Source organism: Acinetobacter courvalinii, from assembly GCF_014635545.1.
In the GTDB taxonomy this organism is placed as follows: Bacteria; Pseudomonadota; Gammaproteobacteria; order Pseudomonadales; family Moraxellaceae; genus Acinetobacter; species Acinetobacter courvalinii.
The window spans coordinates 403089-460117 of record NZ_BMDA01000002.1; the positions used below are offsets into that span (position 1 = coordinate 403089).

General features: G+C 43.6%; 62 protein-coding genes, 3 tRNA genes and 1 pseudogene (2 of these 66 cut by a window edge). 43 read left to right on the forward strand and 23 right to left on the reverse strand.

Going from position 1 to position 57029, the window contains the following annotated elements; translation table 11 throughout:
* Nucleotides 1–796, reverse strand: partial view of a glycerol-3-phosphate 1-O-acyltransferase PlsB gene (gene plsB, locus IEV39_RS11490; protein WP_005282965.1) — the 5' end (the start) only. It extends 1751 nt beyond the left edge of the window; the window shows 796 of its 2547 coding nt (coding positions 1–796); it begins with the start codon at nt 794–796; its stop codon lies off the left edge, out of view.
* A gap of 277 nt (nt 797–1073) precedes the next feature.
* Between plsB and IEV39_RS11495 the strand changes: the two genes are divergently transcribed.
* Both IEV39_RS11495 and IEV39_RS11500 read left to right on the forward strand, forming a co-directional pair.
* On the forward strand, nt 1074–1946 hold the full coding sequence (locus IEV39_RS11495) for an acyl-CoA thioesterase (protein ID WP_005282967.1): 873 nt from the start codon (nt 1074–1076) through the stop codon (nt 1944–1946).
* 130 nt (nt 1947–2076) lie between these two features.
* Nucleotides 2077–3318, forward strand: a complete 1242-nt coding sequence (locus tag IEV39_RS11500) for a dicarboxylate/amino acid:cation symporter (protein ID WP_005282969.1) — start codon at nt 2077–2079, stop codon at nt 3316–3318.
* Between the two features lie 56 nt (nt 3319–3374).
* On the opposite strand, the gene IEV39_RS11505 is transcribed toward IEV39_RS11500, so the two are convergent.
* The 6 genes from IEV39_RS11505 to IEV39_RS11530 form a co-directional block, all read right to left on the reverse strand.
* Nucleotides 3375–4316, reverse strand: a complete 942-nt coding sequence (locus IEV39_RS11505) for a metal-dependent hydrolase (RefSeq protein ID WP_005227431.1) — start codon at nt 4314–4316, stop codon at nt 3375–3377.
* Between the two features lie 132 nt (nt 4317–4448).
* Nucleotides 4449–5225: a ribosome biogenesis GTP-binding protein YihA/YsxC gene (gene yihA, locus IEV39_RS11510; protein WP_005282972.1), complete on the reverse strand. Its 777-nt coding sequence runs from the start codon at nt 5223–5225 to the stop codon at nt 4449–4451.
* Nucleotides 5226–5309: 84 nt separating this feature from the next.
* Nucleotides 5310–5762: an RrF2 family transcriptional regulator gene (locus IEV39_RS11515; protein WP_005227427.1), complete on the reverse strand. Its 453-nt coding sequence runs from the start codon at nt 5760–5762 to the stop codon at nt 5310–5312.
* Between the two features lie 79 nt (nt 5763–5841).
* Nucleotides 5842–7053: an NO-inducible flavohemoprotein gene (hmpA, locus tag IEV39_RS11520; protein ID WP_005282977.1), complete on the reverse strand. Its 1212-nt coding sequence runs from the start codon at nt 7051–7053 to the stop codon at nt 5842–5844.
* A 141-nt stretch (nt 7054–7194) separates the two neighbouring features.
* Nucleotides 7195–8745: a helicase HerA-like domain-containing protein gene (locus IEV39_RS11525; RefSeq protein WP_005282980.1), complete on the reverse strand. Its 1551-nt coding sequence runs from the start codon at nt 8743–8745 to the stop codon at nt 7195–7197.
* Nucleotides 8746–8767: 22 nt separating this feature from the next.
* Entirely contained in the window at nt 8768–9961 is a 1194-nt protein-coding gene (locus tag IEV39_RS11530; RefSeq protein ID WP_005282984.1) for a PLP-dependent transferase, read from the reverse strand.
* A 169-nt stretch (nt 9962–10130) separates the two neighbouring features.
* Between IEV39_RS11530 and IEV39_RS11535 the strand changes: the two genes are divergently transcribed.
* From IEV39_RS11535 to rplQ, 29 genes and pseudogenes are all read left to right on the forward strand, one after another.
* The gene (locus IEV39_RS11535) at nt 10131–10859 is read left to right on the forward strand and encodes a type 1 glutamine amidotransferase (protein ID WP_005282987.1); all 729 of its coding nucleotides are present in this window, start codon (nt 10131–10133) and stop codon (nt 10857–10859) included.
* A 226-nt stretch (nt 10860–11085) separates the two neighbouring features.
* Entirely contained in the window at nt 11086–11397 is a 312-nt protein-coding gene (rpsJ, locus tag IEV39_RS11540) for a 30S ribosomal protein S10 (protein ID WP_000070912.1), read from the forward strand.
* 58 nt (nt 11398–11455) lie between these two features.
* Nucleotides 11456–12094, forward strand: a complete 639-nt coding sequence (gene rplC, locus IEV39_RS11545) for a 50S ribosomal protein L3 (protein WP_004657674.1) — start codon at nt 11456–11458, stop codon at nt 12092–12094.
* Nucleotides 12095–12105: 11 nt separating this feature from the next.
* Nucleotides 12106–12708 (forward strand): 50S ribosomal protein L4, encoded by a 603-nt coding sequence (gene rplD, locus IEV39_RS11550; RefSeq protein ID WP_004641072.1) that lies wholly within the window; start codon nt 12106–12108, stop codon nt 12706–12708.
* On the forward strand, nt 12705–13025 hold the full coding sequence (gene rplW, locus IEV39_RS11555; RefSeq protein ID WP_004641070.1) for a 50S ribosomal protein L23: 321 nt from the start codon (nt 12705–12707) through the stop codon (nt 13023–13025). Before rplD ends, rplW begins: the two co-directional genes overlap by 4 nt.
* A gap of 11 nt (nt 13026–13036) precedes the next feature.
* Nucleotides 13037–13861, forward strand: a complete 825-nt coding sequence (rplB, locus tag IEV39_RS11560; protein ID WP_004660349.1) for a 50S ribosomal protein L2 — start codon at nt 13037–13039, stop codon at nt 13859–13861.
* Between the two features lie 13 nt (nt 13862–13874).
* Nucleotides 13875–14150 (forward strand): 30S ribosomal protein S19, encoded by a 276-nt coding sequence (rpsS, locus tag IEV39_RS11565; RefSeq protein ID WP_004775885.1) that lies wholly within the window; start codon nt 13875–13877, stop codon nt 14148–14150.
* Nucleotides 14151–14161: 11 nt separating this feature from the next.
* Nucleotides 14162–14491: a 50S ribosomal protein L22 gene (rplV, locus tag IEV39_RS11570; protein WP_004657676.1), complete on the forward strand. Its 330-nt coding sequence runs from the start codon at nt 14162–14164 to the stop codon at nt 14489–14491.
* A 1-nt stretch (nt 14492) separates the two neighbouring features.
* Nucleotides 14493–15309 (forward strand): annotated as a pseudogene (rpsC, locus tag IEV39_RS11575) (30S ribosomal protein S3).
* Entirely contained in the window at nt 15249–15662 is a 414-nt protein-coding gene (rplP, locus tag IEV39_RS11580) for a 50S ribosomal protein L16 (RefSeq protein WP_004657678.1), read from the forward strand. The pseudogene rpsC and the gene rplP overlap by 61 nt, the downstream one beginning before the upstream one ends.
* The gene (rpmC, locus tag IEV39_RS11585) at nt 15662–15859 is read left to right on the forward strand and encodes a 50S ribosomal protein L29 (RefSeq protein ID WP_000849927.1); all 198 of its coding nucleotides are present in this window, start codon (nt 15662–15664) and stop codon (nt 15857–15859) included. The genes rplP and rpmC overlap by 1 nt, the downstream gene beginning before the upstream one ends.
* Nucleotides 15856–16113: a 30S ribosomal protein S17 gene (rpsQ, locus tag IEV39_RS11590; RefSeq protein ID WP_004657679.1), complete on the forward strand. Its 258-nt coding sequence runs from the start codon at nt 15856–15858 to the stop codon at nt 16111–16113. Before rpmC ends, rpsQ begins: the two co-directional genes overlap by 4 nt.
* A gap of 92 nt (nt 16114–16205) precedes the next feature.
* Nucleotides 16206–16574: a 50S ribosomal protein L14 gene (gene rplN / locus IEV39_RS11595; protein ID WP_004657680.1), complete on the forward strand. Its 369-nt coding sequence runs from the start codon at nt 16206–16208 to the stop codon at nt 16572–16574.
* 9 nt (nt 16575–16583) lie between these two features.
* Nucleotides 16584–16901, forward strand: a complete 318-nt coding sequence (gene rplX, locus IEV39_RS11600; RefSeq protein WP_004804115.1) for a 50S ribosomal protein L24 — start codon at nt 16584–16586, stop codon at nt 16899–16901.
* Between the two features lie 15 nt (nt 16902–16916).
* On the forward strand, nt 16917–17453 hold the full coding sequence (gene rplE, locus IEV39_RS11605) for a 50S ribosomal protein L5 (protein ID WP_004775884.1): 537 nt from the start codon (nt 16917–16919) through the stop codon (nt 17451–17453).
* Nucleotides 17454–17462: 9 nt separating this feature from the next.
* Nucleotides 17463–17768, forward strand: a complete 306-nt coding sequence (gene rpsN / locus IEV39_RS11610; RefSeq protein WP_004641050.1) for a 30S ribosomal protein S14 — start codon at nt 17463–17465, stop codon at nt 17766–17768.
* An 11-nt stretch (nt 17769–17779) separates the two neighbouring features.
* A complete protein-coding gene (rpsH, locus tag IEV39_RS11615) occupies nt 17780–18175 on the forward strand; it encodes a 30S ribosomal protein S8 (protein ID WP_004775883.1) in 396 nt (131 codons plus the stop codon).
* Between the two features lie 13 nt (nt 18176–18188).
* On the forward strand, nt 18189–18722 hold the full coding sequence (gene rplF / locus IEV39_RS11620; protein ID WP_004657685.1) for a 50S ribosomal protein L6: 534 nt from the start codon (nt 18189–18191) through the stop codon (nt 18720–18722).
* A gap of 14 nt (nt 18723–18736) precedes the next feature.
* Entirely contained in the window at nt 18737–19087 is a 351-nt protein-coding gene (gene rplR / locus IEV39_RS11625; RefSeq protein WP_004775881.1) for a 50S ribosomal protein L18, read from the forward strand.
* A gap of 2 nt (nt 19088–19089) precedes the next feature.
* Nucleotides 19090–19587 carry a 30S ribosomal protein S5 gene (gene rpsE, locus IEV39_RS11630; protein ID WP_004657688.1) on the forward strand — a complete coding sequence of 166 codons (498 nt, stop codon included), beginning with the start codon at nt 19090–19092 and terminating at the stop codon, nt 19585–19587.
* 6 nt (nt 19588–19593) lie between these two features.
* On the forward strand, nt 19594–19770 hold the full coding sequence (rpmD, locus tag IEV39_RS11635; protein ID WP_000849088.1) for a 50S ribosomal protein L30: 177 nt from the start codon (nt 19594–19596) through the stop codon (nt 19768–19770).
* Between the two features lie 3 nt (nt 19771–19773).
* The gene (gene rplO / locus IEV39_RS11640) at nt 19774–20214 is read left to right on the forward strand and encodes a 50S ribosomal protein L15 (RefSeq protein ID WP_005227407.1); all 441 of its coding nucleotides are present in this window, start codon (nt 19774–19776) and stop codon (nt 20212–20214) included.
* 45 nt (nt 20215–20259) lie between these two features.
* Nucleotides 20260–21579 carry a preprotein translocase subunit SecY gene (secY, locus tag IEV39_RS11645; RefSeq protein ID WP_171067682.1) on the forward strand — a complete coding sequence of 440 codons (1320 nt, stop codon included), beginning with the start codon at nt 20260–20262 and terminating at the stop codon, nt 21577–21579.
* A gap of 21 nt (nt 21580–21600) precedes the next feature.
* Nucleotides 21601–21717: a 50S ribosomal protein L36 gene (rpmJ, locus tag IEV39_RS11650; RefSeq protein ID WP_000867907.1), complete on the forward strand. Its 117-nt coding sequence runs from the start codon at nt 21601–21603 to the stop codon at nt 21715–21717.
* Nucleotides 21718–21824: 107 nt separating this feature from the next.
* A complete protein-coding gene (gene rpsM / locus IEV39_RS11655) occupies nt 21825–22181 on the forward strand; it encodes a 30S ribosomal protein S13 (protein ID WP_000090815.1) in 357 nt (118 codons plus the stop codon).
* A gap of 19 nt (nt 22182–22200) precedes the next feature.
* The gene (rpsK, locus tag IEV39_RS11660) at nt 22201–22587 is read left to right on the forward strand and encodes a 30S ribosomal protein S11 (RefSeq protein ID WP_004281491.1); all 387 of its coding nucleotides are present in this window, start codon (nt 22201–22203) and stop codon (nt 22585–22587) included.
* Nucleotides 22588–22599: 12 nt separating this feature from the next.
* Nucleotides 22600–23226 (forward strand): 30S ribosomal protein S4, encoded by a 627-nt coding sequence (rpsD, locus tag IEV39_RS11665; RefSeq protein ID WP_004775874.1) that lies wholly within the window; start codon nt 22600–22602, stop codon nt 23224–23226.
* 18 nt (nt 23227–23244) lie between these two features.
* A complete protein-coding gene (locus IEV39_RS11670) occupies nt 23245–24252 on the forward strand; it encodes a DNA-directed RNA polymerase subunit alpha (RefSeq protein WP_004660372.1) in 1008 nt (335 codons plus the stop codon).
* A gap of 18 nt (nt 24253–24270) precedes the next feature.
* Nucleotides 24271–24636, forward strand: coding sequence for a 50S ribosomal protein L17 (gene rplQ / locus IEV39_RS11675; RefSeq protein ID WP_004641032.1), 366 nt, complete (start codon nt 24271–24273; stop codon nt 24634–24636).
* Nucleotides 24637–24782: 146 nt separating this feature from the next.
* Here the strand turns inward: rplQ and IEV39_RS11680 are convergent, their stop codons facing one another.
* Nucleotides 24783–25298: a PM0498 family protein gene (locus IEV39_RS11680; RefSeq protein WP_005227404.1), complete on the reverse strand. Its 516-nt coding sequence runs from the start codon at nt 25296–25298 to the stop codon at nt 24783–24785.
* A 382-nt stretch (nt 25299–25680) separates the two neighbouring features.
* Between IEV39_RS11680 and IEV39_RS11685 the strand changes: the two genes are divergently transcribed.
* Together IEV39_RS11685 and IEV39_RS11690 are read left to right on the forward strand one after the other, a co-directional pair.
* A complete protein-coding gene (locus tag IEV39_RS11685) occupies nt 25681–27171 on the forward strand; it encodes a flavin-containing monooxygenase (protein WP_005283005.1) in 1491 nt (496 codons plus the stop codon).
* 125 nt (nt 27172–27296) lie between these two features.
* Nucleotides 27297–27800: a DUF2059 domain-containing protein gene (locus IEV39_RS11690; protein ID WP_005283008.1), complete on the forward strand. Its 504-nt coding sequence runs from the start codon at nt 27297–27299 to the stop codon at nt 27798–27800.
* 46 nt (nt 27801–27846) lie between these two features.
* Here IEV39_RS11690 and IEV39_RS11695 read toward each other — a convergent pair whose 3' ends face one another.
* Nucleotides 27847–29019 carry an acyl-CoA dehydrogenase family protein gene (locus IEV39_RS11695; RefSeq protein ID WP_005227399.1) on the reverse strand — a complete coding sequence of 391 codons (1173 nt, stop codon included), beginning with the start codon at nt 29017–29019 and terminating at the stop codon, nt 27847–27849.
* A 188-nt stretch (nt 29020–29207) separates the two neighbouring features.
* Between IEV39_RS11695 and IEV39_RS11700 the strand changes: the two genes are divergently transcribed.
* From IEV39_RS11700 to IEV39_RS11725, 6 genes are all read left to right on the forward strand, one after another.
* The gene (locus tag IEV39_RS11700; RefSeq protein ID WP_005227398.1) at nt 29208–29465 is read left to right on the forward strand and encodes an FAD assembly factor SdhE; all 258 of its coding nucleotides are present in this window, start codon (nt 29208–29210) and stop codon (nt 29463–29465) included.
* On the forward strand, nt 29452–29847 hold the full coding sequence (locus IEV39_RS11705) for a hypothetical protein (RefSeq protein ID WP_005283012.1): 396 nt from the start codon (nt 29452–29454) through the stop codon (nt 29845–29847). The genes IEV39_RS11700 and IEV39_RS11705 overlap by 14 nt, the downstream gene beginning before the upstream one ends.
* Before the next feature lie 207 nt (nt 29848–30054).
* A complete protein-coding gene (locus IEV39_RS11710) occupies nt 30055–30258 on the forward strand; it encodes a hypothetical protein (protein ID WP_005227396.1) in 204 nt (67 codons plus the stop codon).
* A gap of 358 nt (nt 30259–30616) precedes the next feature.
* Complete coding sequence (locus tag IEV39_RS11715) at nt 30617–31720, forward strand: hypothetical protein (protein WP_005283015.1); 1104 nt, start codon at nt 30617–30619, stop codon at nt 31718–31720.
* A gap of 77 nt (nt 31721–31797) precedes the next feature.
* Nucleotides 31798–32376 carry a rhombosortase gene (gene rrtA / locus IEV39_RS11720; protein WP_005283018.1) on the forward strand — a complete coding sequence of 193 codons (579 nt, stop codon included), beginning with the start codon at nt 31798–31800 and terminating at the stop codon, nt 32374–32376.
* A 183-nt stretch (nt 32377–32559) separates the two neighbouring features.
* Nucleotides 32560–34764, forward strand: coding sequence for a TRAP transporter large permease subunit (locus IEV39_RS11725; protein ID WP_005259810.1), 2205 nt, complete (start codon nt 32560–32562; stop codon nt 34762–34764).
* 57 nt (nt 34765–34821) lie between these two features.
* Here IEV39_RS11725 and IEV39_RS11730 read toward each other — a convergent pair whose 3' ends face one another.
* Together IEV39_RS11730 and IEV39_RS11735 are read right to left on the reverse strand one after the other, a co-directional pair.
* Complete coding sequence (locus IEV39_RS11730; protein WP_005283021.1) at nt 34822–35697, reverse strand: DMT family transporter; 876 nt, start codon at nt 35695–35697, stop codon at nt 34822–34824.
* A gap of 91 nt (nt 35698–35788) precedes the next feature.
* Complete coding sequence (locus tag IEV39_RS11735) at nt 35789–36568, reverse strand: AraC family transcriptional regulator (RefSeq protein ID WP_005283025.1); 780 nt, start codon at nt 36566–36568, stop codon at nt 35789–35791.
* A 117-nt stretch (nt 36569–36685) separates the two neighbouring features.
* Between IEV39_RS11735 and IEV39_RS11740 the strand changes: the two genes are divergently transcribed.
* Nucleotides 36686–37600: a DMT family transporter gene (locus tag IEV39_RS11740; protein WP_005283027.1), complete on the forward strand. Its 915-nt coding sequence runs from the start codon at nt 36686–36688 to the stop codon at nt 37598–37600.
* Between the two features lie 49 nt (nt 37601–37649).
* On the opposite strand, the gene IEV39_RS11745 is transcribed toward IEV39_RS11740, so the two are convergent.
* From IEV39_RS11745 to rnr, 5 genes are all read right to left on the reverse strand, one after another.
* Nucleotides 37650–38102, reverse strand: coding sequence for a hypothetical protein (locus IEV39_RS11745; protein ID WP_005283029.1), 453 nt, complete (start codon nt 38100–38102; stop codon nt 37650–37652).
* Nucleotides 38103–38113: 11 nt separating this feature from the next.
* Nucleotides 38114–38320 carry a YheV family putative metal-binding protein gene (locus tag IEV39_RS11750; RefSeq protein ID WP_004660391.1) on the reverse strand — a complete coding sequence of 69 codons (207 nt, stop codon included), beginning with the start codon at nt 38318–38320 and terminating at the stop codon, nt 38114–38116.
* A 38-nt stretch (nt 38321–38358) separates the two neighbouring features.
* Complete coding sequence (locus IEV39_RS11755; RefSeq protein WP_005283032.1) at nt 38359–40398, reverse strand: M3 family metallopeptidase; 2040 nt, start codon at nt 40396–40398, stop codon at nt 38359–38361.
* Between the two features lie 75 nt (nt 40399–40473).
* Nucleotides 40474–41061, reverse strand: coding sequence for a hypothetical protein (locus IEV39_RS11760; protein ID WP_005283035.1), 588 nt, complete (start codon nt 41059–41061; stop codon nt 40474–40476).
* 87 nt (nt 41062–41148) lie between these two features.
* Complete coding sequence (rnr, locus tag IEV39_RS11765) at nt 41149–43587, reverse strand: ribonuclease R (protein WP_005283038.1); 2439 nt, start codon at nt 43585–43587, stop codon at nt 41149–41151.
* Between the two features lie 260 nt (nt 43588–43847).
* On the opposite strand from rnr, the gene IEV39_RS11770 reads away from it, so the two are divergent.
* The 3 genes from IEV39_RS11770 (at nt 43848) to IEV39_RS11780 (ending at nt 44148) form a co-directional block, all read left to right on the forward strand.
* A tRNA-Ser gene (locus tag IEV39_RS11770) sits at nt 43848–43937 on the forward strand.
* 11 nt (nt 43938–43948) lie between these two features.
* A tRNA-Arg gene (locus IEV39_RS11775) sits at nt 43949–44025 on the forward strand.
* A gap of 46 nt (nt 44026–44071) precedes the next feature.
* Nucleotides 44072–44148 (forward strand) — tRNA-Arg (locus IEV39_RS11780).
* A 106-nt stretch (nt 44149–44254) separates the two neighbouring features.
* On the opposite strand, the gene IEV39_RS11785 is transcribed toward IEV39_RS11780, so the two are convergent.
* From IEV39_RS11785 to IEV39_RS11815, 7 genes are all read right to left on the reverse strand, one after another.
* On the reverse strand, nt 44255–45301 hold the full coding sequence (locus tag IEV39_RS11785) for an AbrB family transcriptional regulator (RefSeq protein WP_005283040.1): 1047 nt from the start codon (nt 45299–45301) through the stop codon (nt 44255–44257).
* Between the two features lie 82 nt (nt 45302–45383).
* The gene (locus IEV39_RS11790) at nt 45384–46880 is read right to left on the reverse strand and encodes a tripartite tricarboxylate transporter permease (protein WP_005283043.1); all 1497 of its coding nucleotides are present in this window, start codon (nt 46878–46880) and stop codon (nt 45384–45386) included.
* A gap of 14 nt (nt 46881–46894) precedes the next feature.
* Nucleotides 46895–47338: a tripartite tricarboxylate transporter TctB family protein gene (locus IEV39_RS11795; protein WP_005283046.1), complete on the reverse strand. Its 444-nt coding sequence runs from the start codon at nt 47336–47338 to the stop codon at nt 46895–46897.
* Between the two features lie 93 nt (nt 47339–47431).
* Nucleotides 47432–48427, reverse strand: a complete 996-nt coding sequence (locus IEV39_RS11800; protein WP_005283049.1) for a tripartite tricarboxylate transporter substrate binding protein — start codon at nt 48425–48427, stop codon at nt 47432–47434.
* 398 nt (nt 48428–48825) lie between these two features.
* On the reverse strand, nt 48826–49932 hold the full coding sequence (locus IEV39_RS11805; protein WP_005283051.1) for a porin: 1107 nt from the start codon (nt 49930–49932) through the stop codon (nt 48826–48828).
* A 388-nt stretch (nt 49933–50320) separates the two neighbouring features.
* Nucleotides 50321–54034 carry a beta strand repeat-containing protein gene (locus IEV39_RS18520; protein ID WP_227554514.1) on the reverse strand — a complete coding sequence of 1238 codons (3714 nt, stop codon included), beginning with the start codon at nt 54032–54034 and terminating at the stop codon, nt 50321–50323.
* Nucleotides 54035–54635: 601 nt separating this feature from the next.
* Nucleotides 54636–57029, reverse strand: partial view of a beta strand repeat-containing protein gene (locus tag IEV39_RS11815; RefSeq protein ID WP_005283057.1) — the 3' end only. 2823 nt of this gene lie beyond the right edge of the window; only the last 2394 of its 5217 coding nucleotides appear in the window; its start codon lies off the right edge, out of view; the stop codon is at nt 54636–54638.

The following is a 57029-nucleotide window of genomic DNA, read 5'->3' on the forward strand; positions in this document are numbered from 1 at the left end:
CATTGACATAACCGATGGCACGACGTTCTGCCTCAAGCATGCTGATTTTATGCTGGATGCTTTCACGACGAATCGCATCTTGTACTTCAGGAGATTTGATCACCGATTGCATAACGTTACGACGATCCGATAAATCGGGGCCGAGCACCACTTCACGTTGTTGATCGAGGTAAGTATCTAATGAGCTGGCAATATAGGTAGCGGGTGAAACATTCGGGTGATTGCTCTTGGCATAGTCAACCAGTTCACGCAACGATTGCGGCTCATGAAACTCTAAATAAGACTGGCGGCCATGTAGGCCAATATTCATTAACTGCTTGACGGTACCTGGGGTTGCCCAGGTATCAGAGAATAAGAGTTTGAACCAGGAATCTTCTTTATCTGGTGAACGTCCCCAAAGTACGGTTACAGGCACCAGCTGAATATCCACTTCAGGGTGCTGTTCCAGTGCTTCAACCAGTTGTAATAGGCGAGGAGGGAAGGTTTGGGTATTAAAGAAATTATTTTCGTTATGATGTAAGAACAGGACGGAGTTTTTTTCTTGATACGATCCAAAACTCAAAGGGTCTAGCGCGGGTTTTAAATTGAGGCGACGGGTTTCTCCATCGACCACCAAGGCGTTACTACGCGAATAATTCTGTAAAACATAGCAGACTAGCTTATTTGATTCTGTTGTCTGTTGCTCGGCTGTGGTGGATTCTGTAGGAACTTCACCAAGAACATGTGGGGTGACCACCAGGTCAAGTAACTTACTCGAAAGTTGGCGATACATTTGACCAAATCCAGTCTTGGACATTACAAACTCCTAAATCATAATCCTGGCATCGATTCATGAAGAACACGACATTCTGCGGTATTCTGACATAAAACGGTATGTTATTTTCTGACAGAATATAGCGTATTTGGTAGATTTTATCGTTAAAAATCGTATTTTTAGCAGTTATAAATACGATTAACGTGACGGATGAATCATTTTATCCTGAGCATTGTTATCTGAATTTGTGGCACAATCACAATGATCAACCCTGAAAGGATTGGTTGATCTCTCCTCATTGATGTTGGAAGAATATTACATGAATGCGTTAACTCAAGAACTGGTTGAACTTTTGACTCTGGAAAAGCTGGAAGAGCATATTTTCCGAGGCAATAGCCGCAATCTGGTTGGCAAACGAGTATTCGGTGGACAGGTTCTTGGACAAGCCTTGAGAGCAGCGTCATATACCACAGATCGTCCAGCCCACTCCCTGCATGCTTATTTCCTCTATGGCGGCGATGTGAATGCGCCGATTATCTACGAAGTTGATCCACTTCGCGATGGTAAGAGTTTTGCCAGTCGGCAGGTTCGGGCTATTCAGCATGGACGTATTATTTTTTCTGCGATGGTCTCTTTTGCCAATCCCGAAGAGGGGCTGAACTATCAGCACAAAGAGCCAGAATACCCGTTGCCTGAGAGCTTAAAGTCTGAAAATGAGCTGAAGGAAAGCCTGATTAATTTTGTGCCTGAAAATGTGCGTGCCAGCTTTATGCGTGAACGCCATGTCGAGATTCGTCCAACCCAGCTGATCAATCCGTTTCAGCCGCAGCCCGAAGCGCCGTTTTATGCGCATTACATCCGGACTCATGGCACGATTCCGCAAGATCTGGATGAAATTTCCTTACATCAGGCCATTGTCGCGTTCTATTCTGACTTTACCCTGATGACCACGGCGTTACGTCCGCATGGTTTATCCTGGATTTCGCCGAATCTGCAATGTGCCAGTATCGATCACACCATTTATTTCCACCGTCCGCTCCGGGCTGACGAATGGATGCTCTATGAGATGGAAGCAACCGTGAGTGCCAGTTCGCGTGGTCTGAACTTTGGGCGGATGTGGCAAAATGGTCAACTGGTCTGTAGTACAGTCCAGGAAGGTTTGATTCGGCTCAGAGAAATCGAAACCCAGTAAAAAATAAATCCACATTAAGGCCATCATTCTGATGGCTTTTTTTATCATAAAGATGTGACAAAAAATTGCTCGATTCTTCAACATGAGCATGCCATAGTACGGCTAAGTTAAAAGATTTTATCCATTCACAATGAATCTAAATACACAAATTTTAATTGCCGCCGTGCTCGGTGTAGCCTTTGGTTTTCTGCTGATTGCTTATCCGCAAACGGCATTTGTTGACTACAGTCTATATGGCCTAGGGGTGTTGAGTAGCATTTTTATCGGCTTGTTGAAAATGCTACTGATTCCACTGATCTTTAGTTCGATTGTGGTGGGTGTTTCTAATTTGCAGGCGGGCGGTCAATTCGGTCGGGTCTGGAAAATTACCGCATTGAGCTGTTTAACCACGACGACTTTAGCTTTGATTTTAGGAATCAGTTGTGCGCATTTATTCGATGTCGGTAAAGGCGTGGATATCCAGCTGTTTCAGGCTGCCATGGATAGTCATCAGACTCCTGATACCTTAACGCCATCTAGTTTCTTTACTACTTTTATTCAAAATACCTTGATTAATCCATTTAAGGCCTTTAGTGAAGGCAATGTGCTGGCCGTGGTGGTGTTTGCCCTGTTTCTGGGTGTGGCTTTGGTCAAGGGCGGGGAACGTTTTACTTTGGTCCGCAACATCAGCCAGCAATTTTTTGACATTATGATGATGCTGGTCGGCTGGGTAATGAAGCTGGCACCAATTGGTATTTTTGCACTCTTGGCGAAGTTGATTGCGACCGAGGATCTGTCGGTACTGAGCCGTTTGGTCGAGTTTGCGGCGGTGGTGACGGGAACCACCATTTTCCACGGTGTGGTGGTATTACCTGCCTTACTGTGGATTTTTGGGCGCATGAATCCGATCACCTTTTTCAGAGGGGCGAGAACCGCCCTGGTCACCGCCTTTGCCACCAGTTCCAGTTCTGCCACCATGCCTCTGAGCATGAAGTGTGCGCAAGAAAACCTGGGGGTCCGACCACAAACGGCAGGTTTTGTCATCCCGCTTGGGACGCAGTTAAATATGGATGGTACGGCGCTCTATGAAGCTGCTGCGGCTTTATTTATTGCCAATTTAATGGGTCTGGATCTCAGTCTGACGCAGCAAATTATTGTCTGTTTAACCGCCATGATTGCATCATTGGGGGCGCCGGGAATTCCAAGTGCGGGTATGGTGACCATGATTATGGTGCTGCAATCGGTAGGCTTACCTGCGGAAGCGATTGCCATCTTATTACCGATTGACCGTGTGCTCGATACTGTACGTACCGTAGTAAATGTACAGGGTGACATGATGATCAGTGTGGTGGTGGATCGCTATGCCAAACAGGCAGAAGCTGAGGCAAGCTAAACTGAATTGGAATAAAAAAAGCAGGAGATTATTCCTGCTTTTTTATGTTTTAAGCTTTAAGCGGCTTGTTGTAAAGCACGTTTTGCGGCTGGTGAATTGTTTAAGTAATTCACGGCATCTTGAGTATTGCCTTCCTTAACAGGGTCGTACCACGGCATCAAATAGTCAAGCTGTTGTGCCACCAACCATGCAGGGCCGGGTAAGATTTTAGAATCTTTTAATGCTATCTTGGACCATTCAATCCAGATCCATGGCTTGAACACACTTGGTTTTTTATCAGCAAAACGTGGGTCTTGGCTCATGATATGGGCTGCGCCGTCAACCCAGAGTCCTAAGACACCCGCAATGACTGCAACACTCAGGTAGTAACGTGCGAGATAGCCCCCACCTAAATGACGGTAAAGATCAAAAGCTACCGTACGGTGTTCGATTTCTTCCGACCCATGCCATTTGATCAGGTCAAGCATTTCAGGATCGGCGCCCAGTTCTTCCCAGCGTTTGTTGTAAAGCGCATATTTACCGAGTACACAGGTCATGTGCTCAACGGTGGCAATCACACCGAGACGGAACAGATCCCATTGATGATCCAGCGCTTTCGGGATTTCTTTGCCGAAAGGTTTATCTGCCAAAGCTTTGGTAAATAAGAAGTCCATAATGTCGAGATTACGCTGAATATCGATATTGCGCTGGCTGAGATATTCCTTGTTGGCAGAGGTATGGGCCACAGCATGCATGGCTTCTTGACGAATAAACGCCTGCACATCCTGTTTTAGTTTTTCATCGGTAATTTCAGGCAGGACTTTGTTATATAAACGACAAAACCAGAACTCACCAGCAGGTAAAATGTTGTTAATTTCATTAATAAAATAGCTGGCAAATGGCTGGTTTGGAATCCAGTCCACTGGTGTATTTTCCCAATCAAATTTGACTTTGCGCGGGAGGATTTTATAGTCAATCGAAGAACCAAGTTTGCTCTTCACAAATGATAGTAATTTCATTGTTGTTTAGTCCTAATCGATAGTGCAATGAACCAACACTAAGCAGTATATGAAAACTGCCTAGTGTTTGTGATTAGCAATACGGGACAATTAAAAATTATTTAATGCATCAAGTTGCATAAAATGCATGTTTTATTGTTCTACATCAGTTTCCGAGGCTTCAGGGATCTGATCAAGGTCAAATTCAGTCGGTTGATCGAGGGTGAAATTCAAACGTCCCGCCATGACACTGGCCAGTTCTTCTAGGCCGATCCGGTTCAAGGAGGAGAACAACTGAATCGAGAAATCAAGTTTCATCTTTTTCAATTGCTGTTTAACTTCTAATAGCACTTTATTGGCTGGGCCACGGTTCAGCTTGTCGGCTTTGGTCAGCAGGATATGTACGAATAAATGACGTGAATGTGCCCATTCCAGCATCATCAGGTCAAAGTGTTGTAAGGGATGACGAATATCCATCAATAACACCAGACCTTGCAAACTCTTACGATGGATCAGATAGTTTTCCAGCTCTTTCTGCCAGACGATTTTCATGGCTTCCGGAACAGCTGCATACCCATAACCGGGTAAATCGACCAGACGTTGATCAGGATTACCCAAACTAAAAAAGTTGATCATTTGAGTACGACCAGGTTTTTTAGATGCGCGCGCCAGTTGCTTTTGGTTGGTTAAGGTGTTGATCGCACTGGACTTGCCGGCATTAGAACGGCCAGCAAATGCAATTTCATAGCCTGTATCTTCTACGCACAAAGACAGTTTTGGCGCACTCATCAAAAATTCAGCTTGGCGTAACCAAGTCAGAGACTGTACTGCGTATTCAGTCACTGCAGGGTCAGCTTTTTTCTCATAACTGATTTTTTGTTTCGGAGCGAGTCTGGCTTTGGTGTCTTTGGATTTTTCACTGCGACGCATAGAAGCTTACTTTTGAATTGAAATAGCAACGACCATTATAAAGGATGTAACGGCTTCGTGCGAATCTTGATGTTGAAGCGCTGGTTAGGCTTTCTGCGACAACTCTAAAAAATTGATTTCTGAATGGATCGGAGAAGGAACAATACCGTGCTGAACCACTTCACCGAGCGTATATTGATTCAGGCTTTGATAAAAGCTTTCCAGTGCCTGATCTAAAATACCCTTCAGGCCACAATGGGAACGTAATACGCAGGGCGGGGTATTGCACTCTACGATTTGCTGGTTGCCTTGCAGGGTGCGGACAATTTCGCCCAATTTCAGGCTCTTGGCTTCCGGATTTAGGCGAAGACCGCCTCCCTTGCCACGAATGGTGACAATCCATTGCTGCTTGCCCATGAAGTGAACCACCTTCACCAGGTGATTTTGCGACACATGCAAGTCTTGCGCGATATCTGCAATCGTATAGGGTACATCACTCGGACGAGCGACATACATCAGGATTCTGAGTGCATAATCTGTAAACTTATTGAGTTGCATGGGGTTTGACTCAATCTGCCGCAATAAATGGAAAAGGCTAGTCTATCACAGGCTAGCCTTATACAAAATGCGATGCAAATTAGCTGAGTTTAACACCACCGGTACCAAAGGCTTCGCTGTGAATATTTTCAGCCGGAATACCACGTGCTACAAGCGCCTGATGTTGCGCTGCCATAAATGGCATCGGCCCACATAAATAGTAATCGGCATTCACTGGCAGTAGTGCAGCATCCATTGTACCTAGATCTAGGCGGCCAGCGACATCATAATCTGCACCGAGCACATCAGATTCATGCGGGAACTCATAAGCAGTGAATGTACTCAAGCGTGGATATTTGCTTTTCAGTTCCTGAATATGCTGCTTCATGGCATGTACCTGACTACTGCGGCAGGCATGAATAAAGCTCACCGGTTGTGGCATATCTAAAGTCACCAGTTGATTCAGCATGGCAATCATTGGGGTTAAACCGACACCCCCACTGATAAAGACATTGCGTTTATTGCTATCAATTAAATAGAAGTTTCCTGTCGGTGCAGATACTTCAATTTCTGAGCCTTCCGCTAAACCATGTAAGGTGCTTGAGACCCAACCACCAGCAAGTTCGCCTTTTTCATCCTCACGTTTCACCGAGATACGCAGGTAATCTGCCTGTGGGCTAGTTGATAGAGTGTACTGACGCGGTTGTCTTAGATTGAGCTCAGGCACAAATACGCGAACCGAAATGTATTGGCCTGCTTCATATTTGGGTAATTCACCTCCATCCACAGGCGCAAGGTAGAACGAGGTAATTTCGTCACTTTCTACAACTTTTTTGGCGATTTTGAAATTACGCCAGCCCAACCAGCTACCTTTGGTTTGTTGATGCTGCTCATAAATTGCTTTTTCAGTGCTGATAAATAAATCAGCCAGTTGACCATAAGCCGCAGCCCATGCACCAATTAGCGGATCTTCCATGGAAATATTCAATACTTCACTAATCGAATGCAGCAGGTTTTCACCCACGATGCCGTAATCTGGTGACTGGATGTTTAAGCTGACATGTTTATGTGCAATCAGTTCAACCACAGGTAAAAGCACGGAAGGATCTTCAATGTTCTCTGCATAAGCTAAAACTGCCCCCGCAAGCGCCTGTGCTTGCGCACCGCTACGTTGATGCCCCATGTTAAAGGTTTCTTTCAAATCAGGGTTATTACCCAACATGCGGTTATAAAAGTATCCAGTCAGCGCTACGCCATTTTCACGGAGTACTGGAACAGTGGCTTTTACAAGGTCAATTTGCTGCGGAGTCATTGTTCATCTCTCTTGGCTATCATTCATAAGATGTATTTAAAATATACCTTTAAGAATAGATTTGCAATGCTAAATGAAATAAAAGCCATAAAAAAATTAAGGGATAATAAATTATCCCTTAATTTTCAAAACAGTATCACTTTATTTTTTGCCGAAAAGAGAACCGAGTAGACCACGCACAATTTTCTGTCCAGTACTACCGCCTAGACTACGCGCGGCACTTTTGGCAAATGTTCCCACGATATCCTGGGTCAGTTTTTCACGGTCACGTTGTGCTTTTTCAGCAGCTTTTTGCTGCTCACGGGCAAAACGCTCTTGCTCTTTAGCTTGTTGCTTGGCGAGCGCTTCCTGTTCTTTACTTTGTTGTTTTGCTAGATCATCGGCTTCTTTTTGCTGGGATTGTTGCAATACTTTCTTTTGCAGCATTTCATAGGCACTATCCCGATCCACCGCTTGATCGTAAACACCCGCGACAATGCTTTGTGAAATGATCACTTGGCGTTCTTCGGGACTAATCGGTGTAAATGATGAGTAGGGCGGCATGACCCAGCCACGCTCTACGATTTGCGGTGTGCCTTGTTCATCCAGACAGCTAATTAATGCTTCGCCAACTGCGAGCTCGGTAATGGCTTGATCCACTTTAAACTCTGGATTGGCGCGGAAGGTATCTGCGGCAGTTTTAACGGCTTTTTGGTCTTTAGGGGTAAACGCACGTAAGGCATGTTGTATACGATTGCCGAGTTGTCCTAAAACGCTTTCCGGTAGATCCAGTGGGTTCTGGGTAATAAAGTAAATCCCGACCCCTTTAGAACGGATCAGACGCACCACTTGTTCAATCTTCTGTTGTAAGGCTGGGCTGGCATTGTCAAAGAGCAGGTGAGCTTCATCAAAGAAGAATACCAGTTTGGGTTTATCCATATCACCGACTTCTGGTAGTTGTTCAAACAGTTCCGACATCATCCACAGTAAGAAAGTTGCGTACAGCTTCGGCGTGTTCATTAGCTTGTCGGCCGCTAAAATATTGATGTAGCCATGACCATTGGTATCGGTCTGAATGAAGTCGAGGATATTCAGACTAGGTTCGCCAAAGAATTGTTCTCCACCTTGATCGCCTAAGGCCAGTAAATTGCGTTGAATGGCACCGAGGCTGGCAGGAGAGAGATTGCCATATTCAGCTTTTAGTTCGGCTGCATTTTCACTGACGTAGGTCAGCATGGCTTTCAGATCTTTAAAATCAATCAGGAGCAGACCTTGGTCATCTGCAACACGAAACACGGCTGAAAGCACACCTTCCTGAGTGTCATTCAGATTGAGCATTTGTGCTAGAAGTAAGGGACCGATTTCTGAAATGGTGGTGCGGATCGGGTGGCCTTGCTGAGCAAATAAATCCCAGAAAACCACAGGTGAAGCGGCAAATGGAATGGGTTCAAGTTGTAAGGTTTTCAGTCGTTCATCAAATTTAGGGTTACTCTCGCCAGCTTTGGCAAGGCTGGAAACATCGCCTTTGGCATCGGCAAGGAAAACCGGTACACCCAGTCGGGAAAAGCTTTCTGCCAGTACTTTGAGGGTCACGGTTTTCCCTGTGCCTGTTGCACCAGCAATCAAACCATGTCGGTTGGCGAATTTAGAATGCAAAACAATATCTTGTGTTGTATCTGTGGTTTTTTTAGCAATAACGATTGGTGTACTCATTCTTCACCTGTTGTTTTTGATCTCAATCGAGCTGTTTTAATGCATTTTGAATATCTTGGATTAAATCTTCTGGATGTTCTAGTCCTATACAGAAGCGCACCAATAAACCTTGTTGTAAATGTGTATTGTCCAGCGAACGCATCTGCTTTAAGTCGTAGAGCATGGCCAGGCTGACTGGGCCACCCCAGCTAAATCCAAGTTTAAATAATTTTAAGTTATCACAAAATTGTCGAACCGCCGTCAAGTCATAGTTGGCTTTAAAAATGACACTGACCAGACCTGCGCTTTTGCCGGTGGTACAAATTTCTGACCAGAACGAATGACCTGCTGAATCTGGTGAGCTCGGGTGTAAAACCTGACTAAATTGAGGCTGTTGCTTGAGCCATTCCAATAAGACAAGGGCGCTTTGTGCTTGCTGTTGATAGCGGAGCGACATGTGTGCCAGACTACGTTGAATCTGGGCCGTATCATCGCCTGACACAGAGATCCCTTGAATGGCATGCATGCGATACAGCTTGTGATGTAACTGCTGGTCACAGGTCACCACTGAACCCATCAGAATATCGCCGCCGCCGCTTGGATATTTGGTCAGTGCATGTACGGTGATGTCGACCGCCAAATGTTCATCAGAAAAATCGAAGGCATTAAACGCCAGTCCTGCGCCCCAGGTGTTGTCTAATGCAGTCAGTACATTGGCCTGTTGTGCTTTCTTGACCAGATTTTTAAGATCGGGAAACTCAAGCGTGACTGAGCCTGCCGCTTCCAGCCAGATCAGTTTGGCTTTCTCAGTCGGTTGAAAGCTGGCGGCATCAACTGGATTATAAATTTTAACGCTGATGCCGTAACGGTCTTGCAAATGATTCAAATGTTCAAGATTGGGGCCATAGATATTGTCGGCGACCCACACCTCATCACCTGTGCTTAAAAATGCACTATTCACCAGATTAATTGCAGATAAGCCGCTGGGTGCAAGCAGGCAATAATTGCCGCCTTCTATTCTTGCGATATTGTCGCCTAAGGTAAAAGTGGTTGGGGTGCCGTGTGTACCATAACTATAGTCATAGGCATCGGTCCAGTGGCGATCAAAAAGGTGCGCTGTGCTTTTAAAAATAATCGTAGATGCACGAAATAGGGGAGGCTGGATGGTTTCTATGTATTGAGGGGCTTGGCGTGGTGCATGGATGAGAATAGTTTGTGCTTTATTGTGAGATGTCATAGGGCAAAATCAAATCGATATAATGCATCTCAGGTTAAGAGAAAATCATGAAAGCTGCTAGTGCTTTGCTGCTTTTGTACAGAATCGGTACAGATTCGGGTGATCAATAAAAACTGGCTTTATTTTTGCTAAGACTAAGCATCATTCTAACGATAATAGGTTTTCGCGCATGAAGTCGCATTTAAGAGTGCATTATTTTCAGCACATCGCTGGCGAAGGTTTTGGCAGTTGCTACGACTTTTTAAAAGCACATCACGCAAAAATTACCGCAACCGAATTTTTTGCTTTACCTGTCGATTTGCCCTTGGAGCTGGAAGCTTTGCCACGCGTAGATGAGGTTGATTTATTGATTATCATGGGCGGCACCATGAGCGTAAATGATGAGGCGAATTATCCCTGGTTAAAATTAGAAAAAAGATGGCTAAGACGTTATCTGGCGGCTGGAAAACCAGCGATTGGCTTGTGTCTGGGTGGCCAGCTGATTGCTAATGCCTTGGGTGCAGCGGTGAGTCGCAACCCGCATCAGGAATTGGGCTGGATGGATGTCGGGCGAGCTGCTTACGTGCCAGAGGATTATTTTCAAATCCCGGAGCAATTGAATGTATTGCAGTGGCATAGTGAAACCTTTGAAATCCCTAAAGGCGCTGTACGTTTGGCCGAGAATAAGGTGTGCATAAACCAGATGTATCAAATTGGCCGTAATGTACTGGGTTTTCAGTTTCATCCGGAGATGACCCCTCATGCCTTGGCGCTGTTGATCGAGGGAGAGGAGGAGTTGGCGGTTTTTAATGGCACCTATGTACAGCCCATGGCTGAATTGAAAAAAAGTTTGAAATATAAATTTGAACAGGGAAATCGTTTGCTGAATCAGGCGATTGAATATGTGGTCAGTGCCTGAGTTGAGAAAATGCTTAAAAAATGAAAAGAAGAATTGCATAAGACTTAAACAATCGTTATAATGGGCGACCCTCAAAAGGAGGGCGTTTACTACGAAGAAAGTAGTTAACGCATTACAGTCGTGGCATCGATCACGACCATAGTGATTTTCACTGCCCTTGACACTTACCAAAAGGTGAGGTGCGTCATGGGTGATTCTTTATATATTTGGCTTGGAGTTTACTGGTATGTCTAACCAGAGAATTCGTATCCGTTTGAAGTCTTTTGATCATCGTCTGATTGATCAATCTGCTCAAGAGATCGTAGAAACCGCTAAGCGTACTGGCGCACAAGTGTGTGGTCCAATTCCGATGCCTACTCGCATCGAACGCTTCAACGTTCTTACTTCACCACACGTCAACAAAGACGCTCGTGATCAGTACGAAATCCGCACTTATAAACGTTTGATCGACATCGTTCAACCAACAGATAAAACTGTTGATGCATTGATGAAGTTAGATCTTGCTGCTGGTGTTGATGTTCAGATCGCTTTGGGTTAAGGCTTTCGGTTGATTAACTTTTAAGTTAATTAGGCCGCTTTATTAGAGGTTTATGCACATGGCTATTGGTTTAGTCGGTCGCAAATGTGGTATGACTCGCGTCTTTACAGATGCTGGTGTATCTGTACCTGTTACAGTTATCGAAGTCGATCCAAACCGCATTACGCAAATCAAAACACTTGAAACTGATGGTTATCAAGCAATTCAAGTAACTACTGGTGAACGTCGCGAATCGCGCGTAACTAACGCTCAGAAAGGTCACTTCGCGAAAGCGGGTGTTGCTGCTGGTCGTTTGGTTAAAGAGTTCCGTGTTACTGAAGCTGAGCTTGAAGGCCGTGAAGTTGGTGCTTCTATCGGTGTTGATTTGTTCACAGTTGGTCAAATTGTTGACGTAACTGGTCAATCAAAAGGTAAAGGTTTCCAAGGTGGTGTTAAGCGTTGGAATTTCCGTACGCAAGATGCTACTCATGGTAACTCTGTATCTCACCGTGTATTAGGTTCTACAGGTCAAAACCAGACTCCTGGTCGCGTGTTCAAAGGCAAGAAAATGGCTGGTCACTTAGGTGACGAACGCGTAACAGTTCAAGGTCTTGAAATCGTATCTATTGACGCTGAACGTTCTGTTTTAGTTGTTAAGGGTGCTATTCCTGGTTCAACTGGCGGTGACGTTATCGTACGTCCTACCATCAAGGCCTGAGGGGAAATACTGTGAATTTAAAAACTGTTTCCGGCTCTGCTGTTGAATTGTCTGAAGTTGCTTTCGGACGTGAATTTAACGAAGCTCTTGTACACCAAGTTGTTACAGCTTACTTAGCTGGTGGTCGTCAAGGTACTCGTGCTCACAAATCACGTGCAGATGTTTCTGGCGGTGGTAAAAAGCCATTCCGTCAAAAAGGTACTGGTCGCGCTCGTGCGGGTTCTATTCGTAGCCCGATCTGGGTTGGTGGTGGTAAAACTTTTGCTGCTCGTCCACAAGATTGGTCTCAAAAAGTAAACCGTAAGATGTACCGCGGTGCAATGCAATGTATCTTAGCTGAACTTGTTCGCCAAGATCGTCTTGTATTAGTTGAAGAGTTTGCTGTTGCAGCTCCAAAAACTAAAGAATTGCTTGCAAAGCTTACTGACTTGAATGCAACTCGCGCATTGATCATTACAGATGCTGTAGATGAGAACTTGTATCTCGCAGCTCGCAACCTTCCACACGTTGATGTGGTTGATGCTACTGCTATTGATCCTGTTAGCTTGATCGCATTCGATAAAGTTGTAATGTCTGTAGCTGCTGCTAAGAAAATTGAGGTAGAACTCGGATGAACAACGAACGTATCTATCAAGTCCTATTAGGACCAGTATTCTCAGAAAAAGCACAAGTTTTAGGTGATACTGCTGGTGTTCAAGTGTTCAAAGTTGCATTAAATGCAAACAAACTTGAAATCAAGAAAGCAGTTGAGCAACTCTTCGGTGTTGAAGTTGTAAAAATCAATACAACGATCACTAAAGGTAAAACAAAACGCTTTGGTAAAACATTAGGACGTCGTTCTGATGTGAAAAAAGCATACGTCACCCTGAAAGCCGGCCAAGATGTAGAAATGGCTGACTTGGGCGATACCGCTGAAAACGCAGCGGAATAAGGACGAGAATTATGCCAATTCAAAAATGTAAGCCAACGTCTCCAGGACGTCGCTTTGTAGAGAAAGTGGTTCATGACCACCTTCACAAAGGCGCGCCTTATGCACCGTTGGTAGAAGCTAAAAAACGTACTGGTGGTCGTAATAACAATGGTCACATCACTACACGTCACGTGGGTGGTGGTCATAAGCAAAACTACCGTATTGTTGACTTTAAACGTAACAAAGATGGTATTCCAGCGACTGTAGAGCGCATCGAATACGATCCTAACCGTACAGCGCATATTGCTTTATTGAAATATGCTGACGGTGAACGTCGTTACATCATTGCACCTAAAGGCTTACGTGCTGGTGATAAAGTTCAATCTGGTAACGATGCTCCAATTCGTCCAGGTAACTGCTTGCCACTTCGTAACATGCCAATCGGTTCTACACTTCACAACCTTGAACTTAAAATCGGTAAAGGTGCTCAATTAGCACGTTCTGCTGGTACTTCAGTTCAGTTGTTGGGTCGTGATGGTTCTTACGCTATCGTTCGTTTACGTTCTGGTGAAATGCGTAAAGTCCATGTTGAATGTCGCGCTGTAATTGGTGAAGTTTCTAACCAAGAAAGCAACCTTCGTTCATTGGGTAAAGCTGGTGCTGCGCGCTGGCGTGGTATTCGTCCTACCGTTCGTGGTATGGCGATGAACCCAGTAGATCACCCGCACGGTGGTGGTGAAGGGCGTAGTAAAGGTATTCAACCTGTAAGCCCATGGGGTCAAAAAGCTAAAGGGTACAAGACACGTACTAACAAGCGTACGACTAAGATGATTATTCGCGACCGTCGCGTCAAGTAAGGGAATCTGAATAATGCCTCGTTCATTAAAAAAAGGTCCATTCGTCGACGCACATTTGTTCGCTAAGGTTGAAGCTGCTGTAGCTGCTAACAACCGTAAGCCGATCAAAACTTGGTCACGTCGTTCAATGATCCTTCCAGACTTTGTTGGTTTAACAATTTCTGTTCACAATGGCCGTAACCACGTTCCAGTAATTGTTACTGAACACATGGTTGGTCATAAATTGGGTGAATTCGCGCCAACTCGTACCTATCGTGGTCACGGTGTTGATAAGAAGTCTAAACGTTAATAGGTGCTATGATGGAAGTAACTGCTAAATTACGCGGTGCCGCTATCTCGGCACAAAAAGCACGTTTAGTTGCTGATTTGATCCGTGGTAAGTCGGTTGCACGTGCGATAGACATTTTAAACTTCAGCAACAAGAAAGCAGCTGTGCTCGTTAAAAAAGCACTTGAATCTGCAATCGCGAATGCTGAACACAACAACAGCTTAGATGTTGATGACCTTAAAGTAACTACGATTTACGTTGATGAAGGCATGAGCCTTAAACGTATCATGCCACGTGCTAAAGGCCGTGCAGATCGTATTACTAAGCGTACTTGTCACATCACCGTTAAGGTAGGGGTTTGATATGGGTCAGAAGGTTCATCCAATCGGTATCCGCCTAGGTGTTGTGAAACGCCATAACGCTAACTGGTATGCGAATCCGAAACAATACGCTGAATACTTGCTTAAAGATCTTCAAGTTCGTGAGTTTTTAATCAAAAAACTTAAAAACGCGATGATCAGCAATATTCTTATCGAACGTCCTACAGGCGCTGCTAAAGTAACTATTAGCACTGCTCGTCCTGGTATCGTTATCGGTAAAAAAGGCGAAGATATTGAGAAATTACAGCGCGAACTCACCAACATCATGGGTGTTCCGGCTCAAGTTAGCATCAATGAAATTGATCGCCCTGACTTGGACGCACGTCTAGTTGCTGAAGCAATTGCTTCTCAACTGGAAAAGCGTGTTATGTTCCGTCGTGCTATGAAGCGTGCGGTTCAAAACACAATGCGTGCTGGCGCTAAAGGTATCAAAGTTGAAGTTTCTGGCCGTTTAGGTGGTGCAGAGATCGCTCGTACTGAGTGGTATCGTGAAGGTCGTGTACCTTTGCATACGCTTCGTGCTGACATCGACTATGCAACTATGCGCGCAGAAACAACATACGGTACGATCGGTGTTAAAGTTTGGATTTTCCGTGGCGAGATCTTAGGTGGCATGAAACAAGTCATGAACCCTGCTCCTGCTGAAGAGCGTCCAGCTAAACGCGGTCGTGGTCGTGGTGAAGGTCAAGAGCGTCGTGGTCGTCGCGGTGACCGTGCTGCTGACAAGGGAGAATAATCCATGTTGCAACCTAAACGTACCAAATTCCGTAAAGTGCACAAAGGCCGTAACACTGGTCTAGCGCATCGTGGTAGTACAGTATCATTTGGTTCGATTGCAATTAAAGCAACTGAACGTGGTCGTATGACTGCGCGTCAGATTGAAGCTGCACGTCGTACCATTAGCCGTCGTATCAAACGTGGTGGTAAAATCTTCATCCGCGTATTCCCAGACAAGCCAATTACCGAAAAACCATTAGAAGTTCGTATGGGTAAAGGTAAAGGTAGCGTGGAATACTGGGTTTGTCAGATCCAGCCAGGTAAGATCCTGTACGAAATTGAAGGTGTTAGCGATGAGTTAGCGCGTGAAGCTTTTGCTTTAGCTGCTGCTAAACTCCCGTTTAAAACCACTATCGTGACTCGGACGGTGATGTAATGAAAACTAAAGATCTACGTGAAAAGTCGGTAGAAGAGTTGAAAGCTTTGCTTGATGAGCAACAGCTTAACCAATTCCGTCTTCGTATGGCGAAAGCAACTGGTCAGCTAGGCAAATCGCATGAAGTGCAAATTGCTCGTAAGACAATTGCTCGTATCAAGACACTCCTTACCGAAAAACAGGGGAACGGACAATGAGTGAAAAAACAGTCCGCACGTTAACCGGCAAAGTCGTAAGCGACAAAATGGACAAGTCTATTGTTGTGCTTATTGAACGCCGCGTTCAACACCCGTTGTACGGCAAATCAATCCGCCGTTCAACTAAATTACACGCTCATGATGAGAACAATGTTGCTAAATTAGGCGACTTGGTAACCATCAAAGAAAGCCGCCCAATTTCTAAAACTAAAGCTTGGACTTTAGTGGAAGTAGTTGAAGCTGCTGCTGAGTAATTAGACGTTCTTGTTGCATCATCGGACAATTTCGAGTACTCTTTGAGCCTTTCGAAATTGTGACCGGTGATGCTCGGTTTTGGAGTAGGGCAATGATTCAAACCGAAAGTATGCTCGACGTAGCAGACAACAGTGGTGCACGCCGCGTACAATGTATTAAAGTACTTGGTGGTTCACACCGTCGTTATGCTTCAGTTGGCGACATTATTAAAGTTACTGTAAAAGAAGCAATCCCACGCGCACGTGTTAAAAAAGGTGACGTGATGAATGCTGTAGTTGTTCGTACAAAATTCGGCATCCGTCGTCCAGACGGTTCAGTGATTCGTTTCGACGATAACGCAGCTGTTATTTTGAACAACAACAAAGCTCCGATTGCTACTCGTATCTTCGGACCAGTGACTCGTGAACTTCGTACTGAACAGTTCATGAAAATCATTTCATTGGCTCCTGAAGTTCTATAAGAGGCAATCATGGCTAAGATTAAAAAAGGCGATCAAGTAATCGTGATCGCAGGTAAAGAAAAAGGCAAACAAGGTATCGTTTTGTCTGTTTCTGAAGATCGAGTTAAGGTTGAAGGCCTTAACTTAGTGAAGAAGCATCAAAAGCCAAACCGTGTAACTGGCGCTGAAGGCGGCATCGTTACTCAAGAGGCGACGCTTCATATCTCAAACGTGGCAATTTTTAATGCTACAACCCAAAAGGCTGACCGTATTGGTTACCAAGTGATTGATGGCGCGAAAACTCGTGTTTATAAATCAAATGGTGAATCAGTGGCGGTAGCGAAGTAATAGGTTGAATAGGCAATGGCCAGACTTAAAGCACGTTACAACGACGAACTTAAAGCAAAGTTAAAAGAAGAACTTAGCGTTAAGAATGTGATGGATATTCCTCGCATCACGAAAATCACCCTAAACATGGGTGTAGGCGCAGCTGCAACTGATAAGAAATTATTAGATGGCGCTGTTGCTGACATGCAACTCATTGCTGGTCAAAAACCAGTTGTGACTCTTGCTCGTAAATCAATCGCTGGTTTCAAAATCCGTGACGGTTGGCCGATCGGTTGTAAAGTTACTTTACGCGGCGACCAAATGTACGAATTCTTGGATCGTTTGATCTCGATCGCAATCCCTCGTATCCGTGACTTCCGTGGTTTCTCTGCGAAATCATTTGATGGTCGTGGTAACTACTCTATGGGTTTAAAAGAGCAAATCGTTTTCCCTGAAATCGATTTTGACAAAATTGATCGTATCCGTGGTTTAGATATCACTATTACGACCACTGCTCGTAGCGATGACGAAGGCCGTGCGCTTATGCGTGCATTCGGCTTCCCGTTCAAATAAGAGGTCGATATGGCTAAGAAAGGTATGATTAATCGCGAATTGAAACGCGAAAAGACAGTTGCTAAATACGCTGCAAAACGTGCTGAATTAAAAGCAACGATTGCAAATGTAAATGCGAGTGACGAAGAACGTTTCGAAGCGACATTAAAGTTACAGGCATTGCCACGTAACGCATCTCCAGTACGTCTTCGTAACCGTTGTGGTTTAACTGGTCGTCCTCATGGTTACTTCCGTAAGTTCGGTTTAAGCCGTAACAAATTACGTGACACAGTAATGCAAGGTGATGTACCGGGCGTTGTTAAGGCAAGCTGGTAAGGAGCGACTAAATGAGTATGCAAGATACCGTTGCCGACATGTTAACCCGTGTTCGTAACGCACAAATGGCAAAGAAACAAACTGTTTCTATGCCTTCTTCTAAGTTGAAAGTTGCGATTGCAAACGTTCTTCAACAAGAAGGTTATATTTCAGATGTAGCCGTTGCTCAAGAAGAGACAAAAGCTACACTGACAATTACGTTAAAATATTTCGAAGGCAAACCAGTTATCGAAACCGTTAAGCGTGTAAGCCGTCCAGGTCTTCGCCAATACCGCGGTAAAGATAAAATTCCTAGCGTTAAGCAAGGTTTAGGTATTGCAATTGTTTCTACAAGCAAAGGCATCATGACTGATCGCGCTGCACGTGCTGCGGGCATCGGTGGTGAAGTTATTGCTTTTGTTTCTTAATAGGTGATTCCTCATGTCTCGTGTGGCTAAAGCCCCAGTAACTGTACCTAATGGTGTAACAGTTACTCAGAACGGCCGGCAGGTCGAAGTGAAAGGCAGCAAAGGTACATTGTCTTTCAACCTGCATGCGCTGGTCGAGCTAAAACAGGAAGAAGGTAAACTTCAACTTGCTCCGGCTAAAGAGTCGAAAGACGCTTGGATGCAAGCTGGTACTGCTCGCGCTGTATTGAACAACCTTGTAAAAGGTGTTAGCGAAGGCTTCGAACGTAAGTTACAGCTTGTTGGTGTTGGTTATAAAGCTGCGGTTAAAGGTACTTCTGTAAACCTTAACCTCGGTTACTCACACCCAATTGACTACGCTTTACCTGAAGGTGTAACAGCGGAAACTCCAACTGCTACTGAAATCATTTTGAAATCAGCAAACAAGCAGTTGTTAGGTCAAGTGGCAGCGGAAATCCGTGCATACCGTGCTCCTGAACCATATAAAGGTAAAGGTGTTCGTTATTCGGATGAAGTTATTCTTCGTAAAGAAGCTAAGAAGAAATAAGGCGCGAGGTTCTTATGAACGAAAAGAAACAAACCCGTTTGCGTCGTGCGAAAAGCACACGCTTGCACATTCGTGCATTGGGTGCGACTCGTTTGTGTGTAAACCGCACTCCGCGTCACATCTATGCGCAAGTTATTTCAGCAGATGGTGGCAAAGTTTTAGCGCAAGCTTCAACTTTAGATGCATCTTTGCGTAGCGGTACTACGGGTAACGTAGATGCAGCTACAAAAGTTGGTGCTTTGATCGCAGAACGTGCTAAAGCAGCTGGTGTTACTAAAGTTGCATTTGACCGTTCTGGTTTTAAATATCATGGTCGTATCAAAGCCTTGGCTGATGCTGCTCGTGAAGGCGGCTTGGAGTTCTAATCATGGCGAAAGTTGAACAAAACGAAGGTCTCGTTGAAAAGCTGGTTGCCGTTGATCGTGTAGCCAAGGTTGTTAAAGGTGGTCGTATCTTCTCTTTCACAGCATTAACTGTTGTGGGCGACGGTAACGGTCGTGTAGGTTTTGGTCGTGGTAAAGCACGTGAAGTTCCAGCTGCTATTTCTAAAGCACTTGAAGCTGCTCGTCGTAACATGATCACTGTAGACCTCGCGGGTACTACTTTACAACACCCTGTGAATGCTCGTCATGGCGCAAGCCGTGTATACATGCAACCTGCTTCAGAAGGTACTGGCGTAATTGCTGGTGGCGCTATGCGTGCTGTTCTTGAAGCTGCAGGTGTACATAACGTACTTGCTAAATGTTATGGTTCTACAAATGCTGCTAACGTAGTAAACGCAACTTTTAAAGGTTTGCGTGATATGACTTCTCCTGAGAAAGTCGCTGCGAAACGTGGTCTTTCAGTAGAACAAATTCAAGGGTAATCAATCATGAAAACGATTAAAGTTACCCAGACTAAATCTTCATCGCATCGTTTAAAAAATCATAAACTTTGCCTTCAAGGTTTAGGTCTGCGTCGTATTGGTCATACTGTAGAAGTGCAAGATACGCCTTCTAACCGTGGTATGATCAACAAAGTTTACTATATGGTTAGTGTAGAGGAATAAGCCATGACTCTGCGTTTAAATGAACTTTCACCTGCAGAAGGTGCAAAACGTGAAAACCGTCGTCTAGGCCGTGGTATCGGTTCTGGCGTAGGTAAGACTGGTGGTCGTGGTATCAAAGGTCAAAACTCACGTAAAAGTGGTGGTACTCGTCCAGGCTTTGAAGGCGGTCAAACTGCGTTATATCGTCGTTTGCCTAAATTCGGTTTCACTAGCCAAATCGCTTTGAAAACTGCTGAAGTACGTTTGTCTGAGCTCAACAAAGTTGAAGGCGATGTAGTTAGCCTTGAAACTTTGAAAGCTGCGAATGTTGTTCGTCGTGACCAAATTCGTGCTCGCATCGTTCTTTCTGGTGAAATCACTCGCGCATTCACTGTTAAAGGTGTTGTGTTGACTAAAGGCGCTAAAGCTGCTGTTGAAGCTGCTGGCGGTAAAGTCGAGGAGTAATCTCGAGTGTCTATGACTCCTAGTTCTTCAGGTCATGTCAACATGATGAAAGGCCAACCGTTTCATGTGAAATACCGTGAAATTATTCGTCGATTAATGTTCTTGATTGGCGCGTTGTTGGTCTTTCGACTAGGAGCGCATATTCCGTTGCCGGGGATTGATAATGTAGCGCTAGCACATTTTTTTAAAGCTAATGAAGGTACCTTCTTAGGTTTATTTAACATGTTCTCTGGCGGTGCATTAGAACGCATGTCGATTCTGGCGTTAGGGATTATGCCGTACATTTCTGCATCGATTATCGTGCAGTTAATGTCTACGGTGGTTCCTTCGCTGGAAGCTTTGAAAAAAGAAGGCGAGCAAGGCAAACGTAAGATCAATCAATATACGCGTTATGGCACCTTATTTCTTGCACTGGTGCAAGGTGTAGGGATGTGTGCCGGCTTGATCAGTCAAGGTATTACCTTAACCTCAGGTCTGGCATTCTATGTTCCGGCAGTAACTTCGTTAGTTGCAGGAACCATGTTCTTGATGTGGTTGGGCGAGCAGATTACCGAACGTGGTGTTGGTAATGGGATCTCGATGATCATTTTCGCAGGAATTGTGGCAGGTTTGCCCAATCTTGTGATTCAGTCGTTTACGTCTGTACAGAATGGTCAGGGTAGTTTAATTGGTTTAGTTGTCTTCGGTTTACTCTCATTAGCCGTTTTAGCTGCGATCGTGTTTATTGAAAAAGCACAACGTCGTATTCCAGTGAACTATGCTCAAAAACAGCAAGGTCGTCGTATATTTACTGCACAGCAGACGCATTTGCCATTAAAAATTAATATGGCGGGTGTAATTCCGGCAATTTTTGCAAGCTCATTGTTATTATTTCCAGCGAGCTTGGGACAATGGTTAGGAAGTGCTGATCCAAATGCAGGGATTGTGAAACGTAGCCTACAAGATCTGGCATTGGTGTTATCGCCTGGACAGCCGTTGTATCTAATGCTCTTTGGCGCGTTAATTATCTTCTTCTGTTATTTCTATACGGCGCTTGTATTTAGCCCGAAAGAAGTTTCAGAGAATTTAAAACGTAGCGGGGCATATGTGCCTGGTATCCGCCCAGGTGAGCAAACGGCTCGTTATTTAGATCATATTCTTAACCGTTTGACCTTCATCGGTGCAATCTACATCACTGTAGTGTGTTTAATGCCTATGGTGCTACAAAGCTCGTTCGGTATTCCATTCCATCTGGGTGGCACATCGTTACTGATTGTAGTGGTAGTGGTAATGGACTTTATGGCGCAACTCCAAGCGCACCTTACTTCGCATCAATATGATAATCAAACGTTAATGAGAAAAACGACTGCTCATCCTAAGGGATAAGCGCACTTAGAAGGTTTCATCATGAAAGTACAAGCTTCTGTAAAGAAAATTTGTGGTAGCTGTAAAGTTATCCGTCGTAATGGGGTAATTCGCGTAATTTGTAGCGCAGAACCTCGTCATAAGCAGCGTCAAGGTTAATTTAATTAAGACCTGTTGATTTCAGTAGGCTAATTAGGTTATTATCCGCCCCTCAAGATTTTTGTGGGGCGGTTGATTATCTTGACTGCCTTTTTGGAGAAAATTGAATGGCTCGTATTGCCGGTGTAAACATTCCGGATAACAAGCATGCTGTTATCTCTCTCACGTATATTTTTGGTATCGGTCGCCACACTGCTAAGAACATCTTGGCTGCTGTAGGTATCACTGAAACTACAAAGATCCGTGAATTAGATGATGCTCAGCTTGATGCGATTCGTGCAGAAGTTGCTAAGGTTCCGACCGAAGGTGACTTACGTCGCGAAATTTCCATGAACATTAAACGTTTAATGGATTTAGGCTGCTACCGCGGTCTTCGTCATCGTCGCAGCTTGCCTGTTCGCGGACAACGCACCAAAACTAACGCACGTACCCGTAAAGGTCCGCGCAAACCGATTAAGAAATAAGATTTCTGGAAGCTAAAAGATGGCTAAAGATACTCGCGCACGCAAGAAGGTCACTCGTACCGTCTCTGAAGGTGTCGCACACATTCACGCTTCTTTTAATAACACCATTGTTACGATTACCGATCGTCAAGGTAATGCATTGGCTTGGGCTACCTCAGGTGGACAAGGCTTCCGTGGATCACGTAAATCAACACCGTTTGCTGCTCAGGTAGCTGCTGAAGTTGCTGGTAAAGCTGCTTTAGATTACGGTTTGAAAAACTTGGACGTCCTTGTAAAAGGTCCTGGTCCTGGTCGTGAATCTGCGGTTCGTGCATTAGGTGCAGTGGGTTATAAAATTAACAGCATTACCGATGTGACTCCAATTCCGCACAACGGTTGCCGTCCACCTAAAAAACGTCGCGTGTAAGGAGAAACATTCATGGCTCGTTATATTGGTCCAAAATGCAAACTCTCTCGCCGCGAAGGGACAGACCTGCAATTAAAATCTGGCGTTAAACCATTTGACGTTAAGACTAAAAAACATGCTAAAGCTCCTGGCCAACATGGCGGAGCTCGTGGTAGCAAACAATCTGAGTACTCACTACAATTACGTGAAAAACAAAAAGTACGTCGTATGTACGGTGTGTTAGAGCGTCAATTTAGTAACTACTATAAAGAAGCTGCTCGTGTTAAAGGCGCAACAGGTGAGAACTTGTTGAAGTTGCTTGAAAGCCGTCTTGATAACGTTGTTTATCGCATGGGTTTTGGTTCTACACGTGCAGAAGCTCGTCAGTTAGTATCTCACCGTAGCATCACTTTGAACGGTCGTCGTGTTAACATTGCATCTATCCAAGTTAAAGCTGGTGATGTAATTGCAGTACATGAAGGCGCTAAACAACAATTACGTATTAAAAGCGCAATTGAATTAGCTGCTCAACGTGGTATCCCTGCTTGGATGGAAGTTGATCATTCTAAGTTAGAAGGTACGTTTAAAGCTGCGCCAGATCGTTCTGATTTACCTGCTGAAATCAACGAAAGCTTGATTGTAGAATTGTATTCTAAATAATCCTTGAGGTAGCAATAAATGACGCGTACTGCAAACGAGTTTCTAACTCCGCAAGCGATCAAGGTCGAAGCGGTGAGCGGGACCTCGGCAAAAGTGATTCTGGAACCTTTAGAGCGTGGCTTTGGTCATACTCTAGGTAATGCTTTACGTCGCATTCTATTGTCTTCTTTACCTGGCGCTGCTGTGGTTGAAGTAGAAATAGAAGGTGTCGAGCACGAGTACAGTACTTTAGAAGGCTTGCAGCAGGACATCGTCGAGCTCTTGCTGAACCTAAAAGGATTGTCTATTAAGCTGTTCGATCAAAATGAAGCATATTTAACATTAGAGAAACAAGGGGCAGGTGACGTAACTGCAGCTGACCTTCGTTTACCTCATAATGTTGAAGTGGTTAACCCTGATCATTTAATCGGTACTTTGAGTTCTTCTGGTTCATTAAAAATGCGCCTGAAAGTTGCTCAAGGTCGTGGTTATGAAACATCTGACTCACGTTTCCCTGAAGGTGAAACACGTCCAGTAGGTCGTTTACAGTTAGATGCTTCTTATAGCCCAATCAAGCGTGTTTCATACACAGTAGAAAATGCTCGTGTTGAACAACGTACCGATCTTGATAAGTTAGTGATCGATCTTGAGACTAACGGAACTGTTGATCCAGAAGAAGCAATCCGCAAAGCGGCAACAATCTTGCAACAACAAATTGCAATTTTTGTTGATCTTCAGAAAGATCAAACTCCGGTTGCTCAAGAACCTCGCGAAGAAGTTGACCCGATTTTGCTTCGTCCAGTAGATGATCTCGAGCTAACTGTTCGTTCTGCTAACTGTTTGAAGGCAGAAAATATTTACTACATTGGTGATCTTGTTCAACGTACCGAAGTTGAGTTGTTAAAAACTCCTAACCTAGGTAAAAAATCGTTAACAGAGATCAAAGATGTTTTGGCATCGAAAGGTTTACAACTCGGCATGCGTTTAGAGAACTGGCCACCAGCTAGTCTCCGTATGGATGACCGTTTTGCCTATCGTAGCCGTTAATTAAGTAGGACTATCACCATGCGTCATCGTAATAGTGGTGTGAAATTAGGCCGTACAAGCAGCCACCGTAAGGCGTTGTTCCAAAACTTAACAAATGCTTTAGTTGAGCACGAGTTAATTAAAACAACTTTGCCTAAGGCGAAAGAACTTCGCCGCGTTGCTGAGCCTTTAATCACTTTGGCAAAAAACGATACAGTAGCAAACCGTCGTTTAGCGTTTGCTCGTACTCGTTCTGCAGCAACTGTTGGTAAATTATTTACCGTTCTTGGCCCTCGTTACAAAGAACGTAACGGCGGTTATCTTCGTGTTCTTAAAGCGGGCTTCCGTGCAGGTGATGCTGCACCGATGGCTTACGTTGAACTCGTTGACCGTGAAGTAAAATAATACTTCTACGTGTAGAACAGTCAGTTGTTCCAAAAAAGGCCGGTGTAATAACCGGCCTTTTTTATTAGCTATATTTTTTATAATATTTCGTAGTATGGGTAGTTTGTTGATTCACTATCATTCAGTGAAAATGTTATGTTTAAGATTTACATAATTTTTAGAGCGTCGGAAATAGATTGTAGGGAATCGCTATTATTACAAATGAATACTGCCTGAGGACAGTCATCTAGGCAATCCACTAATATTTGGTTTGGTCTTTTCTTATGAAAAGTGATTGAGGCATTACTTCCGAATTCGCTTTTTAGATCAGATGATAAAATTATTGTACATTCATCATCTCTTAAGTGATTCCATAAATTTTGAATAAACTGTACTAAGGAAAAGCCTATATTTATCACTTCACTTATGGTGAAATTTTCAGTGTTAATATAATCATCAAGATGAATTCTATTAGTATTTGCCTCAAACCCTGTTAGATCACCATATCTGCTAATGATGATTTCATAGTCCCAATATTTTAATCGAGCTTTGTAAAAATCAAAGACAATTACATCAGAGTGTTCATAAAAACCTTTTAACAATTTAAGTTCTAATGTTGAGGGGATAGCAACTTCAGATCTCATTAACAAGAATTTATTCATTTGAGGACTTAAGAGACTCATTCTTATACCTGAAATATTTTGAATATGATTAAAATCATTTGTTTATAATAAGATTTATAGAAAACATTTTAGATTTTACTTTTATATTGGTCATTTGTATGCAAATGAATCAAACTTTTTCTTTCATTTAATAATTTTAATGGCTCTTTTTGATGATTTAACACGATATTCAGAATATAAGGGCTATAAAATTACATATATTTATTGTTACATATTGAGTCCTTCTAAAAATCCAAGCAAAAATCTCAACATTTTTGACAGCAAATTTTTATCAAAATGTCCCGAACTGATATAAAAAAACCGATGAATGACTAAACTTGACATTGTGTATTGTCAAATTTGTGCTTTAATAAAGACATGGTTTATACAGGGTATAAAAAAAATGGAAAAGCAAGTTGATGTATTAATTATTGGTGCAGGGATCTCAGGAATCGGATTGGCTGTACATCTCTCTAAGAACTGTCCACAACGTAAATTTGAAATTTTAGAACGTCGTGATAGTTTTGGTGGAACTTGGGATTTATTCCGTTACCCTGGTATTCGCTCTGATTCGGACATGTCGACCTTTGGTTTTAACTTCAAACCCTGGGCAAAAGAAAAAGTGCTTGCGAGTGGCGCTGAAATCAAAAGCTACTTAAGTGATGTGATTAGCGAAAATCAGTTGAAAGAAAAAATCCATTTTGGTCATCGTGTGCTTTCTGCAAATTACGATTCAAGCAAGAAAAAATGGTCTGTTGAGATTGAAGATAGCAACAAGAAAAAGCAAACTTGGTCAGCAAACTTTGTGATGGGCTGTACCGGTTATTATAATTATGATCAGGGTTATGCACCAAAATTCCCGAAACAGGAAGATTTCAAAGGTCAGTTTATTCATCCGCAACATTGGCCTGAAAACCTGGATTACACTGGTAAGAGAGTCGTGATCATTGGTAGTGGTGCAACCGCAATCACCTTGGTACCTTCAATGGTCAAAGGTGGGGCAGGTCATGTAACCATGTTACAGCGTTCACCAACCTATATTGCAACCGTGCCTTCAATTGACTTTATTTATGAAAAAACCCGTAAATTTATGTCTGAAGAAACGGCTTATAAATTTACCCGTGCACGTAACATTGGCATGCAACGTGGTATTTATGCGCTTGCACAAAAATATCCAAAAACAGTACGCCGCTTATTGCTGAAAGGGATTGAATTGCAGTTGAAAGGTAAAGTTGACATGAAACACTTTACCCCGAGCTATAACCCTTGGGATCAGCGTTTATGTGTGGTACCGGATGGCGATTTATTTAAAGCATTACGTCAGGGGCAGGCCAGCGTAGAAACAGATCAAATTGAGAAGTTCACGACCAATGGCATCCAGCTAAAATCTGGTAAGCATCTTGAAGCGGATATCGTCATTTCTGCAACCGGTCTGGAAATTCAGATTCTGGGTGGTGTGAAAGGGTCAATTGACGGTAAGCCAATGAACACTTCACAACATATGCTCTATCAAGGGGTAATGGTCAGCGATGTACCAAATATGGCCATGATCATTGGTTATATCAACGCGTCGTGGACCTTAAAAGTTGATATTGCCGCTGAATATATTTGCCGTTTGCTCAATCATATGGACAAGAATGGTTTTGATGAAGTGATTGCGCATGCGGACCCATCACAACTGGAACACGACACGATTATGGGCAAAATGTCTTCTGGCTATATTGCGCGTGCCGCAGATGTGATGCCGAAACAAGGCAAGCAAGCACCTTGGAAAATTACCAATAACTATCTGGCGGACCGTAAAGAATTGAAAGATGCTAAATTTAATGATGGTGTTCTACAGTTCCGTAAACGTGATGAACATGCTGACCGTAAACCAAAACTGGTCTCGTAATGTAGTAATCTGATCATTGAAAACCCTATGTCGATACATGGGGTTTTTTTATTGGAAATAGGCTTTGAATTCTAAAAATATCACGTATATTGGGCAGATTAGAAAATTAAGATAGGGATAATTGGATGAAAAAACTCATCATTTTGGGGATCATGTTATCAAGCAGTCTGGCTTTTGCAGATGATGCAAAACAGAAGGCAGCGATTGCACAAAAACTGGTATCGGTCGATGGCACGGAACAGGGGTTGCAAAACACCGATAAAATGATTCTAGAGCAAATCCGGATGCGTTTGCCCAAGGATTTGCCAGAAAGCTTCTATACTGATTTAACTAAGAATCTGGATAGTGAGCAACGTAAGCAGTTTATTGTACAGCGCTATGTCGAGAGCTTTAGTGAAAAAGAATTACAGGCTGCGTTGAATTTCTACCAATCTGCTGAAGGGAAGGTCTGGGCCAAGAAAGCTAGTGATGTTGGCAGTGAGGTAGCACATTTCACCACGCAAAATGCGCGCAATGCACTGAATACCACCATGCAACAGTATAGTGAAAACCCTAAGGTCAAGCAGTTAATGCAACGGATGAATCCGCAAGTTGCCCAGACGGGCAATGAGAAAACAGAATATAAATAAAAAGGGATCATGCTTTAAGCACGATCCCTGTAGGGTTTTTCTGTTCTTAGAGGGTACGGGAAATCAACTCTTTCATGATTTCATTGGTACCTGCATAAATACGGTTGGCACGGTTGTCGATATAGGCACGTGCGATTGGATATTCCAGCATGTAGCCATAACCGCCGTGTAACTGTAAACATTCATCCACCACTTTCGAGAACATATCGGAAATTTTATATTTTGCAGCGGCAGCAGCATCAACACCTAAGCTTTCTTCGAGTTGCAATTCCATGCAGCGATCGAGGTAAGTACGGCAGAAATCAATTTCAGTCCGTAATTCAGCCAGTTTAAAACGGGTGTTCTGGAAGGTGCTAATGGCTTTGCCGAAGGCTTTACGGTCTTTGGTATATTGCACAGTATGTGCAAAAGCGGCTTCAGCGCCCGCCTGACAAATGATTGCAACCAGCATACGTTCCCATGCCAATTCTTTCATTAGCATCATAAAGCCCATGCCTTCCATACCGAGCAGGTTTTCTTTCGGAACGCGAACATTGTCAAAGAACAGCTCACAGGTATCCTGACCTTTCATCCCGATTTTATTCAAAGGTTTGCCTTTACTGAAGCCCGCACGATCGGCTTCCACAATAATTAACGACAGATTGGCAGAACCTTTTTCACTATTGCCAGTCTTACACACCACGATGGCCATATCGCATAGATAGCCATTGGTAATAAAAATTTTTGAACCATTAATCACATAGTCATCGCCATCCAGTACCGCGGTAGTACGAACGGCTTGCAGGTCTGAACCTGTTCCTGGTTCAGTCATGGCAATCGCGGTGACCGCTTCACCCGTTGCCATTTTTGGCAGCCAGTGCTGCTTTTGTGCTTCATTACCAAAGTTGTTGATATAATTGGCCACGATATCTGAATGTAATGAAAAACCTGTGCTGGAGTCCATGGCATAGGCTTGTTCTTCAATCAGAATCATACTGTAGAGGCGATCAACACCTGAACCGCCATATTGCTCTGGCATGGTGGTACACAGCAAGCCAAGCTCACCGGCCTTATTCCATAAGTCGCGGTCAACATGTTGTTGTTTTTCATATTTTTCAATATTTGGAACAACTTCTTTTTCATAGAATTTACGTACAGTTTCACGAAAGGCTTCATGATCAGAAGTAAAGAGTTTACGCGCGAGCATGTTTGGAACTGGACGAATTGCACCTGATTGCATTTGTTATATTTTCCCTGGTTTGTTGAATGTAAATCATCCTCCTCACCATACAAGAAATGGAAAATAGTGAACAATGTGATCAATGCTCAATTTGGTTGATGTATTTGGTCACTTGAGAAAAAACGCTGCGAAGTTAAAGGGGGATCGGGTACACTATGGAGGAAAATTGTTGCATAGTGGAACAGATAATGTCTGATGAAATGACACTGGAAGAACGTAAGGTCGTGTATCGTGCACGTCGTGGTTTAAAAGAAATCGATGTATATTTTGACCCATATGTTAAAAATTACTATCTCACTGCAGATCCTGCCGAAAAGGCCTTGTTTGCAGAGCTGGTTGATCAGGAAGATCCGGACTTGCTGGACTGGTTCATGGAAGTTGGGGAGCCTCCAAGGACTGAACTGAAAGCATTTATTCTCAAACTAAAACATTATGTCCACGGCTAATCGTGTTTTCGAGTTGCAATACAGTCGTTTTTCGATGGTATTGCAACTGTTTATGCTGCTGTTGATTGTTAGCCTGACTTATTCTTTGCTTTCTTTGGCGGTATGGTTAGGCAGTTGCTTCATATTGGCATTGAGCTGGTTTCTATTTCTGCAGCAACCCCGATTAAAACGTTTTGAGCATCTCGACCAACAGGCATGGTCATTTGAATTTTACGATTCATCTCTTCCGATCCAGACCCGATCCATCACAAGAATAATTGATCATCAAGCTTATATCGTGCTGTGTTTTTCTGATCCAAAACATAAAAATTTCATCATCTGGTGGGATCAGTTATCATTTTTACAGTGGAAATCCTTAAAATTACAGGCAAAACTGGGCTAATTGTTTGACAATTCTACATCTGTGCATAATTAATTATTTTATAAATTTCAATAATATATGATTTTTAAACGTGTATTTTGCTTCGATTGTTAGATTAAATACTCTAAAAAATAGTGAAAATTATGATTGTCAGACAATCTGCCCCTCAAGACCGATTTATTTTCGTTAAAGTACAAACACCAACGTAAAGTGTGGTGGAGGTCCAAAATGGAAATTCCAACATGGTCGTTTCTGGTGATCGCAATTGTTTTTGCGATTGTAGTAGGAAGAGCAGGAACTTTACTCAGGGAATATCTTGAATCACATCAACCTGTTGCTGTGACCAAGAGAAAGAGATTGAAAGTATCATCAATATATCACGCTCCCGTGAATATCGATGGTGAACGCCAATCTAGTATCTATCAAAAGTAGATACAAAAGTGTAGGAGGTCTCTATGGAGATTTCAATGTGGATGTTTCTGGTAATTGCGATCGTTATGGCGATTGTAGTAGGAAGAGCCGGGACATTACTCAAGGATTATTTTCAACAAAACTAAAAGATAAAGAGTTTCACGATTTTACCAGTTAATAAGTAGCATGTGCTGAACCGTCGCAATGCTACTTTTTTTTGCCTGAAATTTCTGTATTCCCGCAGATCTGTCAATTCATTCATGTGTGAAGTATGTCAAAATGTCCCCGTGAAATTAGAGCAATTACTCTTTAATTCAAGTATTGCATCTGATAATGTACAGCTAAAAGGAAAAAACAAATTATTAGAGGGACAGGAAGTATGTCTAAACTCCATAAAATGGGACAGGGCGTAGCGGTTGCTTTGCTGACAACATCAATGTTATCTGGATGTTCATACGTCGTTAAAACTGGAGCGAATGTCGCCTTAGGTTTTGGTGAAAAACATATTGTTCCACCGATTTTGGCCATGGATGATGCTGAAATGGTGTGTAACTCGGGCAATGCATTAACACCGGCAGTGATGTCGACCAAAGATATGGGTGCCGATCCAACACGTATGGCTGTGCTGCTGTATACCGCAGCCGGGATTTGTGCTGAGAATCAGGCATTGGAAGCAGAATTACGTTATTTACGTGCATCTAAAGCAGGTCAGGTTTCGGAAGCTCAAGACGCGCGTATCGAGCAGAAACGTTGGGCCGGCATTGCGGCTGAACGCCAATATGCAGGTTATCAACTTTTTGCAAATCGTTGGGAATCAAAATACAAATATAAATTAGGTGATTCATGCCCAACCATGCGTAATGATCTGGATCAGACCGTGTATTTACTCGGTATGGTGAGTGGCCTGCAAGCCATGACCAATGACATTAACTCGGGCGGTGCGATCAATGTTCCTAAGGATATTGCCGGGATTGTTGAGCGTGGCATGACCTGTCTGGACAATGAAAAATTCTGGGGTGCGCCAATGGCGACTCGCGCCGTGATCTGGACATTATTACCCGGCGCGGGTGACGGTAAACCTGAACCGTATGCCACCATGAAACAATCGATGGCGATTGGTGAGAAGAAAGGTGTCCGCTTATCGCATGCTTTATATGCCGTGGCAGCACAGGCCAGCGGTGATGATGCAAAATTACGTGATGCGCTTCGTTCTTATGCAGCAGCAACAGGCGATGACAAACCTGCAAATCCTCAGTTCAGACTGATTGATAAAATGGCAGGTTTGATGGTTCGTGGTATTGCAGACCGCTACTGGACTGAAAATACCGGTGTCAGAGCAAGCGATGAAGGCATGACCACATTCTGGGATGACAAACAAGAAAGCTCGGCTGAGCTGGATTCACTCTTTGATGGAGGGGGCGAGGCAGCCTCTGCACCAGCACAGGATGAGGTCGCTCCAGCGCAAGAAACGCCAGCTGAGTAACCTGAATTAAACGGCCTTTTACATTACAAACATCTACACTTTGTAAAAGGTCTGTTTTTTCAAGAGGTGGTCAATCAATGAAAGATCAAATATGGATAGAAAAAGTCATTTTGATCGCGATATGTGTTTCGATATCGGCATGTCTGCAAGTTTTTGCTGATCATTTCATTTACTGGAGACCGAGTTTACTCAGTGAGTTCTGGCGGTTATGGACCGCACACTGGGTACACGTGGGCTGGATTCATTTTCTTTTAAATATGCTGGCATTTGCGTGTTTACCTTTCATTTTTCCGCATGTCCGCAATTGGCATTTATGGGCATTACTGCTGATTTTGCCGCCATTCATTAGTTTAATTTTCTATTTCTACTTACCTTATATTGATGCCTATGCTGGGCTTTCTGGTGTGCTACATGGTCTGTACACCGCCGTAGGGCTGGTTTATCTGCAATATAAGAAAGAACGTAAGTTTGCAATACTGGTTTTAGCCCTGATTGCAGCAAAACTGATTTGGGAAAATACCTTTGGACAGACTGGAACAGCTCAGTTGATTGGCAGCCCAGTCCTGACTGAAGCACATTTAATTGGTGCTATCGGTGGCCTCCTATGTGGGTTAAGTTATTTATTTGTAAGAAGGAAAAAAATAGAGAACACATAAATTGATAAAAACAACCAACAAAAAAGTGATTGTAGTCATTCTTTTTTGAAAAAGATTGATTCAAATTTAAGCGGTTTAAAGGGATTGGTTAATAAGAGGGTAAATTCATTTATCTATCAACCATGGACAGCGCATGATTCAACATCTTTGGATGGATGTTGATAAGAATAAACTGGAATAGACATGCAAAATGATCAAGAGAAAAAGTCTGGATTAGCCCGGTTAGGCTATATCTGGAATGATTGGATATCAACATTCATCATTCTTGCTTTGTTGCTAATGACCTTGCTTATTGGTACTGGCGAGATGATTCACGGTCAAATGCTCCGTATGGGGGAGCGGCTTTACGGTGATCAAACCACAGGAATGCAATATTCGTTTTTACGGGCGGAGCCTGAAAAACCATCTTGCGATCGACATCCTAACATTGATGCACAAGTTCAAGAGCAGATGAAGGCCAATGCTGCGGATGAATTTGCAAGTATGTTCGGAGCTGCTTCTGAATCTGATGTGCGTACCTCATTATTGGCAGCTCAGCAGCAGTGTGAAGAAAAATATCAATTCTATGATAAAGCCATGAAGCATTTGGAAGCACATCCAAGTATTCGTACTTATCGTAAAGTTGAGACCACATTCTTCGGAATTTTCAAATTAGGTTCTGAAAACCAGACTGTAATTCTACTGGTTATGGTTTTATTTGCTTCAATTACAGCGTCTTTGCGTTACCACCACATTGGTTTACGTGCACCAAAAACCAGAATCGACTTCCGTGTTTATTCAGCGTTGATGGTGGCGGGGAATGCATTACTAAGTTATTCGGTCTTAAGCCAATATCATTCAGTATTGAATTCAGGCGTTGAAGTTGCTGGTAAAACCACAGTCTTATACTGGTTATGGATTGCGTTATTCGTATCTCTGACCATTATTAGTATCTTCCAGTTTATCTTTATACCGAAAACGGCTCAGCCGAAGGGCAACTTTGGTTTAGCCTTACTCAGTGTACCGTTGTATGCCTTCATGTCTTTGGTGACCGGTATTGTATTTACCTTCTTCATGGACTATCCAATGGGGCAAGGAATCTACTTGGGTATTCTGGTTGAGTTCTCGGGTATTTTCTTAAATCTTGCACTGTTTATTTGGGCTGGTATGTTGCTGACCCAAACCCGTGTCATGGATTTATTCTTAAATATCCTGCGTCCATGGAACTTGGCACCTGAAACGTTAACTTGGTTAATCTTGATTGCAGCAGCGATTCCAACAGCCTATACAGGTGCTTCAGGGATTTTCGTTATTGCAGCGGGTGCAATCATCTATAAGGAAGTCTGGAATTCGGGCGCTCGTCGTCAATATGCATTGGCTGTATCGGCAATGTCAGGTTCTTTAGGTGTGGTGATTCGTCCATGTCTACTGGTGATCCTGATCTCAATGTTAGACAGTCGCCATGTGACATCTACCGAATTATTTGATCATGGTATCTATGTCTTCTGGCTAACTGCGTTTATTTTCCTCGGTGTTTCATTGATTCTTGCCGAAGAAAAATTCCGTGTGAATTCACCGAAAGTCGCGGTACCGGGCATGTTGCGTGCATGTGTCCCTGTCATTCCTTATGTGATTATCGGCTTTGCTGTCGTGATGTTCTATAAGCTGGCTTTAGATACATCAATCAATGAATTCACTGCTCCAATGATTTTACCGTTGGTATTGATTGCAATGATCTTGTTTGACAAGTTATTTGCATCAAAAGTGGCACCAGCGCCTGTGGTTGATCCTAAGCATGAAGCTTTGGTTCGTGAACATGAGAAAAAATCTGAGTTCCTGAAATCACATGATCCACATGGCGGTAAGCACTTAGGTTTTGGTGGAGCATTACGTTTCGCAACCTCAGAAACAGTTGGGCATATTGGTGCGTTGATTCTGCTTATGGCCTTGTCTGCAAGCGTTGGTGGCTTAATTGAACGTGCTGAAGTGGTGGAATTATTACCAACGCATCTCGGTAATATCTATATTTCACTTGCCTTTATTGCACTGCTACTTGCCATTATTGGTATGACGACCGATCCATTTGGCGCGGTGATTCTGGTGGCGGCAACGGTTGCGCCTGTGGCCTACGAGAATGGTATTCATCCGATTCATTTCTGGATGATTGTACTAGTCGCCTTCGAATTTGGTTATGTAACGCCACCGGTTGCATTGAACCACTTGCTAACGCGACTCTCCGTCGGGGATGAGGAGGTCTCGGCCGCCGACAGGGAAGCGAAAGAGAAATACACCAGTTTCTACTTCCGTTATGAACGTTGGTTATTGCCGATTATCGTATTGTTCTCATCGTTGGTGCTGGTGACCTATGCACCTTATATCTTCCAGATGTTTGGCTGGTATAAGCACTAACAATTGAAATTAAAAAAGCACCTACGGGTGCTTTTTTAACGTCTTTATTTTTATTTATTAAGTCTGCTTTTGCCTTCGGATTAGTGGACTGCATAATAGAATTGCCAATAAAATAATGCCGAAACCAATCACACTGTATAAATCAGGTACTTCATTCCAGAGCAAAAATCCCCAAATTCCGGCGAAGATAATCGCAATATAATTCACAGGGGCAATCTGTCCAGCAGGGGCAAGACGGTAGGCATGAGACATAAAGATCTGGCTGACATTGGCTAAGACGCCTGCCGCGACCAGGAAAAATAATTCATACAGATGATAAGATCGCCATACCCAGAACATCGGAATCACCGAAAGCAGGGAACCAATCAGACAGAAATAAAATACGATCCGTTCAGGTGGTTCGGTTTGGGTCAGGGCACGAACGGTGACAAAGGCCATAGAGGCCAATAGACTTGAACTGATGCCGACAATGGAGATCCAGTTCAATAAGCCTTGATCTGGTTTTGCTACACAAAATACGCCAATAAATCCCAAACCGGCAGCGCACAGCATAGCTGTGGTGACTTTTTCTTTCAGGAATAGCCAAGCAATTAAAGGAATAAAAATCGGGGAAGAATAGGTAAATACCATGGCATTGGAGAGTTTTAGATGCGCGATGGCATAGAAGAAGCCATACATGGCTGCAAGTCCCACGATACTGCGCCATGTATGCATCCAGAGTTTTTCCGTTTTTACAAATCCCATGCCTTGCTTAAAAATAAAAGGCAGAAACAGGATCAGCCCTACCACATTACGGAAAAACACAATGGTGTAATTATCGACCGTATGAGAAGCATAACGAATACAAATGCCCATCACAGAGAAAAGTAGTGCAGAAATCGTTAGGCAACCAATCGCCACAAAGAGATTGCGATTCGTTTGGGAAGTATCCATAACCAGGGCAGTATCGAGAATTTGGGCTTATTTTATGCCTGTGCGGAAGTGAAGGGAATGCGTATTTTTCTGATAGGAATGTTTGATGCACTTAAACTGCTTGATCAGAAAATTGTTTCAGATAATCACTCGGTGTCATGCCAGTTTCGCGTTTAAACATGGCACTAAAGGCGCTGGGACTATCGTATCCCAAATCTAAGGCCACATTCAGCACGGGTTTATACATGGCTAAATCAATCATGGCCTGCATCAGTTTTGCCTGTCGAACCCAATGGGAAAAATGTAGGCCAGTTTCTTTTTGAAAATGACGTGCTAGTGTTTTAGTGCTGATATGTAAGTGTTGCGCACTTTGTTCCAGACTCCATTCCCAAGCCAGATTTTCTTTAATGCGCTGGCATAATTGCTGAAGCTTGGGGCTTTGTGGTTCGGGCAAATTAAAGGCCAGTGCGGGTAAGAGACGAACTTCGTCCAGAATAAGCTGTAGCAGCCTTTCATTGCGACTAGCTGGTTGAATAGTGCTTTGTATATGCATCGCACTACTGATCAATTCACGTAATAACGCTGGAATTGCAACCACGCGACATTGGTCTGGCAGATCATTTTGAGTTGAGCTTTCAATAAAAACGCCTCTTGCTTTGACTTCACCACTGCTCAGTAGCGCATGGGGTTTGTGAGCAGGAATCCATACACCACGTCCTGGCGGTGTAATCCAGATGCCTTCATGGGTTTGTACCCGGATCACGCCAGTCAGGGTATGGATTAACTGGATACGATCATGGCTATGCCAGTCTTCAATATGACCATGCGGATAATTCTCCGAAAAAGCATAGACTGGATAATCCAGAAAACCATGTTTAAAGTTTTTTCCCATACTCAGCTAAACCCAAAATAATTTGTCCTTTTTAAGATAGTTGTCGTCTTTTTATCGAGTAACTATAAGCTGATTATTTTTTAGCATGATCGGTACGGCTATGTACAGGTTTTGATTATGTTTCAGAAAGCTTATTTTTATCCATTGTTCGCCATTTTATTTTGGGCTGGCAATGTTGTCGTTTCCAAAATGGCGAGTCATGCCATTTCTCCTGTGGCAATTACCTTTTATCGTCTGGTACTGGCGCTCGCCGTGATGAGTACCTTTGTGTTGATTCCGGTCTGGAAAAACCGCTACACCATCCAGCAATACTGGAAGCAATTGGCATTGGGCGGTTTCTTGTCGGTGTCATTATTTCAGTTCTTATCCTATCAGGCCGCAGCGACGACCACAGCAACCAATATGGCGATTGTCACCGCCTTGATTCCATTACTCACCATGATCTTGAGTAGCGTGATGCTCAAAGACCGGATCAGCTATGGCATGCTATTCGGCGGCGCACTGTCTTTTTATGGCATTTTATATTTATTGGGTCATGGCAGTATTCGCAATGTATGGGGGCAGGGCGTACATCTCGGCGATGGCTTGATGCTGGTTGCAGCAGCAGGCTATGCTTTATATGGGGTGTTATTAAAACGCTGGAAAATGCCGATTCCGGCTTGGCAATCGAATTTCGTCCAATCCAGCTTTGCGATTTTATATGTCTTACCTTTTTTTGTGTTTTTACCCGCCCAAGATATACAGTTAAATCAGCAAACCATTCCGCTGATTGTTTATGCCAGCATTTTCTCATCGGTGTTGTTGTCTTATTTATGGATTGAAGGTGTCCGACATTTAGGACCGAATCGCAACAGTATCTTTATGAATCTGTTGCCTTTATTTACTGCCTTGATTGCAGTGGCCCTACTCGGAGAACATTTGCAAATGTTCCATTATATTGGTGGTGGTTTGACTTTGGTGGGAATCTTGATTGCGCAAACGATTCAGAAACCAATTCAGTTGAAATCGCGTTCTGAACAAATTTTAGATTAAAACGTTCGGCAATAAAAAAGCTTTAACGAAAGTTAAAGCTTGTTCGGTTTCAAGAGTGATTCTGGGCAGCAAGTTGCGCCTCTAATAACTTGATCTGCTCTTCCTTCAGTTTAAGCATTTGATCAACATCTTCATGTTGCTGCTTAAGCTCATGTTGCTGGTCTTGAAGTTGCAGGTGAATATCATCCAGTTTTGCAATTTCTTCCTTGGCCAGACTGTCATTGGTTGGAAGCGGCGCTTTAATAATCGATTCTTCAACCAGTTTAATCGGCTCTACAGACTCATTTTCCGCAGTCACGGTTTCATTGCTGACAGCAGGGTCTGGTTGAGACGTGGTAACAGCGGTCTGAGCCGCAGCAGGTTGAGTTGGTGTTGTTGTCGATTGCTGATCTTTTTGTGCTAAAAACCATTGGACAGCAAGGAACAGAACCACAACAACACTTATTCCACCGATGATCATCCATAATAATCTGGAATTTTCAGTTGGATATGTGGACATCATTTTTAACCTTTCTAGTCAAAATGACGAGGTTTGAACTGTATCACCCCAATTTCATCTGGCTCAGCGGGTTGTTGCTCTTCCACGTGGGTCGGGCGTTTTTCGCTGTAAGCACATTCGATACATTCAATCCACTCGTCATCCACAGTGATGATCTTAACCACACGATCTAACGCTCCACATTTGGGACATTTTGCACCCGCGATGAATTGTCTTTTCATGTCAGTTCATTACACCCTGTGAATAATAATGACATAGTTTAAGCGGTTTTATCTGTGTTCGTCCAACCTTGATGACGTAATAACGCATCTATTTTAGGCTCTCTTTTTCGGAAATTGCGAAACGCATCAAGTGCTGTATCTTTTCCGCCAACTGCTAGAATAAACTTTCTAAACTCTTTTCCAGTCTCGGTATTAAAAATACCTTCGCTTTCGAAACGGTCAAAGGCATCACTGGCTAAAACTTCTGCCCATTTATATGAGTAGTAGCCCGCAGCATAGCCACCCGCGAAAATATGACTGAAACTGTGCTGGAAACGGTTATAAGGTACGGCAGGAACAACGGCAAACTTATGGCGAATTTCATCCAGCGTTTCCTGAATTTGCTGGCTGTTTAAAGCTGGAGCTTGGCGGTGAATGGTCAGGTCAAACAGCGCAAATTCAATCTGACGCAGGGTTTGCATACCCGACTGGAAGAAACGTGCATTCAATAATGCTGATAGCAGTTCTTGCGGCAGGGTTTGTTTGGTTTCGGTATGTTCACTCAGGACATCCAGACTTTCATTGTCCCACGCCCAGAATTCCATGAACTGACTTGGTAATTCCACTGCATCCCACGCCACGCCATGTGTACCTGCAACCGAGATGTTATCCACTTCAGTGAGCATGTGGTGTAAGCCATGTCCAAACTCATGGAATAAGGTAATCACTTCATCATGGGTTAGCAGGGCAGGTTGATCGCCAATCGGCGGAGTAAAGTTACAGACCATGTAGCAAATCGGTTTTTGCAGACCATTGGTGGTTTGTACGCGGGAACGGAAGCCACTCATCCATGCGCCACCACGTTTGCCATTGCGGGCATATAAATCGAAGTAGAAACCACCGACCACTTGGCCTTGATCTTCAATTTCAAAATAGCGCACATCATCCTGCCAAACGGGTGCCTGACGTTCGACGATCTGGATACCGTACAGGCGTTGCACGATCTGGAATAAACCTTGTACCACTTTCGGTGCAGGGAAATATGGTTTAAGTGCTTCTTGAGAAAGGTTGAATTGTTGTTGCTTCAACTTTTCAGAATAATAGGTTGCATCCCATGGTTTGAGTTCTTCAATGCTATCTTGCTGTGCAATGGTCTTAAGCTCTGCAATTTCAGCCAGTGCTGGGGTGCGCGCATGTTCTGCCAGATCGACCAGAAATTTATCCACCGTTTCGACATCAGGTGCCATTTTGCTGGCCAGTGAATATTCAGCGAAATTATTGAAACCCAGCAGTTGTGCCATTTCCTGACGTAAGCTCAGGATTTCTTCCATCACTGGGGTATTATCAAATTCAGTCTTGTCAGACTGCTCAGATGCGCGGGTAACATAGGCCTTATACAGCTCTTCTCTTAGTTCACGATCCTCGGCATAGGTCATAATTGCAAAATAGGCAGGGAAGTCGAGTGTGGCAACAGCCTGCTCAAGCTCACGCTGTTGTCCGTATTGTTTTAACAGTTCAACGCTGCTTTGCGGTAGGCCTTTGAGCTGTGCTTCTGTTAAAGGCTTAAAGTAGGCTTGGGTTGCATCAAGCACATGATTCGAGAAGTCCGAAGACAACTGCGATAAACGTGCCGAAATTTCTGCATAACGTTTTTTCGCTTCGCCTTCGAGAGCCACACCAGACAGTTTAAAGTCACGAAGTGCGAGCTTAATAGCACTTTGTTGGGCTTCGCTGAGTGTTTGAAATGCAGGGCTATCATGAATCTGCTGATAGGTTTGATATAGCGGCGTGTGTTGTCCAAGCTGGGTGTAGTATTCGCTTAAACTTGGTAAAAGTGCCTGATACACTTCACGGGTTTCGGCATTGTTCATCACAGCATTGAGATGCGACAAAATGCCCCAAGACTCACTCATATTATTTTCAAGCTGATCGACTTCAGTCAATGTCGCCAGTTGTGCTTCGGTGCCTTGTGGGACCTCATTGAGTTGATTCAGGAAGTCTTGACCGTTTTGAATCGTTTGTTCGATCTGTTGTTTTAAGTCGGCAAGTTGAATCTGATCAAACTGGGGAGTGGGAAGTGTTGCTTGCTGTAGTGTCATTGTATTTTTGCCATATCATCTCTAAACATAGTTATAGATGTAGGGCTTAGCGGGAGAGAAATCAAGGTTGATTGATTATTTATTCGTTGAGTTTTGCTTTGCGATTTGGATTTGATCAATTGATAGCACATAGGTACCAAAAGAACTTTGACGTGTAGATAACTTTAATGTGAGATGATCATCCTTATACTTTACATATTGTTCCGATGTCATTCTAAAGATCGGTATGTCGGAATAAACTGTTTTAAAATAATAGATATTGCCATGTCTCGTATGCTTTTTTTCAGCAATCGCTGCTACCTCTATCATTTGCGAATCCCCAGTGGTATATGTCCAGATCATTGGAAGCGTACCCGCAAAGTTGAGCCAGAGTACGGGAATAATGAATAAAGGGAAAATAAATAAAGCATAATATTTAGGTTGTTTTTGTACTTTCCCCCATTGTCTAGGAATTACCCATTCCTGTTTCTTTTTCAAATAGAGAAAATAAATGAGGAGTAAAATATAAAGAAAACAAGAAGTGATCAAGGCGACAATTTTTAGCGTAAAGCTAGGTGAAAAATTACCCCCAAAAAAGAATATAGCGGCACCGAATGTGAGAAAGAAAAAGAGAATTGAAAAGTAATGATGATAGTAATATTTGGTGATGCGGTAGTGAATCATTAGGATTTTATTTATATTTAGAAATAGTCTATCTATTCATTATATAACAAAAAACAAGAGAGCCGAAGCTCCCTTATCTTTTATCCATTACTCAGCCTTTGCTTTCGCATTCGACTTTTTCTTTTTCACTTTCTTTTTGGCCTTCTCTTTTGTATCAGGCTTAGCTGAAGCCTTCTTAGCTGGCTTTTTACTATAAGAACTTGGTTTGTTCTTATCTTTTTTCTTGCGTACAGGCTTTTCGCTGTCTTCACTGACTTTAGCTTTCGTCGATGAAGGTGCTTTGCCAAATACTTCTTCCGTTGTTGACGCGCGATTCGAGCTAGAAGGATTTGCAGTGCGAGGTGCTTTCTGGCGAATCACACGACCGAGATGGGTTAATTGCTGAACCAACTGGAAGTCAATTTTACGTTCTTCCAGATTTACGCCGGCCACTTGGATCTTGACTTCATCACCAAGGCTAAATGATTGACCACGATTCTGACCGATGAGGCTTTGGCTGGCCTGATCATACAGGAAGAAGTCTTCACCGAGCTGACTCACATGAATCATGCCATCCACATACAAGTCTTTGAGGGTGACGAACAGGCCGAATTCGGTTACTGCACTAATCACACCGACAAACTCGTCGCCCAAATGCTGTTGCATATAATGGCATTTCAACCATGTTGTCACACTACGTGAAGCTTCATCGGCACGACGTTCAGTTTGTGAGAAATGCTCACCCGCATCATCTAATGCTGCACCTGAAAGCGGGTAAGGTTTCTTATCAAGATAAGCCTTAATCGCACGGTGTAACAATAAATCCGGATAACGACGAATTGGCGAAGTGAAATGCGTATAGGCTTCATAAGCCAGACCGTAATGTCCCGCATTGTTCGCACCATAATAGGCTTGCATCATTGAACGTAACAGTACTGCATGAATACTTGGTGCATCCAGACGATCTTTGGTCGCTTCAATCACGGCTTGGTAGTCGGCCTGAGTTGGCTGTTCAGGGAACGGCAAGCCCAGTAATTTGACGAAATCACGCACTTTTTGGATACGGGAAAACTCGGGTGCTTCATGCACACGATACAACATCGGAATATCATGCTCTAATGAATACTCTGCTGCGGCAACGTTGGCCAGCAACATGCATTCTTCAATCAGTTTATGCGCATCATTACGGGTACGTGGCAAGATTTCCTTGATTCCGCCTAGCTCATCAAACGTCATGTAGGTTTCAATGGTTTCAAACTCCATTGCATGACGTTTGGCACGTAACTCTTTCAGCGTTTGATAAAGCTGGAATAAAGTGTTTAATGATTTATGAATGGTTTTATCTGCCGGGATGGCATCTGTGGCACCTTCAAAATACTGACCGACTTGGGTATAGGTCAACCGTGCCTTGGAATGCATCACCGCAGGGTAGAACTCATAACCTGTCACTTTACCGGCACGTGACAGCTTTAAATCGCAGACCATACACAGACGGTCTACATGCGGATTTAAAGAGCATAGACCATTGGATAAGGCTTCAGGCAACATCGGTAACACGAAGTGCGGGAAATAAACCGAGGTCCCACGCTCTTCAGCTTCTTCATTTAAAGGTGAATCTAAACGGACATAATGGCTCACATCGGCGATTGCGACCACTACACGATAACCGCCACCTGCACGTTTTTCTGCAAATACTGCATCATCGAAGTCGCGGGCATCTTCACCATCGATCGTCACGAGGGGTAAATCGCGTAAATCAACACGACCTTTACGATCCTGTTCAGAAGGTTCTTTAAAGCTTTCGGCTTCCTTAATCACAGCTTCTGGGAATTCATAAGGCAAACCAAATTCTAGAATGGTCTGCGGAATAATGATTTCTGTATCGGCTTTATCCGCCATCGACTGCACCACATGCCCGGTCGCCAGTTCTTCACGGGTCGGGTAGTCATCAATAGCCACGCGTAGCATATCGCCCACTTTGGCATTGGCATGTTCAATCAATTCTTTTTCTAAGGTAATCGGTTGATGCTGATTGGGATTGCCCGGTTGAATAAAATACTCACCTTCATGCTCAGCCACTTTACCAATAATCTGTTTAACCCGGCGCTGTACCACTTCGGTAATAAAGCCCCACGCTTTACCTTTACGGTCAACGGAGGTCTGGCGGACTTTAACGCGATCGCCATTAAAGACCAGACGTAATTCGCGTTCAGGCAGGAGCACATCATCCTGACCTGCAATGTTGGCAGTCCCCAAACCCTTACTATTGATATAGACCGTGGCTTCATGGCTCGGTAAATCGGTTGCAGGCTGGTATTTGAATCCATCCTTCATCAATTGCCCATCACGTACCATCGCACTTAAACGATGATTTAATGCATCAATACTTTTCTGATCGGGGATATTGAAGTGGTCAACCAGCTCTGCATGAGACTGGGCAGCTTTTAATTGTTCTAATGTAGTTAAAATAAGAGTTCGGCTAGGAATAGGATTATCGTAACGTTGCGCTTCTGCTTTTGCTTCGGGATCGGCCCAATTTTTAGTCATATCGTTTCATTTCACATCTGGCAGATCGGTTTAGCATAAGTCATTCAAACTCTAACTGCACGTCAAAGATTGCAAGATTCTGTTTATTGGCCCGATCCAAATAAAGGAGATAACGCTATATTAACAAGCGTAGAACTAAAAAATGCTGAAAAAATACGAAAATTGATTAAAAAGTATTTGATTGAGCTGAAATAGTGGAAAAAAATAGGAACATCCCTTGTGTAATGTGGTTTTAGTTTGTATTATTGCGCTCGTGTTACGGTGAGATGGGTGAGTGGCTGAAACCACATCCCTGCTAAGGATGCATACGGGTAACTGTATCGAGGGTTCGAATCCCTCTCTCACCGCCACTTTACTTAAGGCGCTCATAGCTCAGCTGGATAGAGCACTTGGCTACGAACTAAGGGGTCGGGAGTTCGAATCTCTCTGAGCGCACCAAGTAAAGATTTAAAGTAACACACGCCTGAATAGGCAGATAAGTAATGCGCTCATAGCTCAGCTGGATAGAGCACTTGGCTACGAACTAAGGGGTCGGGAGTTCGAATCTCTCTGAGCGCACCAACTTAAAGTGAAGAAACCGCTTAATTGCGGTTTTTTTGTGCCTGAATTTTGTGTTTATACAAATTTACCTTATTTAGAAAGCCCTAATTTTATTATTTGTATTCAACTATTTAAGTTGAAATTTATGTTTATTCCTTTCTAAAAGTTGATAAAGATAACCAACGGTCCCAAGCACACCTACCATACGGATTACATGAAATGCGGTCACCAGAGGCACCCCGAGCTGTAACACATTGGCGGTTAATGCCATTTCAGCTACCCCACCTGGTGCAATCCCTAAACCCAATGTAGGTAAGGGAATGTCTGTCCAGAAGGTGAGGGCATAGGCGAGCAAGCCAGCCAAAAGAATAGCGCTTAGATTACTCAAGGTCACAATACTTAAATAATGTGGTGCAGTTTTGAAAAATCCTGGCTTAAATTTATTACCTAAAGACCAGCCCAGTAAGACCTGACCTAAATGTAAAATTGTTGTTGGCATCGCTGACAGGTGAATATCTTGTGTGGTAAATAAAATTGCAACCAGTAGTGCACCAAAGGTCCAGGGGTTCGGAAGCTTGTAATATTTAAAAAAACGGCTGACAAAGTAAGCCAAACTTGCTAACAGAGCAAGACCAAACCAATTCACGTCTCCATGACGATGAAGCGTACTGTGATCAAGGCCGTGCCATCCCATAAATTGATAAAAAAATGGAACGATGACCACCACCATTAATACACGTAAGGTGTGGGCAGAGGCAACTTTATCAACGCGGGCTTGATAATGTTCAGCCAAGTTAGACATTTCATTTGCACCACCGATTGCGGAAGCAAACCAAGCAGTTTTAAAGTCAACATTTCCCCAGCGATACAATATGGCAGAGCCGATTGCACCCAAGAATAAGGCAAAGAGTAGCCCGCCCAGCAGAAGAGGCCACTGCGTTGCAATCAGTTGAATCATTTGAGGAGTAAAATAGAGACCCAGTGTTAATCCTAAAATCGACAAGCCGATATTACGTGCGCTGTGATGGCATTCGATCGGCGCATGATTCATTTTAAGAAAGGCAGTAATGAATAAAGGCCCAAGCAGCCATGGAAGTGGCAGATGTAACCATTCCGCCAAGTGGGCACCTAAAAAGGCAATCGCTAGACTTGAAACATACTTGAAGTAGATCATGAATAAAGTCGCCTATATAGGATGATTGGTAAGAGCCGAGAAGCCAATAACGATGAATGGTCGCTATCGGCTAACGAGATGATTAGCTCACTTGCTGGCGGCTGCGTAACCAACGGATCAGTGGTAAAACAATCATGATTCCGGCCAGCATCCAGAGTGTTTTAGTGATATAGCCTTCAAACAAAATCGACAGTTCTCCGTGAGAAATAGAGAGTGCTCGACGCAAACTCGACTCCATGAGTTCACCCAGTACAAAACCGAGAATAAGGGCCGAAAGCGGGAAGTTCAACTTACGTAAAATATAGCCAAACACTCCGAGTGCAACCATTAGAACCAGGTCGAACATGGTGCTATGAATCGCATAGACACCAACAAAACTCACGGCTGCGATTGCGGGCAGTAAAATAAAATTGGGGACACTGAGCAACTTGGCAAAGTATCGAACCAGTGAAATATTCATAAACAGCAATAGCACACTAGCAATAAAGAGCGAAGCAATTAGGCCCCATACAATCGTCGGCTGTTCAGTAAATAGTTGTGGTCCAGGAGTGATGTTATAGAGGGTCAAGGCACCCAGCATTACCGCGGTTGTTCCGGAACCCGGTACACCTAAGGTCAGCATTGGAATAAATGAACCACAGGCAGATGCATTATTTGCAGCTTCAGGGGCAGCAATACCACGTAAATCACCATCACCAAATTTACTGTTTTTGCCTGCAAGTTTACGTTCGCTGGTATAGGCCATTGCACTGGCGATGGTTGCACCTGCTCCAGGCAAAATGCCCACGATAAAGCCAAGCAATGAACTGCGGATAGTTGAACCTATCGTGAAACTAAATTCTTTGAGGTTAAATAGACTACGTTTACCCTGACCTAAGGCTTTTTGTCCAATACTGGTTTTTTCCAGCATGATGAGAATTTCACTAATACTGAAAAAGCCAATGACAATGGTGGTAAATTGGATACCATCACTTAAACTGACTGAATCAAAAGTAAAGCGATAGACGCCAGTGACTGCATCCACTCCCACTGTGGCTAAGAGTAAACCAATTAAGGCGGAAACGGCCGTTTTAATGGGTTGATCACTGACGAGACCGCTTAAGCACGTCAGGGCAAAAACCATCAGTACAAAATACTCCGCTGGACCAAATACGATGGCCCACTTGGCTAAAAGGGGAGCAAATAAAATAATACCGAAAATGGCAATCATGCTACCAATGAATGAGCTCATGGCAGACAGTGAAAGCGCGATCCCTGCTTTGCCTTGTTTGGCCAATGGATAGCCATCAATCGTGGACATAATGGCCGCGGCATCTCCTGGTACATTAATCAGAATCGCAGAAATTCGTCCACCAAATTCACAACCTAAATAGACGGCTGCGAGAAGAATCAGTGCACTTTCAGCAGGGAGGCCAAGTGCATAGGCAAAAGGTAATAGCAACGCTACACCATTAATTGGTCCCAGCCCAGGCAGTAAGCCCACAATGGTCCCGATAAATGCCCCAATAAGTGCGATAAGCAGATTTTGAGGCGTTAGAGCGACTTGAAAACCATAGATTAAATATTCAAAAACATCCATTTATTCTTCCTTGATTAACTCAAAAATCCGAGCGGTAATGGCACATCCAAAACGTAATCAAATAAACCGTATAAGAGGCAGCCAAATACAAAGCCTGAAACGGCAGAGGCTTTAGCACTTCCCCCAAACAGCATGCCGACTACAAAAAACATCAGTGCAGTTGCAATTGGAAATCCTAATAATTCAAAGGTCAGGGCATACAACAGCATAAAGAGCATCATTAAACTGATTTTTTTCAGGACTGAAGCGGTATACCCTAGGTCTAGTTGTTCGGTCAGTTTTTGGGGTCTAAATGTCAGGTAAAGACAAGATAAAATTAAAATAATTAAGAGTAGAACAGGGTAAGGTCTCGGACCTAATGGATCGTAAGCAATCGGAGCGACATAGCCCCAAGCCAAATATAAAAGACCGAGGCTGACGAGGCCTAAAATCCCGGAGAAAATCCTTTCCACGGACATAAAATATTCCTTTTGTATTAAAAATTAAGCGTATTTCAACCGGTTCTTCTCGTTAGGGAAGAGGAGTGATCAAAAACTTTTGTTGTTTTCAGGTTATTGGGGAATAAGATCAAATTCTCTAGATAAGACTCTCAATTGATTGGTTTGTTGCATGACAAACTTATCAAGTTCTTCGCCGGTCATAGAGAGTGGAAGTAAATCGAATTGGGCTCTGGATTTGGCAAACTTAGGATCTGCCATCATTTTGTCAAAGGAGGTTTTCCACCATTGATAAGCTTCATCACTGACTTTGGGGCCGACATAATAACCACGTACTACGGGCCATTGAATGTCATAGCCCTGTTCTTTTGCTGTAGGAATATCTGCCAAGGCATTTGGAAGCCGTTCAGGGGCGAAGACAGCGAGTGCACGTAACTTTCCTGATTTGACGTGAGGAATTACTTCAGCAATTCCAGCACTGACCACTTGGATATGGTTACCTAGAACAGAAGTTACAGCTTCGCCACCGCCTTCTAAGGCAATATAGGTCATTTCTTTGGGATTAACGCCTGCTGCTTTGGCGAGCATTGCCGTTTGCATCCAATCTTGACCGCCTACACTACCGCCAGCACCAAAGCTAACAGATTTTGGATTTTTCTTTAGGGCCAAGATTAGGTCGTTCAAATTCTGATAAGGGGAGTCTTTATTGACTGCAACAACTCCATAATCGGTTCCGATGACAGCTAGCCAACGGACATCCTTTTCCGTGTATTGTCCAAACTTTCCTTGGGCCAGGTTCAGTAATGAACCTGTTGAAAAGGCGACAATCGCGTTGTTATTTGCAGGATCATTGGCAACAATTTTATTGTAGGCAACAGCCCCAACGCCACCTGGCATATAAGTGACACGCATTGGCGATTTTAATAACTCAGTTTCTTTGAAAGCATTCTGGGTTAGTTTACAAGTGAGATCAAAGCCACCCCCCGGTTTGGCTGGAGCAATACATTCGGGGCGCTTAGGTTCTCCAACCACAGTTTTCTTCTTTTCACATGCAGTAAGGCCTAAGCCTAAAAGGATCAAGGTACTGGTAAAAGTAATTCTTCTTAACATATTCCGTATATCTCCAATTATGATTATCTTTATGTACGAAATGTACATATATTATCTCGGTATCACTGCTTAATTGTTGAGGTGAATAGAGAGTGGGTTTATACCTGACCTGTTCTCTATTCTTTTTAATTTAAGTTGTGATTTAAAATGTTAGCATTGTCATTTGAATTATTGAGATTCTTTTTTTGAATATTGTTTTTTTATTAATTTATTTTTGAAATAAATATTGTTTTTATTGGTTAAATAAAAAAATTATTAATTTTTGGATTATCAATATGGGACTGTTTATTTAACATTTTAGGTTGTTGATGTTTTTGAGTTTGTAAATGTTTTTATTGATATATAAAACCTAAAGTCGATAGACTTTAGGTTTTTTTGAAATAATTATATTTTTTGAATTAAAATTTAAATTCTAAACCAGTCCCAATCACAGGTTGTCGATCTTCTAAATCTGCCTGTTTGAATGTCGAATAAGCTGTGTAGCTATAAGCCTTCACTTGCTTGTTAAAAAGATAATCAACACCTGCCATAATCTGTTTAGCATCATAGTCTGCATTATCATTGTTAAAACGGGTTGAGTTCTGACTATATTGAGCTTTTACATTCCATTTCGAATTATTTGGCAAACGATACTCAGCACCTACGAGCCAACCTATCGATTGATCAATATTGGTTGCATTGTCATTGCCACTGGCTTTTTCAACCTCTGATGTTTGTATCAGTGCCTTTAATGCCATTCCTTCGACGGGTTTAATCAGGCCGGTTAAACGTAGGGTATTGGCGGCAGCAAAGACGCGATTAATGTCAATATACGGATCCGAGGCATTTAGGAAACCACGGCCTAAGAAGTTACTTGGAATAGCTTTGTCATACGCAATTCCCGCTAAAAACATTGGATTCATATAAGTTAGGGAGGTTGACCATGCGTCACCTAAACCGCGGCCATCTACAGTAACGCCCCCTTGACTGCTTGCAATACCTTGGGCCTCACCTGTGGCTAATAAAATACTAAATGTAAGATTGGCTTCATTATCAAGTGTGATTTTAGGTGAATCATAAACCACGGAATTATTAATGCGGTTTTCACCAGGCATGATACCTCTTACATCAGCCGTGTTGCGCATATAATTATTAAAGCTATCTACAGCACTTGACAGTTTTTTTAAGGGAGAATTGTTCTTACCTACTTTTAAGCTGCCAAATTTTTCATCTTTTAAACCAATATATCGATCTCGATGGGACCAGTCCGTTCCGTCACCATCGGCATTAAATGCCCACTCGATTAAATACAGTGCACTTAAGCGGTCAGTTAATTTTTCTTCCCCTTTAACTCCAAGAAAAGAACTATTACTATTCATTTTCCATGCATCATGGTTAGTCGAATTTGCATTTTTTTCCGGTATATAGTCAATACTGGTATCAATTTCACCATAAAATTTTGGTGAGGAATATACTGAACTGGTAACCGTGCAAAGTATAGTGGTTAATAAAAAATTAATTTTCATTGATGTCATCCTAACAATTTAAAAATTTCAGCGAGTAATCCTTATCTCTTTTTAACTGAGACTTTAAGATGGTTGATTTTTGCAGTTGAGTGTTTTTAATTAAGTAATATAAATTTAAACAACTCTTGGAAATTTTATTTAATTTTGAGGGATTTTGATATTTTATTGTTTTATACTTTTTTGAGAGATATTTTTATAATCTTATAAGTGTTTAAATATATAGCGTTGGTTGATTTTTTGTTTTTAGCTACAAACTTTTTGTGCCATAATTATAAACATAATATGTTAAATTGAAAACTATAAGGGCAATGATAAAATTAAAATTAAGCTTGAAAAGTACTTCAAATAAAAAAGCCGCTGTTATCAGCGGCTTTTTTATTTGATCTATTTAGAAGTGATTTACAGAGCTGAAGAGATGATCTGTAAGATTGTTGAGTGGAGATTGCAGTGAAACAAGATCTGTTAAAGCACCACTATTTGGATTTGGTTCGCCAACAGCAATGCCTGAAGATACAGTACCCGTCAATGCATCCAAGATGCCATCGATACTTCCATCAATACTATAATCACCATTGCCAGCACTTACACTGATGAGGTTATTAATACCGTCAAATGAACCGTCACTGAACAGTGTGCTGACATGATCTTGCAAGCTATCAATCGTCACATTTCCATTACTGATTACGGTCTGAATCGGTTGAGCAATACCAGAAATAATATCTCCGCTATTTACACCGCCGCTGATACCTCCTGTAATACCGCCGATAATGTCAGTGATTGAACCTAGAGGACCGCCTTCACCGCCGTCGATACCACCCGTAATACCACCGATGATGTCAGTGATCGAGCCTAAAGGACCACCTTCACCACCACCGATGCCGCCAGTAATGCCACCGATAATGTCAGTGATTGAACCTAAAGGACCGCCTTCACCACCACCGATACCGCCAGTAATGCCACCGATGATGTCAGTGATCGAACCTAAAGGACCGCCTTCACCGCCGCCAATACCGCCGGTAATACCACCGATGATGTCAGTGATCGAACCTAAAGGACCGCCTTCACCACCGCCGATACCGCCTGTAATGCCACCAAGCAAGCCGCCGACATCAGTCAGGTCACCAACTGCATGTTGAACCAAACCAGAAGCGGTTGAACCATTGGTAATCAGTGTGCCGACAACGCCAGTAAGAGAGCCTGCCGCACCGCCAATATCAGCGCCTGCCAGATCAGAAATGGCTTCAAGTGTGCCGTTTACAGTATCGCGAGAAGTTTCAAAGGTGAGGGTACCGAGATTGGTCAGGTCAGTCACTGGATGAACACCTGGAAGTACGCTGCCAATTGCACCGCCAACCGTGCTAATACCGGTGTTGATAATATCTGTTTTCAGGCTTTCGACACCTTGTAGTACATCAATACCAGTTTGAATTACGCCTGTAACTGGATTATTGCCTAGGTCACCGCCTGTGATACCACCGATAATGCCTGTGATAGCGCCTAAAGGACCACCTTCGCCGCCGCCGATACCACCAGTGATTCCACCAATAATGTCAGTGATCGAGCCTAAAGGACCGCCTTCACCACCACCGATACCACCCGTAATGCCACCGATGATGTCAGTGATCGAACCTAAAGGCCCGCCGTCACCACCACCAATACCGCCAGTAATACCGCCAATAATGTCAGTGATCGAGCCTAAAGGACCGCCTTCACCACCACCGATACCACCCGTAATGCCACCGATGATGTCAGTGATCGAACCTAAAGGACCACCTTCACCGCCACCGATACCACCCGTGATGCCACCAAGCAAGCCACCGACATCAGTCAGGTCACCGACTGCGTGTTGAACCAGACCAGAAGCGGTTGAACCATTCGTAATCAGTGTGCCGACAACGCCAGTAAGCGAACCGGCAGCACCACCAATATCAGCACCCGCCAGATCAGAAATGGCTTCAAGTGTGCCGTTTACGGTATCGCGAGAAGTTTCAAAGGTGAGGGTACCGAGATTGGTCAGGTCAGTCACTGGATGAACACCCGGAAGCACGCTACCAATTGCACCGCCAACCGTGCTAATACCGGTGTTGATAATATCTGTTTTCAGGCTTTCAACGCCTTGCAGTACATCAATACCAGTTTGAATCACACCAGTAACAGGATTGTTGCCTAGGTCACCGCCTGTGATACCACCGATAATGTCAGTGATCGAACCTAAAGGACCGCCTTCACCGCCGCTAATACCGCCCGTAATACCACCGATAATTCCAGTAATTGCACCAAGAGGACCGCCATCACCGCCACCGATACCACCGGTAATGCCACCGATAATTCCATTGATCGCACCAAGAGGACCGCCTTCACCACCACCGATACCACCGGTAATACCACCAATGATGCCAGTGATTGCGCCCAGAGGACCACCTTCACCGCCGCCAATGCCGCCAGTAATGCCACCGATAATGCCTGTGATAGCACCTAAAGGACCACCTTCACCACCACCAATACCGCCAGTAATGCCACCGATAATGCCAGTGATCGCGCCTAGAGGGCCGCCTTCACCGCCACCGATACCACCAGTAATTCCACCCAGCAGGCCGCCGACATCAGTCAGGTCACCGACTGCATGTTGAACCAGACCGGAAGCCGTTGAACCATTGGTGATCAGTGTCCCGACAACGCCAGTAAGAGCACCCGCAGCACCACCAATATCAGCGCCTGCTAAATCAGAAATGGCTTCAAGTGTGCCATTTACAGTGTCGCGAGAGGTTTCAAAGGTGAGGGTACCCAGATTGGTCAGATCCGTAACAGGATGGACACCCGGAAGTACGCTACCAATTGCACCGCCGACCGTGCTAATACCGGTATTGATAATATCTGTTTTCAGGCTTTCCACGCCTTGGAGTACATCAATACCAGTTTGAATTACGCCTGTAAATGGATTGTTACCTAGTTCACCGCCTGTGATACCACCGATGATGCCTGTGATTGCACCTAAAGGACCACCTTCGCCACCACCGATACCACCGGTAATGCCACCAATGATGTCAGTGATTGAGCCTAAAGGACCACCTTCACCACCACCAATACCGCCAGTAATGCCACCGATAATGCCTGTGATAGCACCTAACGGACCGCCTTCACCGCCACCAATACCACCAGTGATGCCACCAATGATGCCTGTGATTGTGCCCAGAGGACCGCCTTCACCACCGCCAATGATTCCACCAGCATTGGTCAAATCACCCGCAATATGTTGAACCAGACCAGAAGCAGTAGAACCGTTGTTGATCAGTGTACCCACTACACCTGTAAGCGAACCGGCGGCACCACCAATATCAGCACCGGCTAAATCAGAAATGGCTTCAAGCGTACCGTTTACAGTATCGCGAGAGGTTTCAAAAGTAAGTGTTCCTAAATCTGCAAGATCGCCAATCGGATGCTCGGATTGATGAACTGCCCCAATAATCGTACCTGCAACTGTATCAATACCGGTATTGATCACTTCTGTTTTTAAGCTCTCAAGGCCTTGTAGTACATCAATACCAGACTGAATTACACCTGTGACCGGATTATGACCAAGGTCACCGCCAGTAATGCCACCAATGATATTCGTGACCGCGCCAAGCGGGCCGCCTTCTGTACCCCCCGTAATATCACCGATAATGCCTGTTACAGCGCCTAGTGGATTGCCACCAGCGCCCCCTGTGATACCGCCAACAATATTTGTAACGGCGCCTAATGGACCACCATCGGTTCCACCTGTAATGCCACCGATGATATTTGTTACCGCGCCTAGCGGATTGCCAGTAGCACCGCCTGTAACTCCTCCAATAATATGTGTGACCGAATCAAGTGGACTACCGCTTGTTCCGCCTGTCACACCACCAAGAATATTTGTCACTGCCCCGAGAGGATTGTTGGCTGCTCCGCCAGTAATACTGCTAACCGTATTGGTGAGTGTATTGGTTGAAATGATATTGGTAATGGTAGAGAGAGACAGGGGAGCGAGGAGTGAACCGCCAACATGTGATGTTGAGCTATTACTATCGACGAGACTCGAAGTAATGCTTTTAATGGGTGATAGAAGACTTTTAAAAAGCATAATGATACCTATATTCTTAAAGTTGTGTTGTTCTAAGTAATTATTAGCGTGCTATGATTATTTTGTGATTAAAGTCACATTAATCGCTTTTAGTGTTATATGTGGCAATTCTTTTGTCAATCTGTAACGTGTGTGAACTGGATTGTTAAATTTGAGTTTAAATTGCTGAATTATATTAATTTAATTCAAAAAAACATTCTATTAAATCTACATGTGTATTTTATTCTAAAAATTATTATAAACATTATAGGATGAAATATAATCAAATATATCAGGCAATTAAAATGATTTTTTCTTTTAAAATTGCTTTTTACTTAGACAAATGGTCAGAAGTTTATAAAATTTGTAACTCATTTGAAATTAAATATTTCTAGTTTGATTATTTTAATAAAACATATAATTATTAATTACTTACAAATATTACATCACTCTGTTTTAAAATAAAAATCCAGTAAAAATGTTGCCTACTTATAGGGTCATGTCGCGTTGTTAAAAAAAACTTATTAATCAACACTTATATCGTTGCTTAATCACATTCAAATGATGATTCCAGAGGAAGAGAAAAGCCACTGATCCCAGCAGCTTTTCTACAATTTAGAGATTAAAAGTGATGAACGGAACCGAATAGATGATCGGTTAAACCTGATAATGGTGAAGTGATGGAGATGAGATCTGTTAAAGCGCCACCATTTGGATTTGGTTCACCTACAGCAATGCCTGAACTTGATGAAACGGTTCCTGTAATCGCAGTTAAGATATTATCCACACTACCATCTTCATTATTGACATGAACAAGGTTGCTAATGCCATCGAATAGATTGCCATTTGATAGGCTACCCAGACTGTCTTGCAGAAGATCGAGCGTTAAGCTACCACTGCCAACCACAATTTGAATAGGTTGAGCGACTCCGGAAATCACATCACCGCCGCCGATGCCACCCGTAATGCCACCGATGATGTCAGTGATCGAACCTAAAGGACCGCCTTCGCCACCACCGATACCACCTGTAATACCGCCGATAATGTCAGTGATTGAGCCTAAAGGACCTCCTTCGCCACCGCCGATACCGCCCGTAATGCCACCGATGATGTCAGTGATCGAACCTAAAGGCCCGCCGTCACCACCACCGATACCGCCCGTAATGCCACCGATGATGTCAGTGATCGAACCTAAAGGCCCGCCGTCACCGCCACCGATACCGCCAGTAATACCACCGATGATGTCAGTGATCGAACCTAGAGGACCGCCTTCACCGCCACCGATACCACCCGTAATGCCACCAATGATGCCTGTGATTGCACCTAAAGGTCCACCTTCACCACCACCGATACCACCAGTGATTCCACCTAACAATCCGCCGACATCAGTCAGGTCACCAACTGCATGTTGAACCAGACCAGAAGCCGTTGAACCATTGGTAATCAGTGTACCGACAACGCCAGTAAGAGAACCCGCAGCACCACCAATATCAGCACCTGCCAGATCAGAAATGGCTTCAAGTGTGCCATTTACGGTATCGCGAGAAGTTTCAAAGGTGAGGGTACCAAGATTGGTCAGATCCGTAACAGGATGAACACCCGGAAGTACGCTACCAATTGCACCGCCGACCGTGCTAATACCGGTGTTGATAATATCTGTTTTCAGGCTTTCGACACCTTGTAGTACATCAATACCAGTTTGAATTACGCCTGTAACAGGATTGTTGCCTAGGTCACCGCCCGTAATGCCACCGATGATGCCTGTGATTGCGCCTAAAGGACCGCCTTCACCACCACCGATGCCACCCGTAATGCCACCGATAATGTCAGTGATCGAGCCTAAAGGACCGCCTTCACCACCACCGATACCGCCAGTAATGCCACCAATGATGCCTGTGATTGCGCCTAAAGGACCGCCTTCACCGCCACCGATACCACCGGTAATGCCACCGATGATTCCAGTGATTGCACCAAGAGGACCACCTTCACCACCAAGACCACCTGTGACTCCGCCCACAACACCTGTCACGGTACCGAGTAGGCCTGTGCCACCTTCGCCATCACCTGCCACAATATGAATAATGTTGGTGACGGGGCTAAGCGGATTAAATTCACCTTCACCATTTAAACCGCTGAGGTCGAGTACCGAGATGGCATTGCCTGAGAAGTTAATTGGAATCGTAATCGGTGTCACGATACTGGCATCATCACCAATCCCATTGCCAATACCATAATTATGCTCACCATTGCCTGCGCCAATACCGCCGAGTAAGCCGCCTGGGCCATTACCACTACCACCATTGCCAGTGCCGTTACCATTGTTGGTGCTGTCATTGTCCTGAACATGATTGTTGGTTGTGGTGGATGAATTATTGTGAGAATTGGCGGTTGCACTACCAAACAAGGAGATTGCATTACCTGACAGATTAATCGGAATGGCAATCGGGGCGACGATGCTGGCATCATCTGCAATCCCATTACCGATGCCATAGTTATGTTCACCATTGCCTGCTGCAACACCGTTGAGTAAACCACCTAAGCCAAGCAGCCCGCCTGAACCACCGCCTACGCCATTACCGCCACTATTACTATTGTCTGTTGAATCATTGTCCTGAACGTAGTTATTGGTTGTGGTTGAGGAGTTATTGGTTGAATTGGCTGTTGCATGACCAAAGATCGAGAAGGCATTACCCGATGCATTGATTGGCGTCGTAATCGGGATTACTACACTGGCATCATCGGCAATCCCATTGCCAATACCGTAGTTGTGTTCGCCATTACCTGCGGCAACACCATTTAATAATCCGCCCCCTGTGCCATTGCCTGAACCGCTGCCAGTACCGTTACCACCGCTATTACTGTTATTGGTTGTGTCGTTATCCTGGAAGTAATTATTGGTTGTGGTTGAGGAGTTATTCACTGAGTTTGAAGTGGCATTACCAAAGATTGAGAAGGCATTTCCCGATGCATTGATCGGTGTGGTGATTGGTGCTACCACACTGGCATCATCAGCAAT

Coding starts and splice junctions, on each gene's coding strand:
- secY (WP_171067682.1), top strand. CDS start 20,260: ATGAAAGGCCAACCGTTTCATGTGAAATACCGTGAAATTATTCGTCGA.
- rpsK (WP_004281491.1), top strand. CDS start 22,201: ATGGCTAAAGATACTCGCGCACGCAAGAAGGTCACTCGTACCGTCTCT.
- rplO (WP_005227407.1), top strand. CDS start 19,774: ATGACTCTGCGTTTAAATGAACTTTCACCTGCAGAAGGTGCAAAACGT.
- IEV39_RS11695 (WP_005227399.1), bottom strand. CDS start 29,019: ATGCAATCAGGTGCAATTCGTCCAGTTCCAAACATGCTCGCGCGTAAA.
- rplQ (WP_004641032.1), top strand. CDS start 24,271: ATGCGTCATCGTAATAGTGGTGTGAAATTAGGCCGTACAAGCAGCCAC.
- rplR (WP_004775881.1), top strand. CDS start 18,737: ATGAACGAAAAGAAACAAACCCGTTTGCGTCGTGCGAAAAGCACACGC.
- rplV (WP_004657676.1), top strand. CDS start 14,162: ATGGAAGTAACTGCTAAATTACGCGGTGCCGCTATCTCGGCACAAAAA.
- IEV39_RS11755 (WP_005283032.1), bottom strand. CDS start 40,398: ATGACACTACAGCAAGCAACACTTCCCACTCCCCAGTTTGATCAGATT.
- IEV39_RS11535 (WP_005282987.1), top strand. CDS start 10,131: ATGAAGTCGCATTTAAGAGTGCATTATTTTCAGCACATCGCTGGCGAA.
- IEV39_RS11785 (WP_005283040.1), bottom strand. CDS start 45,301: ATGATCTACTTCAAGTATGTTTCAAGTCTAGCGATTGCCTTTTTAGGT.
- IEV39_RS11525 (WP_005282980.1), bottom strand. CDS start 8,745: ATGAGTACACCAATCGTTATTGCTAAAAAAACCACAGATACAACACAA.
- rnr (WP_005283038.1), bottom strand. CDS start 43,587: ATGACTAAAAATTGGGCCGATCCCGAAGCAAAAGCAGAAGCGCAACGT.
- IEV39_RS11795 (WP_005283046.1), bottom strand. CDS start 47,338: ATGTCCGTGGAAAGGATTTTCTCCGGGATTTTAGGCCTCGTCAGCCTC.
- rpsQ (WP_004657679.1), top strand. CDS start 15,856: ATGAGTGAAAAAACAGTCCGCACGTTAACCGGCAAAGTCGTAAGCGAC.
- IEV39_RS11680 (WP_005227404.1), bottom strand. CDS start 25,298: ATGAGTCTCTTAAGTCCTCAAATGAATAAATTCTTGTTAATGAGATCT.
- rpsJ (WP_000070912.1), top strand. CDS start 11,086: ATGTCTAACCAGAGAATTCGTATCCGTTTGAAGTCTTTTGATCATCGT.
- IEV39_RS11710 (WP_005227396.1), top strand. CDS start 30,055: ATGGAAATTCCAACATGGTCGTTTCTGGTGATCGCAATTGTTTTTGCG.
- IEV39_RS11725 (WP_005259810.1), top strand. CDS start 32,560: ATGCAAAATGATCAAGAGAAAAAGTCTGGATTAGCCCGGTTAGGCTAT.
- rpsH (WP_004775883.1), top strand. CDS start 17,780: ATGAGTATGCAAGATACCGTTGCCGACATGTTAACCCGTGTTCGTAAC.
- IEV39_RS18520 (WP_227554514.1), bottom strand. CDS start 54,034: ATGCTTTTTAAAAGTCTTCTATCACCCATTAAAAGCATTACTTCGAGT.
- rpsE (WP_004657688.1), top strand. CDS start 19,090: ATGGCGAAAGTTGAACAAAACGAAGGTCTCGTTGAAAAGCTGGTTGCC.
- rpmD (WP_000849088.1), top strand. CDS start 19,594: ATGAAAACGATTAAAGTTACCCAGACTAAATCTTCATCGCATCGTTTA.
- rplP (WP_004657678.1), top strand. CDS start 15,249: ATGTTGCAACCTAAACGTACCAAATTCCGTAAAGTGCACAAAGGCCGT.
- rplF (WP_004657685.1), top strand. CDS start 18,189: ATGTCTCGTGTGGCTAAAGCCCCAGTAACTGTACCTAATGGTGTAACA.
- hmpA (WP_005282977.1), bottom strand. CDS start 7,053: ATGACTCCGCAGCAAATTGACCTTGTAAAAGCCACTGTTCCAGTACTC.
- rplW (WP_004641070.1), top strand. CDS start 12,705: ATGAACAACGAACGTATCTATCAAGTCCTATTAGGACCAGTATTCTCA.
- rplN (WP_004657680.1), top strand. CDS start 16,206: ATGATTCAAACCGAAAGTATGCTCGACGTAGCAGACAACAGTGGTGCA.
- IEV39_RS11685 (WP_005283005.1), top strand. CDS start 25,681: ATGGAAAAGCAAGTTGATGTATTAATTATTGGTGCAGGGATCTCAGGA.
- IEV39_RS11745 (WP_005283029.1), bottom strand. CDS start 38,102: ATGATGTCCACATATCCAACTGAAAATTCCAGATTATTATGGATGATC.
- IEV39_RS11800 (WP_005283049.1), bottom strand. CDS start 48,427: ATGTTAAGAAGAATTACTTTTACCAGTACCTTGATCCTTTTAGGCTTA.
- IEV39_RS11750 (WP_004660391.1), bottom strand. CDS start 38,320: ATGAAAAGACAATTCATCGCGGGTGCAAAATGTCCCAAATGTGGAGCG.
- IEV39_RS11515 (WP_005227427.1), bottom strand. CDS start 5,762: ATGCAACTCAATAAGTTTACAGATTATGCACTCAGAATCCTGATGTAT.
- IEV39_RS11670 (WP_004660372.1), top strand. CDS start 23,245: ATGACGCGTACTGCAAACGAGTTTCTAACTCCGCAAGCGATCAAGGTC.
- IEV39_RS11805 (WP_005283051.1), bottom strand. CDS start 49,932: ATGAAAATTAATTTTTTATTAACCACTATACTTTGCACGGTTACCAGT.
- IEV39_RS11735 (WP_005283025.1), bottom strand. CDS start 36,568: ATGGGAAAAAACTTTAAACATGGTTTTCTGGATTATCCAGTCTATGCT.
- IEV39_RS11690 (WP_005283008.1), top strand. CDS start 27,297: ATGAAAAAACTCATCATTTTGGGGATCATGTTATCAAGCAGTCTGGCT.
- IEV39_RS11500 (WP_005282969.1), top strand. CDS start 2,077: ATGAATCTAAATACACAAATTTTAATTGCCGCCGTGCTCGGTGTAGCC.
- rplX (WP_004804115.1), top strand. CDS start 16,584: ATGGCTAAGATTAAAAAAGGCGATCAAGTAATCGTGATCGCAGGTAAA.
- rpsS (WP_004775885.1), top strand. CDS start 13,875: ATGCCTCGTTCATTAAAAAAAGGTCCATTCGTCGACGCACATTTGTTC.
- rpsN (WP_004641050.1), top strand. CDS start 17,463: ATGGCTAAGAAAGGTATGATTAATCGCGAATTGAAACGCGAAAAGACA.
- rpsD (WP_004775874.1), top strand. CDS start 22,600: ATGGCTCGTTATATTGGTCCAAAATGCAAACTCTCTCGCCGCGAAGGG.
- rplB (WP_004660349.1), top strand. CDS start 13,037: ATGCCAATTCAAAAATGTAAGCCAACGTCTCCAGGACGTCGCTTTGTA.
- rplE (WP_004775884.1), top strand. CDS start 16,917: ATGGCCAGACTTAAAGCACGTTACAACGACGAACTTAAAGCAAAGTTA.
- IEV39_RS11530 (WP_005282984.1), bottom strand. CDS start 9,961: ATGACATCTCACAATAAAGCACAAACTATTCTCATCCATGCACCACGC.
- yihA (WP_005282972.1), bottom strand. CDS start 5,225: ATGCGTCGCAGTGAAAAATCCAAAGACACCAAAGCCAGACTCGCTCCG.
- rpmC (WP_000849927.1), top strand. CDS start 15,662: ATGAAAACTAAAGATCTACGTGAAAAGTCGGTAGAAGAGTTGAAAGCT.
- IEV39_RS11715 (WP_005283015.1), top strand. CDS start 30,617: ATGTCTAAACTCCATAAAATGGGACAGGGCGTAGCGGTTGCTTTGCTG.
- IEV39_RS11740 (WP_005283027.1), top strand. CDS start 36,686: ATGTTTCAGAAAGCTTATTTTTATCCATTGTTCGCCATTTTATTTTGG.
- rpsM (WP_000090815.1), top strand. CDS start 21,825: ATGGCTCGTATTGCCGGTGTAAACATTCCGGATAACAAGCATGCTGTT.
- IEV39_RS11730 (WP_005283021.1), bottom strand. CDS start 35,697: ATGGATACTTCCCAAACGAATCGCAATCTCTTTGTGGCGATTGGTTGC.
- IEV39_RS11705 (WP_005283012.1), top strand. CDS start 29,452: ATGTCCACGGCTAATCGTGTTTTCGAGTTGCAATACAGTCGTTTTTCG.
- IEV39_RS11495 (WP_005282967.1), top strand. CDS start 1,074: ATGAATGCGTTAACTCAAGAACTGGTTGAACTTTTGACTCTGGAAAAG.
- IEV39_RS11760 (WP_005283035.1), bottom strand. CDS start 41,061: ATGATTCACTACCGCATCACCAAATATTACTATCATCATTACTTTTCA.
- IEV39_RS11700 (WP_005227398.1), top strand. CDS start 29,208: ATGTCTGATGAAATGACACTGGAAGAACGTAAGGTCGTGTATCGTGCA.
- rrtA (WP_005283018.1), top strand. CDS start 31,798: ATGAAAGATCAAATATGGATAGAAAAAGTCATTTTGATCGCGATATGT.
- rpmJ (WP_000867907.1), top strand. CDS start 21,601: ATGAAAGTACAAGCTTCTGTAAAGAAAATTTGTGGTAGCTGTAAAGTT.
- IEV39_RS11505 (WP_005227431.1), bottom strand. CDS start 4,316: ATGAAATTACTATCATTTGTGAAGAGCAAACTTGGTTCTTCGATTGAC.
- IEV39_RS11790 (WP_005283043.1), bottom strand. CDS start 46,880: ATGGATGTTTTTGAATATTTAATCTATGGTTTTCAAGTCGCTCTAACG.
- rplC (WP_004657674.1), top strand. CDS start 11,456: ATGGCTATTGGTTTAGTCGGTCGCAAATGTGGTATGACTCGCGTCTTT.